The organism is Mesobacillus foraminis (assembly GCF_004340465.1).
Lineage (GTDB): Bacteria > Bacillota > Bacilli > Bacillales > Cytobacillaceae > Mesobacillus_B > Mesobacillus_B foraminis.
The window spans coordinates 338,417-395,841 of record NZ_SLVV01000007.1 but is presented as its reverse complement, the minus strand read 5'-3'; the positions used below and the strand labels follow the sequence as shown (position 1 = coordinate 395,841).

The window sequence follows — 57,425 nt, the reverse complement described above, 5'->3', positions numbered from 1 at the left end:
TAGTAGAAAGACAAGCAAAAACAGAGAAAGGTGAAATTGAGTACGCTCAATTTCACCTTTCTCACTATTTGAGCTAGTTATGGCCCAGCCTCTTTCAGTTTCTCTATAAAAAGTGCTCGGAATGCTTCCGTTTCGAATAGATGCCTTTTACTCTGTTTATGCCTTATATGCTCCACATCTTCCACATCCCCTTGCCATATATGACGAGTGACCACCTTTTGATAATCCCGGCTTTATGTCATTGCGCTAAAAACAGGCACTTGGCGCAAATATTCTTCAGTGGTTGATATTCGCGGTATCCCTCTTTGTTCGTGGTCGAATACCTGAGGACTTCTCCAGCCAGGCAAAGGTTACAGTCATAGTATTCGTCATACATAAATCATGCTTTCGGAAAATTTCTCCTAAGTCCTTAGCCGGACACTTCCGAATATACATTCTTCACCAAGTCATAAATGAAAGAGAAATCAAGGGCTGCTTCCGTCTTGCGGACTAAATATTCCTGAGGAACAAGTTGGTTTAAAGCAATGATTTCTAATTGATCTCGTTGGATAGGATTGTTTTTCGAAAACATCTATATCTCTCAAGTATAATATGTGTTCTTTTAAAATAGACTCGAAATAACTCCACGTTAAGTTTAGAACCCCTGTTGATTGGAGTGGAAGGCGCGCAGACTCCTGCGGGATCAGCTGGACAGCTTTAGGCCCCGCAGGAGCTTGCGACGAGGAGGCTCAGCGCCAGCCCCGCGGAAAGCGAAGCGCCTGGAACGGAAATCAACTGCCCCATTTGTACTCCAACTAAAAAAGAATGTAGACAAGCAGATTTAACTGCTTGTTACAGTTTGTTTCACATTGACTATTAAACCCCTGTTGATTGGAGTGGAAGGCGTGCAGACTCCTGCGGGATCAGCTGGTTAGCTTAGACCCCGCAGGAGCTTGCGACGAGAAGGCTCAATGCCAGCCCAATGGAAAGCGAAGCGCCTGGAACAGAATCAACAGCCCATGTGTACTCCAACTAAAAAAAGAATGTAGACAAACCCGATTTTCATCGAGTTTGCTACATTCTGGAAGGCCCGGTAAATACCGGGCCTTTTTTACTTTGCTCCTGAGTAATCAAAAAAACGGCAAGATGAACATTCCAATGATAACCGAGAGTGCACCTATGCCGATCGCCCAGCTCCCTAGTCCCTTAGCTCCCCTGCTTCTGGCAATAAAGCCTAGTACGATACCAGTGGCACCGAGGATAAATGGCAGGACGAACAGAGAAAGGATGGAGATGGCAATGGCAGATATCCCCATCATACTGCCGCTTGCTTTCTGTGCTCCCTGATCTTGGGCGTTTTGGCCCGATTGGTTGTTCTGATTGCGTTTAAGTGCTTTTGCCGGTACCGGCGCAGCAATTTCCGCAGCGGTTTCCTCACGGTTTTGGGTATTTGTCGCCGAAGAACCCATTTGATTCGTCATCGACGATTGGTCAAAGTCCGTCATGCTTGGCATCGGCACACTTGCACCTGGTGTTACGGATGAAGCATTATTATTTTGTCCGCCTTGCTCGCTGCTATTACTTTTCATCACATCTTGTTGAGGTTCATTAATATACTCGGGTTTATCCTGGTTGCTTTGATCTGCCATCATAATCCCTCGCTTTCGTAATGGAGCATTTATATTGTCTGCAATTTCTACCCTTTTAAAATGACAATGTTTGTCTGCAGTGTCTTAAATTGGTCCGAATCATTGAGGTGTTTAAACTGAAGGAAATAGGATAATTTCTTCTATAGGCTGAGATCTTTTGTTATGATAAAAAAAGTGAATTACGATAGAGACAGAGGAGCTATAGTATGAAAAAACGTTTCGGCATCGATATAGACGGCACAGTTACCTGCCCGACATCCATTCTTCCATTTTTAAACAAGGAATTTAACCTTAATGTTACGCTCGATGATGTGAAAGAGTACGACTTAATGCCGTTAGTAACGGTTTCAGAAGAAGAATTCTCCCAATGGTTTTCCGAAAATGAGCCTGTCATTTACTCACAGTCACCACTTGCAAAAGGAGCTAAAGAGGTATTAAAAGCATGGGAAAAAGAGCATGAGCTTTACTTTATTTCTGCCAGGGGCAGCCATTTGCTCGAAGTCACGTCAAACTGGTTTACGAGCAATGACCTTTTTTACCACCATATCGAATTGATCGGCACGCACGATAAAATTGAAGCAGCAAAGACATTCGGAGTCGATATATTCTTCGAGGACAAGCATGACAACGCGGTCATGATACATGAAGAATGCAGGATCCCTGTCCTATTATTCGATACTCCTTATAATCGCGACCCATTGCCGGAAGGAGTCATCCGCGTTCATGACTGGAACGAAGCAAACAAATGGGTGGAGTCATGGCTAAAGAAATAGCTGTGCAAAATTTGTGTTGACCCCGTTCCAGTGGTAATGCAGCTGTTTTTCGATATCTTGCTTGAAAATTTCCTGCATCTGCACATTCTTATAATTTTTCCAAACATAAAAGTAGCTGTTGCAGGCAGCTACTTTTCAGTATGTCCAGTGTAACTGGCTTCCCGGGGAATTGCTATGGATGGTAACATTTGGAAAGACTGAAAAATTTTTGTGTTTTTTAGCAGAAATGAAAAAAGGAGCCAAAAAGTCGCTTTACGTGACATTTGGACATCCCCTTTTCAATAGCGCAAATTTAATTTTCTTCCTTTATACCCATAACTTTACTCACTCCCGGAAAACCCCAGCTCAATTTAGACATTCCGGGCATTTTCCGTAAATTTCAAATTTATGCCCGGAAACATCATACCCTTTCAGATTTTCACTAAGGGCACTCATCGGGCAGGTCTCTATTTCCTTTGTCTTTCCGCACTCGAGACAAATAAAATGATGATGGTGCATGTCATGTGAACAAGTAAAGCGGAAGTGCTTCTCACCTGACAGCTCAGTCATCTCAAGAATGCCCAAATCTACAAATACCGAGAGATTTCGATAGATGGTATCAAAGCTTAAACCGGGATACTGGCCTTTCATTTTCTCTAGAACATCCCGGGCCGTTAAATACTTTTCACTGTCAGAAAACAATTGAAGCATCTCTTCTCTTTTGCCAGTATGCTTAAAGCCTCGATCTTTTAATAGGCCCATTGCTTCATCTACATTCATGTATTTTCACCCCGTTAAACAGCTCTCAGATTGGAGAGCTTTTTTATCAGGACTGTAACCAATAGAATTAATACGGCAATCATCACAATCGTGCCTCCTGGAGCCAAGTCCAGGTAATAGGATAGGAACAGTCCGCCAATAACAGACGCTTCACCAAAGATAACTGAAAACAAAATCGTTTGTTTAAATCCGCGAGAAAGCCTAATGCTGGCAGCAACAGGCAATGTCATCAATGAGGAGACCAAAAGGATCCCAACCACTCTCATTGATGCTGCGATGACAAGTGCAACCATCACAATAAAGATGAAATGGATCGTTTTGGCTGCAATGCCAGTAGCTTTTGCATATTCCTCGTCAAAGGATAATAAAAATAATTCCTTATACATCAGGAAAATAGTTAGCAACACAAAGATACTTATTGCGATGATCGTCCATAAATCCGCTCTGCTAACAGCACTGACACTTCCGAATAAATAACTGAACAAATCTGTATTAAAACCATCCGCAAGTGATATAAAAATGACACTGAGGCCAATTCCACCCGAAAGGATGATTGGTATCGCAAGCTCCTGATAGTGCTTGTAGACGGTTCTGAGCTTTTCGATAAAGATAGCCCCTCCAACTGAAAAAGCCATACCCATATAGAGCGGGTTCAGGCCGCTGAAAAAGGCGAAGTTTTTTCCCATGAACAAACTTGCTGCGATTCCTGCCAATGCAACATGGCTCAGCGCATCCGCTATAAGCGACAGCCTGCGGACAACAATGAACACACCGAGCAATGGAGCAATTAACCCGATAATAATTCCGGAAAAGAATGCATTTTGGAGGAATTCATACTGCAGGATACCTGAAATCACAGCTGTGCCCCCTCATGCTCATGATGATGATCATGATTTAGAAGATGAACGCCATGGCCGTAAATATCAGACATTCCATTGGTCTTCTCGGTTTCAAACTCATGGGAAGTGCCATGGAAGTGAAGAGCTTTATTTAAGCAAGCTACATTTGTTACTTTATCCGAAATGGCCCCGATATCGTGGGTGACCATTATTAACGTTATTCCATCGCGATTTAGTTTGGACAGCATTTCATAAAAGGAATGGACATTTTCTGCATCGACTCCCACTGTAGGTTCATCAAGGATCAGCAATTCCGGGTCACTGACCAACGCTCTGGCAATGAACACTCTTTGCTGCTGGCCTCCAGAGAGCTCTCCAATATTCCTATCGACGAATTTCTCCATTCCGACAGCTGCGATGGCTTTTTTTATCTTCAATGAATCCTCGTTCTTATGGAACCGAAGCATCCCGATTTTCTTCGTTAACCCGCTTGAAACTACCTCATATACAGTTGCAGGAAAGCCTGAATTAAATGAGTTTGCTTTTTGGGAAACAAATCCAATTTTATGTTGATCTTTAAACTGTTTTATATCTTCGCCAAATAGCCTTATCTCCCCGTTTTGCGGTCTCAGCAGACCCAAAATAAGTTTTAACAGGGTTGATTTCCCAGATCCATTCGGTCCTACGATTCCCAGGAAGGCGCCTTTATGAACAATCAAATTTATATCTTCAAGAACATTTTCCCTTTCATACCGGTAAGATAAATGGTTTATTTCAATAATTGGCCTTATATTTTTCACTTTTACCACCCACAAAAATAAGAATCGTTACGATTTACTTCAAGAAGTATACATCACCGAAGCATAAAAGTAAATAAAAAGAAACTTCGAGGTTCCTTTTAAATTAACTCCTGAATTTTTATGTCACGATTCACGAAGTGGCCTCATACTCTACAAAGAGGAGTGATGAGAATGAAAATTTTTGAAAACATCATTAATCATAAAGTAAGTACTATCACCGGTGAAGAGCTGATGAAGTATGCCTCCCAGTTTCAAATTTCAATCAGCAAGGGGCAGGCAAAAAAAATCGCAGAATACTTAAGAGGTAAAAAGGTCAATATTTTTGAGGACAAGGAGCGTATCGCTCTCATTAAAGAGATTGCCAAAATTGCCGGGCCCGAAACGGCCAAAGAAGTGAATAAGCTCTTTATCCAGTTTACCAAACAATAGCCTAAACGTACTTAGTTTTATTTGCCTTCGATGGTAAAAAGAGCTGCGCCCACCGGGCGGCAGCTCTTTTTCTCTTACATTCTTATGCCTGCAGGATGAAATCAAGCAGGTTTTCCTCGAATTTTTTATTCTTCAGCATTTCAATTTCATGTGCATACGGCGGTTTTTTACTATTTTTATCTTCACCCACGAAAGGTGTTTCAAGGATTTTCGGAATGTTTTCAAGCTGTGGGTGATGGACAATATAACTCAAAGCGTCAAACCCGATATGGCCAAATCCTATATTTTCATGCCGGTCTTTCCTCATGCCGACCGCATTCTTACTATCATTAATATGGAGGACCTTCAGGCGCTCAATTCCGATTACTTTATCAAACTCATTTAGCACCCCGTCAAAGTCTTCAACAATATTATATCCTGCGTCGTGGGTATGGCAGGTGTCAAAGCATACTGATAATTTATCGCTATAAATGACACCATCCATGATCATTGCCAGTTCTTCAAACGATTTCCCGCACTCAGACCCTTTTCCGGCCATTGTTTCCAAAGCAATTTGAAGGTTTTCCTTTCCAGTCAATACTTCATTCAGGCCCTCAACTATTTTCTTTATGCCAATTTCCGTTCCTGCACCGACATGCGCGCCTGGATGCAGGACAATCTGTTTGGCGCCGATTGCTTCGGTTCGCTCAATCTCGCTTCGCAGAAAACGAACGCCCAAATCAAATGTATCTGGATTTGAAGAATTTCCGATGTTGATAATATAAGGAGCATGTACGACAATTTCGTCTATTCCATTCTCCTCCATATGCCTTCTGCCTGCCTCTATGTTTAAATCCTCTATTTTTTTCCTTCTTGTATTTTGTGGAGCACCTGTATAGATCATAAACGTGTTGGCACCATATGAAACTGCTTCTTCACTCGCTGCCAGCAGCATTTTTTTTCCGCTCATGGACACATGCGAACCAATTTTCACCATTACATATCCCCCCATTTACTTTATTTATTTTTATTTTGAAGCCTCTTGGCCCGTTTTTTTATTTTAGCGACATCAGCCTGCATCTTTTTCTTATAGCCAGGTTTTACTTTTTGCGGTTTTCTTACCATTGATTTTGCCTTGGCTTCCACTTCGTCTTCCTGTCTTTGCCGTTTCTTGCGTTTATTGCGTTCACCGATCTCCACCATTTCTCCCTTTTGAAGATCGACATTAGTGAACTGTACACCCATTTTTTCAAGTCTGTTCAGAGCATCCTCGTCGGAGTTCTCATAAATAGTCAAAGCGATGCCTGAATACCCGGCACGAGCTGTTCTTCCAACCCTGTGGATGTAAAAATCCAGGTCTGTCGGAAGCTCGTAATTGATGACATGGCTCACTCCTTCAATATCAATTCCTCTTGCAGCCAGATCGGTTGCAACAAGGTACTGATATTCAAGATCCTTGATTTGCTTCATGACTCTTTTTCGTTCGCGAGGAGTTAAATCTCCATGAATTCTCCCAACCTTGACTCCCTGGGCTATGAGGCCATCCGCCACTTCATCCGCTTTTTTCTTAGTATTAGTAAAGACGATCGCCAAATATGGGTTGTAGGCATCTAAAGCGGAATGGACAAGGCTGACTTTATTTCTGTGACGGGCAGGCATGATATAATGATCAATCTTTTCAGCTGCCGCCTTTTTAGGGTCAACCTGAATATATTTAGGATTTTCCATATACTTCTTCAAGAAAGGTTTCAGTTTCTCGGGAATGGTTGCCGAGAAGACAAGCATTTGCAATTTCTCAGGCATTCTTGAAGCAAACTGGTCTACATCATGAATGAAACCCATATCCAGCATTAAATCCGCCTCATCCACAACCAGGAAAGACGCTTTATGAAGGAATAAAGCCTGTTCTTTCACCAAATCATTAATTCTGCCTGGTGTTCCAATGACAATATGCGGCTGAATCTTTAGTTTTTCGATCGCCCTTAACTTATCGGTTCCCCCAATGAAACAGCGCGCAGTAATTTGTTCATTTTCCGGAGCATGCGCAGCCACCTTTAAAACTTCCTGGTAAATCTGATTGGCAAGTTCCCTTGTCGGAGCAGAAATAACAGCTTGTACCTCATTTAAGGATGGATTAATTTTATTGATGATCGGCAAGAGATAAGCATGCGTTTTCCCGGTGCCTGTTTGTGATTGACCAATTGCACTTTCCCCTCTTCCAATGACAGGGATTAGCTTATCCTGTATTTCAGTAGGCTCAACAAAGCCAAGTTCCTTGACCGCATCGAGAATAAATGGCTTTAAATTATATTTTTCAAATTTGGTTGAATTCATCTGTAAGCTCCTTTTGCTTCTTTTTCTTGGAGTTATGCCTGCCTTCTGATTATAAAGGGTAGTCATCCTGTTATTATAATAAACAATCGTAAAAATCTCCAATTTTGCTAAAAAAACCTTTTATTTCGCTTCGTTGTCATGCTTTGATAGGAATTTTCTAAACCAAATTTATCCCATAGCATATTCTAGACAGAAGAGATAATTGAAAAGGAGGAAAAAGAATGTATCCAGGACCTCGCACACCATATAACGGTTATGGTCCTCGCTATGGCGGTCCGTTTCACCGTCAGATGGGACCGGGACCAGGACGCCAGCTTTTCGGACAAATGAGACCCCCCCAATATCGGATGGGCCCTATGATGGGAATGCGGCCAGCCCAGCCGGCGAGGAAGGGAGGAATTCTCGCCAAATTGCTTGGCAAGGGAACTCAACATGGAGCTGGAAATGGGGCTGGCATGAACGGCTTTGTCCTTGGCCAGCGCAGCGCTTCAAAAGGAGGATTGCTTCAGACCCTTACAAATCCCGGTGCACTTAATGGGTTTTTAAACAACACACAGCAAGTATTAAAAACGGCGCAGTCAGTTGGACCCATGATCCAGCAATATGGCCCCCTTGTAAGGAACCTGCCTGCGATGTGGAAATTGTACAGAGGGTTAAAGGATCTTCCCGATCAAGAGGAAGAAAACGAACCTGAAACTAAACCAGATAAACCATCAGCAAAAAAAGTGAAAACGCCTGAACGCAAAGAAGACATTCCCCCTACAAGTCCTGCGGAAGAGACCGCCAAACTAAAAGTGAAAGATTCACGGCCAAAGTTATTTATTTAAAATTTGACAAACCACCTGCTGGAAATAAAGTCTTTTGTATTCTGTTTTCTAGTTTACTATAATAGAAACATATAGAAACAGAGTATCTCCAGGAGGAAGATTAATGAATGTAATTAAAATTTCACCGCGAGGTTATTGTTATGGTGTTGTTGATGCCATGGTAATAGCCCGTAACGCGGCTCTAGATAAAAGTTTACCCAGGCCTATTTATATTTTAGGCATGATTGTCCATAACAAGCATGTTACCGATGCATTTGCCGAGGAAGGAATCATCACCCTCGATGGCAGCAACCGCAAAGAAATTCTTGAAAAAGTAAATGAAGGGACAGTAATATTTACCGCCCATGGAATTTCACCGGAAGTTAGGGAGATTGCCGCAAGAAAAGGCTTGGTGGCGATTGATGCAACTTGCCCTGACGTAACCAGGACGCATGATCTTATCAGAGAAAAAGTGCAGGAAGGATTCCATGTTATTTATATCGGCAAGAAAGGGCATCCGGAACCCGAAGGCGCCGTTGGTGTTGCACCTGACAAGGTTCATCTGGTTGAGACGCTGGAGGATGTAGAGAGCCTTGCCCTGCCAGCTGATAAGCTGATCGCTACGAACCAGACTACAATGAGTCAATGGGACGTTGCTGATATCATGAGTAAAGTTACAGAAAAATACCCGGAGGTGGAAGTCCATCGCGAAATCTGCATGGCCACCCAGGTACGCCAGGAAGCTGTTGCTGAACAGGCAAAAGCAGCTGATGTGCTGATTGTTGTTGGAGATCCCAAGAGCAATAATTCTAATCGACTGGCACAAGTATCCGAGGAAATTGCCTCCACTAGAGCCTACCGCATTGCTGATATTTCCGAACTGGATCTCGCGTGGCTAAAGGGTGCTGAAACAGTAGCAGTAACGGCAGGAGCCTCAACTCCAACCCCTATAACCAAGGAAGTCATCACCTTCCTTGAGCAATATGATCCAGGGGACCAACATACGTGGACCAGAGAAAAGAAAGTGCCGCTGGCTAAAATTTTGCCTAAAGTTAAAAAGAAAATATAGAATAAAACCCATTCCAGCTCTGGAATGGGTTTTTTTTTAAATAAAGGTAAAAGGATCTGTATGAACTTCCGATGGAAAGTACTTTACATCATAGCTTTTTTCACGGGACATATTTGCCATGATGCGGCTTACTCCAGCCTTCATGACCTTTTCGATATTATGCCCTGGATCAATAATGTTCAACCCCGCCATCATCGCATCATGTGCAGTATGATAATATAGATCGCCCGTCACATATACGTCCGCCCCATGGAATTTTGCCTGCATGAAATATTTATTGCCGTCTCCCCCAAGAACTGCTACTTTTTTTATTTTAGCGTTCAAATCTCCGGTGACCCGCACTGCTTTGACATCCAACACTTTTTTTATGTGTTCAGCAAAGTCCTTCAGGTTCATTTCATCAATCAGGCCGACACGTCCCAGCCCCAGCTCCTCCCCTTTATTTTCCAAAGGGTATAGATCATAGGCAACTTCTTCATAGGGATGTGCCTTAAGCATAGCTTGTATGACTCTCCTTTGTTTACTCTTGGGGAAGATGGTTTCAATTCGGGTTTCTCCGACTTCCTCGAATTTTCCTGGTTCTCCAATATGCGGCGCGGCTTCACCGCCAGGCAGGAAACAACCCTTTCCATTTCCTGAAAAAGAACAGTGGCTGTAGTTTCCAATTGATCCTGCTCCAGCATCCCCAATAGCCTTTCTCACTTTTTCTGCATCTTCATCTGGAACAAAGACCACTAATTTAAACAGTTTGTCTTCATATGTAGGTACCAGAACTTCCGTGTTTCTCAAGCCAAGGGCAGATGCCAAAAGATCATTTACCCCGCCCTTTGCAACATCCAGATTAGTATGGGCCGCATAAACAGCTATATCATGCTTAATCAGCTTGATCATCATTCTCCCTGCAGGAGTTTCCTCTGTAATTTTTTTCAGGGGTCTAAAAATCGGAGGATGATGGGCTATAATCAATCCGGCGTTCTTTTCAATGGCTTCGTCAACGACTTCTTCCAGGACATCAAGGGCAATCATGACATTTTCCACCGGCTTATTTAGCGAGCCAATCTGCAATCCAACTTTATCCCCCTCCATGGCATATGCCATTGGAGAGAATTGTTCAAAGAGCTGAATAATTTCATGTCCGTTTACTTTTTTCATGCTAATGCCTCCTCCGCCATTTTTATTTTGGTGAGGATCTCCTCTTTTTTACTGAGAGTCCCTTCATTTTGCTCCGCGGACTCCAACTGGGTGAGAATCCTTTCCCAGTTTATTTTTTCAAGCTCCCATTTCTCGCGGAATACTTGATTTCTTTCCTTCAAAAGGTAAGGGCCGAATAAGAGCTGCATGTCCTTGTTCCCGCTGTATGGGGCTTCAGGAACGCCATTCACCGCTACAAGTATTTCGTAAATTTTCCCATCCTCTTTCAGGATTTTTTCAGAAACCAATTCCCAGTCATTCTCCAGCAGCCATTTTCGGATCGATGAAGCACCAATGTTAGGCTGAAGGATTAGCTTCTTTACTTGTACCAATTTATCTTTTCCCTTTTCAAGGATGGAAGTAATCAAAGCCCCGCCCATTCCGGCAATTGTAATACAGTTTACTTCGCCGTTCTGGATCACTTCCAGCCCATCCCCTTTCCGGACGTCTATACTGTCTGACAGCCCTTCAAGCCGGACCTGCTTTAACGCTGATTGGTAGGGTCCTTCTGCTACTTCACCGGCAACCGCAAAAGTAACCCCTCCTTTCCTCACGACATGGCAAGGCAGATATGCATGGTCGGAGCCGATATCAGCCAGCCTAGAGCCTGCAGGTATAAATTCTGCAACAGCCGCAAGACGTTTTGAAAGTTTCTCGGTATTCATTCACTCACCCGTTTCCTTCTATTTCCTGGTTTTTAACCAACATTATGTTCGACAATGGATTCCATCTTTTTATTATAAAAAAAGTCCTTTGCCGTTGCAAAGGACCAGATAAAAGAGTTTATTTCATTTCAGACAGCCATTGAGCCACCTTTTCTTCGTTCCCTGATACTAAGCCCCCTGGCATACCTCCTGGCAAACCGTTCACGAGGATTTCCTGGATTTGGTCTTTGGAATATTTACTTCCAACTGTTTTCAGCGCCGGACCAGACACACCCTGCATTTGGTCACCATGGCAGCCAATACAGCTCTGCTGGTAAAGTTCCTCTGGACTGGCATCGGCCACTTCCTCCGTATTTTCGCCTCCGCCTTCTTGTTCCTTCGCCATTTCCTTGGAATCACCAACACCCTTAAATGACAGTAAAAACATTAAGCCGATTCCGAAAACCATGATTAGTACGAATGGAATAATTGGATTCCTGTTCAACATCTATCCCTCCTTATGTAAACTATCATTGCAATTACTAATGCAAACAACTTTATTTTACTTGAAAAACGTTTCAAGTAAAAGCAAAAAAGCAAACTTTGTCACACTTCTTCACATTTTAGACAAAAATGACCCTGCACGAACCTACCACAGCAAACCTTCCTTATTTAAAAAAATCCAACTTATTTTCTGATTTAAGGAAATGAATCAACGCCTGACCATTTACACATATAAGGGACTTTTTACAGCACCTTTTTCACGTACTTGTTATTATGTAACTATAATGGCAGTAAGACTTTTCAAAAACTGCATTTGCAAAGTGCGAGACAATTCAGTAAAATAGATAAAAATAGTGTAAGCGCAACCAAATGGATTTCATTAAAACAAAAAAGGAATAATTCACTTAGAAAGCAAATTATCCCCTTCGTTGTCATTTATTCCAAAAAGTCTTTCAGACGTTTGCTTCGGCTAGGGTGTCTTAGCTTACGCAACGCTTTGGCTTCGATTTGGCGGATACGCTCTCGGGTCACTCCGAATACTTTTCCTACTTCTTCAAGTGTCCTGGTCCTGCCATCGTCCAGTCCAAAACGAAGTCTTAAGACATTCTCTTCGCGGTCTGTCAGAGTATCCAGAACATCTTCCAGCTGTTCTTTCAATAATTCATAGGCTGCGTGTTCAGATGGTGATGTAGCGTCCTGATCCTCAATGAAATCGCCAAGATGGGAGTCGTCTTCTTCACCAATCGGTGTTTCGAGTGAAACTGGTTCCTGGGCAATCTTTAGGATTTCCCTAACCTTCTCTGGAGTCAAGTCCATATCTTCGGCAATTTCTTCAGGAGATGGTTCACGGCCTAAATCCTGCAGTAATTGTCGTTGTACCCGAATCAGCTTGTTGATCGTTTCTACCATATGGACCGGGATTCTAATGGTTCTGGCCTGGTCAGCAATCGCTCTGGTAATGGCCTGGCGAATCCACCAGGTCGCATAGGTACTAAATTTAAAACCTTTGCGGTAGTCGAATTTCTCGACTGCTTTGATCAAACCCATATTCCCTTCCTGAATAAGATCAAGGAACAGCATCCCTCTGCCCACATAGCGTTTGGCAATGCTGACAACCAGACGAAGATTTGCTTCGGCAAGACGCCTTTTGGCTTCTTCGTCGCCTTCTTCTATTCTGGTTGCAAGATTGATCTCTTCTTCGGCAGAAAGAAGATCAACACGCCCGATTTCTTTCAAATACATCCTGACAGGGTCATTAATCTTTACACCAGGAGGGACACTGAGATCATTAAGGTCGAACTCTTCATCGTCTCCTTTTGCAAGCTCCTGAATATTGGGATCATCATCATCATCGCTGTCTCCCACTAGTTCAACACCCTGGTCACCCAGGAATTCATAAAATTCATCCATTTGATGAGAGTCCAGTTCATAACTTGCTAATCTCTCCGCGATATCATCATACGCAAGGACGCCGGTTTTTTTACCCAGCTCCGTTAACTGGTCTTTTGCTTGTTCTAAGGTCACTTCTGGTTCAACCTCTTTAGAACGGGCCGACTTTTCAGCCATTTGTCCCCCTCCTTCCAAAATCACAAAACACATTTCCTGCAAGATCTATAAAGACTTCCGCAGCTGGATAATTTCCATTGCGATAGCGGCTGCACGTAAATAATCGCTTTGCCTTTCTGCTTCCTTTTGTTCTGCCTGTTTATCCTTTATTTTTAACAACTTTTGATAATTCAACACCTGCTTGATATAATCAGTTAATTCCTGGTCGGCAAGTTCGTCGTTAAGGGACATCATTTCGATGTCTGCTACGACCCTTTTTAGCTTATTATCCTCAAGATAATTTAAGAACCGACTTGGATCAGGCTCATAACCTTTTTCATAAAAACCTAATAAATAAGTAATAATTGCTTGGTGTTCATCAATGTTGAAGGTCTTGCCCTGCAGCAGTTCCTGGACCTTATAGGCAATTTCGCTATTTCTGATCATATGTGCAATCAGGCGTCTTTCAGCCTCATGGTAAGCTGGTTTCAGACCTGCCTGCCTCGTGAAAACAAACTGCTTTTTTTCGGGTTCGGGCTGCGGCTGCCTGGCAGGCTGCCCTTTCCCATTATCCTGGCTTTGATTTGCCTGCTGTTTCAGAGCATCCAGTGAAAGGGAAAACTCGTCAGCAAGCTGTCTGAGATAAAGATCCTTTTCAACAGCCTTATCCAGTCTGCTGATTTCTTTCAATACTTCTTCGATATATTGGAGGCGATCTCCTTCATTCTGGAGATTTTTCCCCCTTCGAAAGTACTGGATCTTAAACGACATAAACGTCGAACTTGAACCGATGACCTCATTGCGGAATTTTTCTTCTCCGTATTTCCTGATATAATCATCTGGATCCATTCCGCTGGGCATCATGGCGACTTTTACAGTACAGCCTGCATCATTCAGCAAGACAGCTGCGCGATAGGCGGCTTCAATACCTGCTTTGTCGGAGTCATAACATATCGTTATGTTTTGGACATTTTTTTTTAAGATAGAAACATGCTCGCCTGTTAACGATGTACCCATTGTTGCAACACCGTTTTCTACACCCGACCTGTCCGCTGCAATCACATCGGCAAATCCCTCGAAGAGAATGGCATGCTGATGCTTGCGGATAGAGGACCTTGCTTTGCTGAAGTTATATAAAATTTTACTTTTATTGAAGATTGGCGTTTCCGGACTATTTAAATATTTGGGCTCATCGTCCCCTAGGGCTCTTCCTGAAAACGCAATCGTATTCCCCTGGTGGTCTAAAATCGGGAACATGACTCTATCCCTAAAGCGGTCAAAAAAGGTGCCGTCCCTGTCCCGTTTGATGATCAGTCCTGCTTTTTCCATATGCTCCGCAGAATATCCTTTCTTCTGCAGAAAGCCGGTCACAAATTCCCAGGATGGCAATGCATAGCCAATTTGAAATTTATCAATTGATTCTTTTGAAAATCCTCTTTTCAGAAGGTATTCAAGAGCTGGCTGGCCTTCGTCCGTGTTCACAAGCAAATGATGATAAAACTTTCGGAGCAGTTCATGCGCATCAACCATCTGCCGGTAATTTTCGGGATAGGCCTTCCTTTTTAAAGGAGATGCAGCCTCAACCTCCAATTCAATATTGGTTCGTTCTGCGAGCTTTAATGCGGCCTCCTGGAAAGATAATCCGTCTACCTCCATCAGGAATGAAAACACATTTCCCCCTGCTCCGCAGCCGAAGCAATGATAGATTTGCTTGTCAGGCGAAACAGAAAATGAAGGGGTATTCTCTCCGTGAAAAGGACAGAGACCAAAATAGTTGCGGCCATGCTTTTTTAGCTGAACATAGTCACCAATGACATCGACGATTTCCACCGCTTGTCGGATTTCATTGATTTTTTCTTCGGCAATCCTTTCTGCCATAAGCATTACCCCAATTATGATGCATTTCTGTGTTCCTAATGAAATTTCGACAAAAGCATTGTAAATTCCTTTACAAACTTTTCACGATCTTTTTCATTATAAGATTTTGGACCTTTTCCATATATACCTCGCCTTCTTGCTTTTGCCGACAAATGTCGAAGTTCAAGGGCTGTTTGAATTCCCTGTTCTTCAAATAAAGTTCCCCTGGGCGACAGGACATAAACTCTTTTTGCAAGCAGGGTCGAAGCCAGCCCGATATCCTGGGTAATACAGATATCACCCATTCTTGCATGATTCATGATATACAGGTCGGCTGCCTCTTTATCAGAATCAACATATACCCACCTTTCAGTTGAAGTATCATTGGTCATATGGGCATAAGATGCGACAAAAACGAGGTGAAAAGGAAATGCCGATAAAATTTCGACAATCTCTTGCTTGACTGGACAGGAGTCCGCATCGACAAAAACTGTCAAATGGTCTGATTTATAAGTAGTAATTCTACATCACTCCACATATTCCTTCTTTGGAAAAGGAATTTTTCAAAATCAGGATTTGTCGAATTATTTTATACCCATTATCTTGACATGTAACAATAAATAGTTTATTCGTAATTCATCAAGTCTAAACCTAATCATGGGCATTTTTATCACAATTTTTTATTATAGTATAAGAAAGGCAATTTTGCCATTATTTTATCTTTAAAAATTTTCATCAGATTTCCGGCCCATCAAGAACCCAGTACCAAAAAGAAAAGCACATGCAGGATGTGCTAAAGATTGGCCGTCTTCTTGTGCATAAGGCTCAGAATAGCATTTGCGGTTTCCTCGACCGCTTTGTTCGTTACATCAATAACGGGGCAGCCGATTTTCTGTACGATGGTATCAAAGTATTCAATTTCCTCATTGATTCTCCCTATATTGGCATAGATCGCCTTGTCATTAAGTCCAAGGGAGATGAGGCGTTCCCTCCGGATCTGAATTAATTTTTCAGGGGATATCCGGAGTCCGAAGCACTTGCCATTAGGTACCAGCAGCAATTCCTCCGGAGGATCAACCTCAGGGACGATAGGTACATTTGCAACCTTATGCCTCTTGTGTGCCAGATATTGGGACAAAGGAGTCTTGGAGGTTCTAGAAACCCCGATCAGTACAATATCAGCCTTTAAGATTCCCCGCGGATCCCGTCCGTCATCATATTGGACTGCAAATTCAATTGCCTCGATTTTTTTAAAATAATCCTCATCCAATTTACGGACACGGCCAGGCTCATATAGAGGGGTTTCTCCACAATGCTCCTGTATTAAGCCAATCAGCGGTCCAAGCAAATCATAGGTAGGAACACCTTCTCTTACTGCGGCTTCTTTCATGTAATTATTGATTTCAGGTTTGACAAGCGTGTAAGCAATCATTCCGCCTTCAAGCTTCACGAGGGAGACGACATCATCAACATTGGATGTATCCTCCACAAACGGAAAGCGTTTAATAGTCAGATCGGTATGATTAAATTGGCTAATGGCTGCTTTCGTTACCAGTTCAGCAGTTTCGCCAACCGAATCTGAGACAACATAGATTATCGGCATCTTCTCCATCGTGAATCCAACTCCTAATCTCTTAATCCTATTCCTGATAGGCCAATCCGACAAAAGCCTTGGTAATGCTAGTCTTAGTCAATCTGCCTACAATTTCCTGCCCTTTTTCCGTTTCTTTTACGATAGGCAATGCATCAATCTGTTTTTCAATTAGTTTCTTTGCAGCATCAATTAACAGCTCATCCCGGCTGCATACGGTTATATTCGGCATTCTCGTCATAATAATATTGACAGGAAGGGCTGTCAGCTCTTGTTTCCCTATGCTGGCCCTTAAAAGGTCCTTTCTTGACAGCACTCCTACCAGCAATGAATCTTTGTCTACCACAAATAAGGTTCCGACATCCTCAAGGAACATCGTAACGATCGCATCGTAGACTGAGACATTTTCTGAAATGACAACGGGTATCGATTGATAATCCCTCACATATATTTTTTTCAAGCTCTCGCTCAGGAGCTGGCTGCCGGTCTTTCCAGTAAAAAAGTAGCCAACTCTGGGCCTGGCATCCAGGTACCCCGCCATTGTCAAAATCGCAAGGTCGGGCCTTAATGTTGCCCTTGTTAGATTCAGTTTTTCAGCAATTTGTTCCCCCGTAATAGGGCCATTTTCTTTTACAATGCTGAGAATCCGCTCTTGCCGCTTATTAAGGTCGATTTGAATCACCACCTAACTAACTTAAGAACTAAGCCCAACCTCATTAATAAAATATTATATACTATTTAGCCTTCAGAGGTATTTTTAATTGACTTGATGGTGAAAGAAGAAAAAGTGCCGATCACTCGATACGCAAAACGGCACTTTTTCTCCGGTTATTTCACATTGATATCATTTACTTTTGCCAGCTTTATTACGAGATCTGCAAGACCTGCCATCTGATTTAGCCGGTTTTCACGCACTGCCTGGTCATCTGCCATTACCATGGTATGGTCAAAATAGTCGTTTATTTCCGGGCTTAACGAAACGAGCAGCTCATAAAATTCCTCAGCAGGCAAACCAGCCTCTTCCTTCTTCGCACAATCAAGATACCTGCTGTAAAGCGCCTTTTCCTGTTCATTTTCAAATAATTCGGGCCTGATATCACCTCTTGCCTCATTCTTGCTGGCGATATTCAGAATCCGGCTAAGAGCTTCCATGCTTTCCTTAAACCCTTGCTCATCTTTCTTCTTTTGCAGCACATCCGCTTTTTCAAGAAGTCCAGGTACGTTTCTCAATCCACTTCCAATCACCGCATCGATGATGTCATATCGGATTCCGCGCTCTTGCAGAAGGTGCTTGATCCTCAAGCCGAAGAATTGTAAAAGCTGCTGGTAAACATCTTCACTCGTGTTCTTGATTATTCCTGCTTCCTGGGTAAGATTCAATGAAAGGCCAATCAATGTTTCGAGGGGAAGATCCCATTGCTTGTTAATTAGGGTTTGTACAATTCCGGTTGCCTGCCTCCTAAGGGCATATGGATCCTGTGACCCGCTGGGAATCACACCAATGGCAAAGAAAGACACAATTGTATCCATCTTTTCTGCTATAGCCAAAACCGCTCCGGCATCGCTTTCAGCTGTTCCATCTTCTGCGTTTCTAGGCATGTAATGCTCATTAATGGCTTTAGCTACTGAAGGCGATTCCCCTTTTTGCAGTGCATACTTTTCCCCCATAATGCCCTGCAGTTCCGGAAATTCGTATACCATCTGGGTTACAAGGTCAAATTTGCTTATTTCGGCTGCACGGTCAGCAGCCTGCTTTGCATCGGCGGTGAGGGCCAGCCTATCACTAACAAGGTTTGCCAATTTCCTGACACGGGCAGCTTTATCAGAAACCGTGCCAATCTCTTCATGGTATACGACTGTTTTGAGCTTATTTAACGCCGTTTCAATTCGGAGCTTTTGATCCTCCTTATAGAAAAATGCGGCATCCGCCAGCCTTGCGCGCAAGACCTTTTCATTTCCCCTCGCTACCTTTTCAATATGGAGCTGGTCTCCGTTCCGGACTGTCACAAAGTATGGAAGCAAATCACCCTCTTTTGATTTAACAGGAAAATAGCGCTGGTGCTCCTTCATGGATGTGATAAGAACTTCTTCAGGAATGTTCAAAAATTCATCCTCAAATTTCCCAAATAATGCGGTAGGGTATTCTACTAAATTATTGACTTCATCGAGCAGTTCTTCATCAACCGGGATTACCCAGCTGTTTTCCTTTTCAATTTCCCCTAATTGGGAGACAATTGCTCTTTTACGTTTTTCAGAATCTGCGACCACATACTGGCCAAGCATTTCTTCTTCATAATTGGAAGGTGCGCTTATCTCCAGCTCTCCTCCTAAAAAACGGTGGCCCTTTGTCTGTTTTCCAGTTGAAACCCCAGTAATTGAAAAAGGGATAATGTCCTTGCCAAACATCGCGACAATCCACTTGATTGGACGGATATAACGCAGCTCCTCATCCGCCCAGCGCATATTTTTCGGAAAGCTAAGGCCCATTATAATATTTTTCAGTTCTGGCAGCAGTTCTGCAGTGTTTTTGCCTTCAATGAACTTTTTCACATGGGCATATTCAACGCCATTGATCTCCTTGAAGTAAATGTCGTCCACTTTCATGCCCTGTCCCCGTGAAAAACCGGCGGCTGCTTTTGACCATTCCCCGGTATCTGTCAGCGCGATTTTCTTTGCAGGCCCCTTGGCCTCTTCATGAATATCTTCCTGCCGCTCCGCCAGATTGGAAATAAATAAAGCAAGACGGCGCGGAGTAGAGAATACCTGGATGTTTTGAAACATAATTTTGTTGCTGGAAAGCCAGGCCTCAACTTTATCTGAAAGCTGCCTGATGGAATCGTTTATAAACCGGGCCGGCATTTCTTCAAGCCCAATTTCGAGAAGCAAATCACGTTTACTCATTGTCATGATTCTCCTTTCGTGAAAGGATTGGGAATCCTAGTTTTTCTCTTTCTTCATAGAACGTTTTGGCGACTTTTCTAGCCAGATTGCGGCAGCGTCCAATGTATCCCGTCCTTTCTGTGACGGATATCGCACCTCTTGCATCAAGTATGTTAAAGACATGTGAACACTTTAAGACATAGTCATATGCCGGGTGGACCAGGCCCTCATCCATTTGCCTGTGGGCTTCCTTTTCATAGATTGAAAATAGATTGAAGAGCATGTCGGGATCCGAGGTTTCAAAAGTATATTTTGAATGCTCGAATTCTGGCTGTCCGAAAATGTCCCTGACCGTAAAGCCATTTGTCCATTCTAGCTCAAACACATTTTCTTTATCTTGAATGTAGGACGCAAGGCGCTCAATTCCGTATGTAATTTCCACTGAAACAGGTTTGCACTCCAGTCCGCCAACCTGCTGGAAATAGGTAAATTGAGTGATCTCCATTCCATCAAGCCAGACCTCCCAGCCTAAACCGGCACAGCCAAGGGATGGGTTCTCCCAGTTATCTTCTACAAACCTGATATCATGTTCAAGCGGGTTGATTCCCAGCGCCTTCAAAGAATCCAGGTACAATTCCTGAATATTGTCTGGTGAAGGCTTCATAATCACCTGGAACTGATGGTGCTGATAGAGCCTGTTTGGGTTTTCTCCATACCGACCGTCTGCAGGACGCCGTGAAGGCTCGACATAGGCAACATTCCAGGGTTCTGGCCCTATTGCCCTAAGGAAGGTATAAGGGCTCATCGTTCCCGCTCCCTTTTCAACATCGTAAGCCTGCATCAAAATGCAGCCCTGCTCGGACCAATGTTTTTGCAATGTTAAAATCATATTTTGGATATTCATCATTTTGCACCTCCAAATTTTTTCGGCTGCAGGACCAGGAAACGAGGACATATAAAAAACTCCCGTCCCTATGCCTGAAAGCATAGGGACGAGAGTTACCCGCGGTTCCACCCTAATTGCTGCAATAAATACAGCCACTTTAAAAGTAAAAAGTCGCTCCGAAACGCCATTCGCTAAATTCTGTACCCCGGCTCCCACCACCCCGGGTTCGCTTATACAGAAATTTTAGGTACTCCTTTTCATCCCAGCAACATATGTAGTTTAATTTGAATAATAACCAAAATAAAAACGCTTGTCAATATCTACAGCTTGTCTTTAAACTTGTCAAGCTGATCCAGAAATTTTTTTGTTTTCAGGTAAAGACCTGAATACTCTTCGTAATAGGCGGTTATCACTTTTTTAAGCTCTGCCTTTGTTTCATCCTTTACAGAGATATTCCCAAGTCTCTTTAGATCAAGCAGATAAAAAAGACGCAGCAGGCGTACGGTGGCAGAGGATATTTTAAAGTGGTACGGGTCTTTTTCCAGACAGCGGTGACATAGCAGCCCGCCCTCCCGGATAGAAAAAGAAAAACTCCCCTCGGTGTTCCCGCAATTGGCACACTGATCAAGGACTGGATATATTCCCAGCACGTTCAGCATTTTGATTTCAAAAATATTCATCAGGATATCGAGATCATACCCCTCATTCATATATTGCAAAGTTTGAAAAAGGAGTTCGAACAAGTATGGATTAGGCTTTTTTTCTTCGGTACCCTTATCCAGCAATTCAATAATATAGCTGGCATAAGCCGTCAAGAAAATATCTTCGCGGATGCTTCTCATGGATGAAATCATTTCACCCTGCTGCAAGGTTCCTAACCCTCGTCCTCTCTGGATTAAAAAATGTCCGTAAGTAAAAGGCTGGGTGATGGCGGTAAGCCGGCTATTCGGCTTTTTTGCTCCCCTCGCCATCACACCAACCTTTCCCCACTCACGGGTATACAAGGTAACTATTTTATTTGTTTCTGCATAATCTGTAGTTCTTATAACGATGCCTTCACATTTTTCCAGCATCATCCTTCACCATCCATTGCTGGAGACAAACCTATGAGATGGGAAAATCAATTTCTGCTAGCTCTTCCTCCTGATTACCGGGTATTTCTCGTTTTTCCTGCTCCAATTCCTTGAAGAGGAGATAAGTGTCAATGTTACCTGTCTGCGAAAAAACTTTCCAGGTAAAATCCAACATCGAAAACCCCACCTTTCATTTATTCAACTAGCACTTCTTATCCCGAATCCTTATGAATATCATAGCCTGTCAAGCCGTTTTTCATGTTAGCTAAATATTGTAAACTTGCCGAGTGCATAAGCTGCCCGGCAATTCATCTATTTTTCCAACTCAGTACTCGTCGTCCCTGAAACCATAGTCCCTGAGATGTGTTGCCCTGTTTCTCCAGTCCTTTTGCACTTTTACCCACAGTTCAAGAAACACTTTTGTCCCCAGAAGATTTTCGATGTCCAGTCTGGCGCGTTTTCCGATTTCCTTGAGCATGCTTCCCTGTTTCCCAATTATAATACCTTTCTGGGAATCCCGTTCAACTATGATCGTCGCCATGACATGTACCGTATTATTTTCCTTCTTGCGTTCCATCTTTTCAATCAGGACAGCAAGGGAATGAGGAATTTCCTCCCGTGTCAGATGTAAAGCCTTCTCTCTTATAAGTTCTGATACAATAAACCTTTCCGGATGATCAGTAACCTGGTCGGCAGGATAATATTGAGGCCCTTCCGGAAGGTAATCCTTGATTGTCTCAAGAAGACGCTCTACATTATTTCCTTCAAGGGCTGAAATCGGTACAATTTCTTTGAATTCGTATTTTTCCTTATATCCCTCTATAATCGTTAAGAGCTTATCTGGATGGATTAAATCAATTTTATTGATAATTAAGAAGACAGGTGTCCGGACAGATTGAAGCTTTTCAATAATGAATTCTTCCCCTGGTCCGAACCCTTCCTCCGCATTGACCATGAACAGTACAAGATCAACTTCCTTAAGAGTATTCTGGGCTACCTTCATCATAAAGTCCCCAAGCTTGTGCTTTGGCTTATGAATGCCCGGAGTATCAATGAAAATAAGCTGGGAGTCCTGCTCTGTGAGCACACCCTGGACTTTATTTCGAGTGGTCTGCGGCTTGTCGCTCATAATGGCAATCTTCTGTCCGATTACCCGATTGAGGAAAGTGGATTTCCCGACATTCGGTCTCCCGATAATTGAAATGAATCCTGATTTATATTCCTGATTATTAGTGTTATTCATGTAAATCCTCCGGAGAAAATGCACCTGGCAGCAATTCTTCAACTGTTATTTCTTTAATATCCCCATTTAGATTTGTTAAAACCACCTTCATATCATTTGGGCACAGCTCTGAAATAACCTGGCGGCATGCCCCGCATGGAGAGACTGGGCGGTCAGTGTCCGCAATTACAGCAAGACCCTTAAACTTGCGGTCTCCTTGGGCATATGCGCTGAATATGGCAGTTCTCTCGGCACAGTTGCACATGCTGTAAGCTGCATTTTCAATATTGCAGCCTTGATATACTTTTCCGTCTTCTGTAAGGAGCGCAGCCCCGACCTGGAATTTGGAATATGGAACATAGGCCTTTTCCATTGCTTTTCTGGCTTCCTGGATTAACATTTTAATATCCATAAAGTATTCTTCCTTTCCATTATTTTACCTTATTTTGGCTGAAATTTCATTATTTTAATGAAAAAAGTATAAAAATTTTAAATTTTCTAAAATCTAGTCACTCTGTTCCCAACCTGCTTTGTTATTGTACTGAATTATGAAGACAGTTTCAATGCGAGCATAAAATAACGAAGAAAGCTGCCTCAGCAGACAGCTTTCAACTAAAAAGTACAAAGAGCTTTGGGATAAAAATCAACAAACCAATCACCATTGCAGCCACAGAAATTACTAAAACTGCACCTGCAGCCATATCCTTAGCCATTTTGGCAAGGGGATGAAAATCCCTTGTATAAAGGTCAACTGCTTTTTCAACGGCTGAGTTCATCAGTTCCGCCGAAAGAACACCGCCAATTGCCAGGGCAATGAGCATCCATTCTGTCTGGTCAATAGACAGAACTAAACCTAAAATAATCACAAGGACGGACATGGTTAAATGGATTTTCATATTTCGCTCTTGTCTGACCGAACCTGCAATTCCTTCAAAGGCACACCGGAAAGATTGTAAAAGCCCAGCCCTGCTGCGGGAACTTTTATCGCGCGAGTCCATACTCATCTAAAATTTCCCTTTGTCTTGAAAACATTTCTTTCTCTTCTTCTTCTGACATATGGTCATAGCCAAGCAAATGGAGGAATCCATGAACAGCCAGAAATCCAAGTTCCCGCATGAACGAGTGACTGTATTCTTCCGCCTGTTCCCTGGCCTTTTGGGTCGAGATGATAATATCACCCAGGATCCGGGGAATCCCGGCCCCAACTACTTTTATTTCACCTTCGCCTAATTCCTCTAGAGCAAACGAGATAACATCGGTTGGCCTGTCCTTTTCCCTGTATTCCCGGTTAATCTCATGGATTCGAGCATTTGAGACAAACGTTACAGAAACTTCACTTCCAGGCTCAACCTGCTCTTTAATGGCAGCAAACTGCAATAGCTTTTCTATTTCCGCTACTTGAGCCTCTGTCAATTCTTCTACCTCGTCAAAAATATCTATTTCCAGACTCATGCTTGTTTCACCTTCTGTTTAGTGATTTCCGGATATTCAATCCGGGAGTGGAATATACCTTTTAATGTTTCACACAATGTAAAAGCGACTGTTTCTAGTTCCTTCAAGGTTATATCACAATCGCTCAGCTGCCCGTCCTGCAGCCTGTCAGCAATTATATTCCTGACCAGTCCTTCAATCTGCTCCGGTGTCGGGCGGGACATCGACCTTACAGCAGCTTCGACACTGTCTGCAATGCCAATGACTGCTATTTCCTTCGTCTTTGCTTTAGGTCCCGGATAACGGAAATCCGCTTCCTTCACATCTGCACCATTTTGTTTTGCTTTATGGTAGAAGTATTTTAATAATGTCGTTCCATGATGCTGTTCGGCAATGTCAACAATTTCTTTTGGCATTTTATGCTTTCTGAGCATGTCTGCCCCATCCGTTGCATGGGCTATGATGATGTTCTTGCTTGTCAGCGGCGGTAATTTATCATGAGGATTTTCAATGTTCATTTGGTTTTCAATAAAGAATTGCGGACGTTTAGTCTTTCCGATGTCATGATAATAACAGCCCACTCTCGCAAGCAGCCCATTCCCTCCAATGGCTTCACATGCCGATTCCGCCAAATTTGCCACCATAACGCTATGATGATAAGTACCAGGAGCTTCAGTTAAGATCTTGCGAAGCAATGGATGATTAGGATTGGACAGTTCGATCAGCTTAATTGTCGACAATACCCCAAACCCTGCTTCAAAGAATGGCAACAGGCCAATGGTCAGCACCGCAGAACTGATGCCCGACAAAAAAGCCACTACTACATAGAATCCGTAATCCAGTCCGGAATATTGGCTGTTGCGCAATAAAACCAGCGAAATAATGATAAGAAGGTTCACAACCGAAACAAACAGCCCTGCTTGCAGAATCTTTGAGCGCTGGTTTTGTTTTTGCAAAAAAATAATTCCCGCAAGACCGCTGGCAACGATATAAATAGCTACCATAACATTCAATGTTCCGGCAATACCCTGATTGAAAATAATACTTCCGCAAATTCCAAGAATCACGGTCTGGAACAAAGCAAGGCGTTCATCTACCAGAATCTTGATTAACATCGCTCCCATCGCTGCCGGAAACACGTATCCCGCCTCGGAATACCCGTATTCCGTAAAAAGACTGATGAGTTTCATGATGAACAGGGCCATTACGAAAATCAGGCTGAAAATGAGCAGCTGCTTTTGCCTTTTTTCGGTTCTGTCCATTTCGTCAAAAATGAAAAACAGCGCAGCAAGGATAATGGCAATAATCATCATCAGACCCGCAAATGGCTTAAAAGAGCTGTCACTTTCGAGCAGGCCCGCCAGCTTCAGCTGCTCATAAACATCCCTGCTGATTAGTTTCCCCTCTTCGACAATAATTTGTCCTTCGAGTATTTTAACTGGTTCCACACTGTCAATTGCCTGCTGACGAAGCTCTTCCGTGGCATTCGGATCATAAAATTCATTCTGGATCACCGCGAAACGTCCAAGAGTTATTATAGCGTTCTTTAAACCGCTGTTGAGGCTTGTATATTTTAATTCTTCCTCAACCCGTTTTTTGGCATTTTCAACCTCATCCGCAGGGATGCGTTTACTCATAACATTATTTACTGCGGTAACTGTCAGGTCCTTCGCTATTGACAGTTCATTTGAGGAAGACTGTAGCATTGCCGTAAACGGCTGATCCGAAAGTTCCTTGGTAACCTCTTCGGTGAGTTTGTCCTTTAGTCTCTTTAGCTTCTCATCCAATGTTCCAGCAGCTGTGGTTTGTCCGCTGTCAGCTGTCTCTTCATTTGCTTTCTCATTCATTTCCGCTTTGATTTCGTTGTTAACCTCTGATACGGTATCAAAAATTGAAGTAATTAAATCAACCTGGTTTTGGGCATATTCCTTTTTTACAATATATACGTCCTGAACCTGGTCTACTGCCTCTTGCTTTTCTCTCTCGGTATTGACCTTGTCTTCGATCGTAATGGGGGACCGGATTGTCTGCTCTGCAACCGAAAATAGCGTCAGATCCAGTTTTTCAGGCTTCACATTACTATACATGGCAAAAAACATAATGATGCCCAGAGTTAGAAATAATAGAATACGGAAGAGCTTAATATTCAACAAATTCAATACCTTCGTAAAATGGGCCTGAAGCTTCTCCATTTCAAACCTCCTATCCCTGCCGGAATCCGGCCGGAAATAAGCAAATGGTAAAAATAAACTTAATTTGTTCCATCATAACAGTTTTTTTTAAAACTTTCATCTGCTATCCTGAAAACGCTTGAGATAAGGAGGAAAACATAGGAATACTTCATAAAAAAATAGCCCGCCAAGATGACGGACTACCTTTCTTCACTCTGTTTTTCATAAGCGTGGATGATCCTGGCTACAAGAGGATGTCTGACAACATCGGACTGCTCGAGATGAATGAAGGAAATGCCAGATACTCCATCCAGAATTTCTTCCGCCACGATCAGCCCGGACCTTACTCCTCTAGGCAAGTCAACCTGAGAGCTGTCCCCTGTTATGACCATCTTCGACCCGAAGCCAAGTCTGGTAAGGAACATTTTCATTTGAGCCTGGGTGGTATTCTGGGCTTCATCCAAAATAACAAATGCGTCATCAAGGGTTCTTCCTCTCATATAGGCCAGAGGCGCAATCTCGATGGTCCCTCTTTCAATCAGGCGCTGGGTATGCTCAGCACCGAGAATGTCATTGAGGGCATCGTAAAGGGGCCGCAAATATGGATCTACTTTTTCCTTTAGATCCCCCGGAAGAAATCCCAGGCTTTCCCCCGCTTCGACTGCCGGCCGGGTAAGGATAATCTTTGTGACATTTCCATTTTTCAGGGCATTGACAGCCATCACAACGGCAAGATAGGTCTTTCCAGTCCCCGCAGGACCCACACCAAATACTAGATCATGATTTTTGATTGCATCTATATAATACCGCTGTCCGAGCGTTTTAACCCTAACCGACTTCCCTTTAGAATTCTTCGCTATCTCCTCCTCATATAGATCCCGGAAGTATTCAAGAGTACCCTTTTCAGCCAGCTGGACGGCATAAACGACATCCCTCTGACTAATGGTGATTCCTTTACGGACTATTGACAGGAGGTTTTCAAGCACCGCACGGGCCATATCGATTTTTTCCGGTGCGCCCGACAGGCTTACCGTCTCTCCCCTGGTGACAATTGAAACACCGAACTCCTTTTCAACCACTTTCAGGTTGGTGTCGGAGTTGCCGAATAAAGCAATAGCTTCATCGGGGTTTGCTAGTTGAATTTCCATCGTTCTTAAGTCGTCTGTCATCTTCGTCTCCTTGGATTATAGGTTGGGCTTTTGCAATATCTTCAATTATTTGAAAATGAATGGATAGTCTTACTTTACCATTCTTTATTGATTGATGTAAAATCTCTTCCCCTTTAATAATAGCATCTTCAGGAATTCTGTTTTTTATATCCTTTCTTGCAAGATCTTTTGCACTTTTTATGGCCTCGTCTTTATTGTAGGTCCTGCTCACTTCCTCCTTTTCCCTAATTGTCTCATTGACAATCGTTACGGGGAGCTCCCACTTCAGCAGCTTTAAGGAATGATCAGAGGACTCAGTTTCGTATTCCTTAAATTGATGCTTGCCAAAACCCCAGAATGGAATCATTTTGCCTGCAATCTTAAAATAAAATTTCCGTTTTTCATTTCCGTTAAACACCTGGAAAGTTGTTTGAAGCGGAAGCTCAACACGGGATTTATACCAGGTCTCTCCAAGAATTTCCCCCCTTGCAGGCACGGGCTGCTTTTCCTCCTCTTTCCCGATCAGTCCAGACACTAAAAGCTGTCCCGGCTGCACATAATCATTTAGCTGGACAACTTGCTCCCCCTCTTCAACAAACATTTTTACGATCAATGCTTTTTTGGTGGAAACGAGATTCTGCGGGCCATACACTTTTGGCTTGTCTGGCTCTTCTTTCTCAACAACCTGAAAATGATAGGTTGTCCCCTTCAGCTCTACTCCTACCCATGTTAGGGCCTTTACGTTATCAGTTAAGTCACGCTGAATCGCATCTACATTATCCATCATAAATTGGAGCTTCCCGATTTTAACTCCCATTTTGGTTAACTCTTTCCTGATCTGGTGCTCGGTTGCAGGGCTTGCTCCTTTTATTTCAATTCCCCAAACCATATTGGACAAAAACATGAGGATGATAAAAAAAGCAGCAGCACCAAACAGAAAACCGCTGTTTGTCCATAATTTCCTTAAAAAGAAGGGGCCGCCCGCCCGCTCAATGAAGCGTATGCTGCACTTACTCGACCTGGCAGGCACCCTTATTTTTTTTACGTCTACTAGCTTTATTTGAAAAGTGACTGCTTCCGTACCATGCCTCTTCACATTCCACACACGGATGCCACTTCGGGTTAACTGATTTAAAAACCTTTCAATCCCTTTGCCCATTACTTTAACCCGGACAACACCACTTATTACATCCAGCCATTGATTTTTCATACCCTTCCTCCTGAATCATTCATTGATATATATCACCTGGTCGATTTTCCCTTCCAATAATATCTCCTCGGGCAAAATCGTCTTAATGACGAAAGCCTTCCCCTTTACCAGGAGCTGGCCTTGCTTAAGGAGCAAGCGGAGTTCCTTGTCTGAGAAAGCCAACAAACCCCGGTGGTTCTCAATGTATATATGAATATGTCCTATCATGGTGATTCGAGGGAGATCCATCATGACATCGGGAGGAAGATCCATTTTCTGGGTCATCCAGTTCCTTATAAGCTGGCTCCATTTTTTTGCCATAAAAAAAAGAACCCCCTTTCATCTCATATGTATGAGTTGAAAAGGGGTTCTAGCACTCCTTTTTAACAAGTTCACTGCTGTCTGGCAGTCATCTACCTGCGCACCATTGGACGATGAGGCCTCTTCGCCCTGGGTGGTCCCAGAACCTCGGACCATACAATCCCCTCAATGAGACGGTTCGCTTCGGGTTTAAGAGTAATACCAGCTTTTTCATCCCTATTCTTTCTGTTTTCTGCTTCTGAAAGAGCTTCCTTGGGAGCGGAAGAATGCATCCGAGGAGAAACACTCGCCGAATGGGCCTTTTTATTTTGATAGTCTTCCTGTAAATCTGCCTGCTTCAAAGATGGCCTGGTGCCTGACTCGGGCGGCAGTTTTTTAGCCATTGCAGGCTTTGCCTTTGCCTCAGAGGCATTGCTTTCAGCTCGAGGTTTAGGTGTTTGCCCGTTCCAGACAGGCTTTTGGCCAGGTTCCCTCCTATCAGGACGCGCTGGGCGTCCCGGCCTGTTCTGATCCTTACTCTCATCTTTAAATTTGCTGAAGAGAGTAGAAATCAGACCTATGATAATAGCAATAAAAACGGGATTATCCAACAGGATTTCCATTGGAAAGACCCCCTTTCGCATCCAGAGTAACGTTAGGCATCTTGATTATCGTCTTTTTTGCCGCCGGACAGCTTCCCGAAGGAATCCCTCATATCGGTATCGGCAGAGATATTCTGGATGTTCATGTAATCCATCACACCAATATTCCCTTCTCTCAAGGCTTCAGCCATTGCCAATGGCACGGTGGCTTCAGACTCAACTACCTTCGCTCTCATTTCCTGAACACGCGCTTTCATTTCCTGTTCCTGTGCTACTGCCATCGCTCTTCTTTCTTCCGCTTTTGCCTGTGCTATTTTTTTATCTGCTTCAGCCTGTTCAGTCTGGAGCTCAGCACCAATGTTTTTGCCGATGTCGACATCCGCAATGTCAATCGAGAGAATTTCAAATGCTGTACCTGCGTCCAGTCCCTTGGAAAGTACTGTCTGGGAAATCATGTCCGGGTTCTCGAGTACCTTTTTATGGTTTTCGGAAGATCCAATAGTTGAGACAATCCCTTCACCTACACGTGCGACGACAGTATCCTCACCAGCACCCCCGACAAGTCTCTCGATGTTGGCTCTCACTGTAATCCTTGCTTTCGCTTTTACCTCAATGCCGTCCATCGCCACACCAGCGATAAAAGGAGTTTCAATCACTTTTGGGTTAACACTCATCTGTACAGCTTCAAGCACATCACGGCCCGCCAGGTCAATTGCAGCGGCCCTTTCAAATGAAAGTTCAATATTTGCCCGGTGGGCTGCAATCAGGGCATTTACTACCCGGTCGACATTTCCCCCGGCAAGATAATGGCTTTCAAGCTGATTCGTTGTCACATTCAAGCCCGCTTTATGTGCCTTAATAAGCGGATTGATTACCCTGCTGGGAATAACCCTTCGGAGCCTCATCCCGATCAATGTAAAAATACTCACCCTTACACCAGCAGCCAGCGCCGATATCCACAGCATGACTGGCACAAATGTAAACAGGACGCCGAGCAAAATAAGGCCCAGCACTACTGCGATTAATAGAAAAATAGTACCTGATGTCATTAATCATTTCCTCCATTCTCTTGATCCGGTTCCTCCCGGACTACAATTCGAGATCCTTCTGTTTTAACAATTTTAATTTTTACCCCTTTTTGAATAAAACTGCCTTCGCTAACGACATCAATCCGCTCGCCATTAACCTCTACGGTCCCTGCCGGGCGCAACGCCGTCAGTGTAACACCTTTCAGCCCAATCAGGTCGGTCCTGTTCTTGTTTGATACATAACCCAGATCAGTGCTAGTAGAATCCTTTAAAATAATTTTCCTAAACAGCTTCATTCTTTTCCCCAACACCTTTACCATCAATATGGAAACGATTATTGACGCACTTATGGCGATAAGCAGGGATATCCCCATATGGACTGCATCACCCGAAGCCAGGAATAGACTCGAAACGATTGCAATAAATCCAATTCCTCCCGCAATTCCGCCCGGCAAGAAAAATTCCAGGAGCACCAGGACAACTCCGGCAATAAACAGGATGATTGCTTCATATCCTGCCAAACCGGCCACTAAATGCCCGTAAAAAAATAACATCAATGATGAAAGGCCCATAAATCCGGGAATTCCAAAACCTGGTGAATAAAGTTCAAGGACAAGACCCAGGCTGCCTATTGTAAGCAGGATAGGGACAACAACCGGATTTGTAATAAACCTTGCCGCCTTCTCGGCAAAGCTTTCATCCACTGTTCTAATGTTTGCCTGTTCAAATCCCAGTTTTTCGGTCAGTTCATGCATATTTTTGACCGTACCCTCTGAATAGCCAACTTCCAGAGCCTGTTCAGCGGTCAATGTCAACAGTTCTCCTTTTCCCGCGCCGTATTCAGGAAGGTCGATCTCCTCGTCGGCCATCGCAAGAGCATAAATAGGATCCCTGCCGGATTCAGCAGCAGCGCTTCTCATAGCTGCAAACCAATAGGATTCAGCTTTTTTACCAGCCGTATTCCCGTTCTGGTCAATGATGGCAGCAGATCCCATCACACTTCCAGGCACCATATAGATTTCATCTGTATTTAAGGAGATATAGGCGCCTGCAGACAATGCCTGTTTATTGATGAAGGCAATTGTCTGTATATCAGTTGAAGTCAGGAGTTTGCCTATTTCGCCCGCAGCATCCACTGCGCCGCCCGGAGTGTTTATCTCAAAAATGATGGCTGCCGCACCGTTCTCTTCTGCTTCCGAGACAGCTCTTTTTAAAAATGAGAAAAGTCCTTTTTCTACTGTCTCTTCCACCGGGACAACATAGACTGTTTCACCTTCAGCAGATCCGTTTACCGGGAAAGCAGCTGAAAAGAACAATATGGCCAAAAAGGGCAAAAAAAACATCCGGCAAAGTTTCAAATCCAATCCTCCTTTCCATCCAAAAATAACTGCTGCCTTTATCTACGTTCTTATCGGCAAATGGTTTCATTTTGTTTTATTCATAGGCAGCCTGCACTGATATGTATATCCTTATCATAGCACAGGCATGCTCAAAAAACGAACACAGTAAAAAGGCCGGCAGCTCTTCGCTGTCGGCCTTGTTCATTTTTTTATGAAAGGTGTTGTTGTACAAGTTTGTTGACGAGTGATCCGTCCGCTTTGCCTTTTACCTTAGGCATAATGGCAGCCATCACTCTTCCCATATCCGCTTTGGACGATGCCCCGGTTTCAGTGATGGATTCTTTGACTATTTCTGTCAATTCATCTTCACTCAGCTGCTTGGGCATGTACACTTCAACATGGGATAGTTCATTTCGCAACTTTTCCACAAGGTCCTCACGACCTGCTTTTTCAAATTCCTGGAGGGAATCTTTGCGTTGTTTTAATTCGCGAGAAAGTACGGTCAACTCTTCCTCTTCGGACAAGTCTTGTTTCCCGAGCTTGATAGCTTCGTTCTGTAAAGACGATTTAAGCATCCGAATTGATGTGAGTTTGTCTTTTTCCTTGTTCTTCATCGCTTGGACAATATCTTTATTTAAACGCTCGAGAAGACTCAATTGATTCCACCCTCTCTTAGAACTTGCGTTTTCTGGCAGCTTCAGACTTTTTCTTACGCTTTACACTAGGCTTTTCGTAGAATTCGCGCTTTCTAGCTTCTTGAATTGTACCTGATTTAGATACAGTACGTTTGAAGCGTCGAAGAGCATCTTCAAGCGATTCGTTTTTGCGAACAACAGTTTTAGACATTCTCTTTCCCTCCCTCCGAACACAACACACTTACATGAAAACACATGGAAACCATGTACCTTGCAATTATAATATAACACCCCGGTCAGGTCAACTGTAATTCTTTAATGAATTATATTATTTATTAACCTGGATTAATTCAAATAGAATCTGCATGTCCACCTTTAATTTTCATAGACATAGAGGAAGGGGGGGTTCTATGGTTTACGTTGCTTTATTTATCTTATGTATTGCTATGTTCCTCGGGGGAATGACGCTGATGAGGAAGGGACTGTTCAGCCTGTCTGCCGGGTCAATGAGACACTGGCTTGCCGGGATGACCGATGCACCATGGAAAGGGCTTCTTGCAGGAACCATAATTACAGCTCTCCTGCACAGCAGCTCTGCAGTCATGGTTATTACCATTGGCCTAATATCAGCCGGGATGCTGACTTTCAGGCAGTCTATCGGAATTATTCTCGGTTCAAATATCGGAACCACTTTTACCTTGGAGATGATTACCTTTAATATCGACTTGTTCATTATCCCCATGGCTATCATTGGGGCGGGATTAATGGTAGTGAAAAGGCCAAGCTACCAAAAAACTGGATGGGTCTTATTTGGAATGGCCGCCGTATTTGCAGCCATGCGCGGCTTTTCTTATTTGGCCTTTCCCTTAACCAGCCTTCCACAGGTTGAACAGGCACTAATCATTTTAAATGACAGCCCTTACTTAAGCCTGGGGGCTGGAGCAATCCTGACCGCAATCATTCAGTCCAGTACGGCTATGACCGGAATCATCATGAGCTTTTTATCAGAGGGAACAATTGAATTCCCTGCCGGGCTTGCTATGATGATTGGCGCGAATATTGGGACATGCGCAACGGCACTTCTGGCATCAACAGGTGCAGGAAAGGAAGCAAGATTAACAGCTTATGCCCATCTCTGGCTTAATGTGTCTGGGACCCTCCTGTTTCTTCCTTTTATCGATGACTATGCGACGATTGCTCCTGCAACCGCGCATCGCTTAGATGTTCAGCTGGCCCATGCAAGCGTAGTGTTTAACGTTCTCTCTTCATTCCTGGTTCTCCCATTTGCAGATCAGTTCGGCAAGGCGATTATTTTCCTGCATGGGAGGCCTAAGCCTCGGAAATAAAAAACGCAGAGTTAAAGCTCTGCGTTTAATAATCTGATTCTCCCACAATACCATTGACAATTGCTGCACCTGAACTGGCGCCAATCCTGGTAGCACCGGCATCAATCATTTTTTTAGCGTCCTCGGGACTTCTCACTCCTCCTGAAGCCTTTACCCCTATGTCCGGTCCAACCGTATTTCTCATTAAGGTGACATCCTCCACTGTAGCTCCCCCATCTGAAAACCCAGTCGAAGTTTTAACAAAGTCTGCACCTGCTTTAACTGCAAGCTTGCACGCACGAATCTTCTCATCATCCGTCAACAGGCTTGTTTCAATGATAACCTTTGTTAAGGCTTTCCCTTTGGCAGCTTCTGTTACAGCGCGTATATCCCTTTCAACCCGTTCATCGTCACCGCTCTTCAATGCACCAATGTTGATGACCATGTCCACTTCCTCAGCACCATGCTCGATCGCAGTTTTCGTTTCGTACGCTTTTGTTTCATAGGTATTGGCTCCCAGAGGAAAACCAATCACTGTACAGGTTTTTACACCGCTGCCCTTTAATATGCTGCTGCAATATTTTACCCAGCAAGGATTCACACATACCGATGCAAACCTGTATTCCTTCGCTTCCTCACATAATTGCCTGATTTGCTCCTCCGTTGCATTTGCCTTCAGCAGGGTATGATCAATCATTCCAGCTATGTTATTTTGAGTTGTCATTCAGGGCTCCCCTTTCACTGATTACTTAAAATACTTTACTAGCATTCCTTTACCATTTACCCAGCATACGCAAAAAGGAACTGCCATAAGGCAATTCCTTTTCGATTAAATGACTGCTTTTTCAACAGTGAGGGACTCTTGATCCAGAACCCGGATAAATTGACCCTGGTTATATGGGTATCCTGCTTTAGAAATTTTCACTCTAACAATTTGACCAATCATATCTTCCGTTGCAGGAAGAATCACTTTAAGGTAATTGTCAGTATAACCTACGAACAGACCGTCTTCCTCCTTGAACTGTTCTTCCGGAATTACTTCCAGGACCTCGCCTTCGAATTGGGAGGCATACTCCTTGGCCAATTGATCGGATAAGGCAATCAACCGATGGACCCGTTCGTTCTTTACGTCTTCATCGATCTGGTCTTCCATACGGGCAGCTGGAGTTCCGGTTCGTTTGGAGTAAGGGAATACGTGAAGTTCTGAAAACTTATGCTCTTTTATAAAGTTATAAGTCTCCATGAACTCTTCCTCCGTTTCACCAGGAAAGCCAACAATCACGTCCGAAGTTACAGCAAGCCCTGGAAGAACCTCTTTCAGGCGATTCAAGCGCTCACCGAAAAATTCCATGGTGTATTTGCGGCGCATTCGTTTTAAAACGGTATCTGAACCGGACTGAAGCGGGATATGAAGGTGACGGACAATAATGTTCGAACGGTCAATGACATCAATCACTTCATCAGTGATCTGACTTGCTTCAATTGAAGAAATCCGCAGGCGTTTTAATCCTGTCACATTCGCTTCAAGGTCGGAAAGCAAGGATGCAAGATTATAATCCTTCATGTCCTCACCATATCCGCCAGTATGAATTCCTGTCAGGACAATCTCTTTGTATCCTGCATCCACGAGCTGCTGTGCCTGCCGGATTACTTCCTGCGGATCGCGGGACCTCATCAGACCGCGTGCCCATGGAATGATACAAAAGGTGCAAAAATTATTGCAGCCTTCCTGGATTTTAAGGGAAGCCCTCGTCCTGTCCGTAAATGCCGGGACATCCAGCTCCTCATAGACACGATTCTTCATGATATTACGGACGCCATTGATTGGCTGGCGTTCTACTTTAAACTGTTCAATATAGTCGAGCATTTTTACTCTGTCCTGAGTGCCAACAACCACGTCCACACCAGGAATGGCCATAATTTCAGCTGGCGAAGTCTGTGCATAGCACCCAGTTACACAAATAACGGCATCCGGGTTTTTACGGACAGCCCGGCGAATGACCTGGCGGCTTTTTTTATCACCGGTATTTGTGACTGTGCAGGTATTTATGACATATACATCCGCTGTTGATTCAAATTCAACACGATCATAATTTTGTTCTTTAAATAATTGCCAAATTGCCTCGGTTTCATAATGGTTTACTTTACAGCCGAGCGTATGGAAAGCCACTGTAGGCATAGTATTCACCTCATTAATTCAAAATGATAGGACGCGGCTGACAGTGTGTAAAGCGGAGCCGTTTCAGTCCTTAGTATTCGAGGGCCGAGTGCACATGAAACAAACCCTGCCTCTTTTAGGGAGTCTACTTCCCCCTCTGTCAAGCCTCCTTCTGGTCCAAAAACACACAGAATGGATTCATTCTGCTTTGCCTGGCCGAAAATATCGGCAAGCGCGGAAGCTTCACCTTTTCTGGCTTCTTCCTCATAAGCAATTAATTTATATTGGAAGTCCGGTGCAATCTTGAGCAATGCCTTAAAGGTCAGCGGTGCATGAACCTCCGGAATGGAACTGCGGTGGGATTGTTCTGCAGCTTCTTTAGCAATTTTTTGCCAGCGTTCAAGCTTTTTGACGCTCTTTTTTTCATCCCATTTGACAACAGAACGGGCTGCAATAAAAGGGACAAACCCAAATGCACCAAGCTCCGTGCCTTTCTGGATGATCCACTCCAATTTGTCCCCTTTAGGCAGTCCGCTCGCAATTGTCATTCGTACCGGAAGTTCAGAAGACTCTTCAATCCATTTTACAACGTTCGCGACAGCTTTTTCAGAGGTAATTTCTGCAATCTCGCATAAGGCACTGGCCCCATTGGGATTTACACAGATAATTTGGTCGCCCGTCTTCATTCTCATGACTCTGACGATATGATGGAAATCATCCTCCAGTATCTCATACTTCCCATCCTCGGCGGGCCTGGTGACAAAATAACGCTGCATGAATGCACCTTCCTTTTTTCTCTAAAGAAATCATCTTTGCTTTTACTGATACAATCAAAATCTTCCATGCAGAAAAAAGGGGTCAAAGAAATACCCCTTTTCTGCAAAAAGCTTATTTCTTGGCAATAATGGCAACCCAGTCTTCCATCGTGATGATTTCTTGAATTTTAAACCCTGAATGAACTATAGCATTCCTTACCTCATCCTTCTTCTGCTGGATGATTCCCGAAGCAATAAAAAATCCGTCTTTTTTTACAATTTTGCTTGCATCATCAACAAAACGAAGGATTACCTCGGCAAGAATATTTGCAACAACAATATCGGCACGCCCGTCAATTCCATCGAGCAGGTTGTTTTGGCGAACTGTGACCGCATCCTGCACCTTGTTAAGCTTTACGTTTAGTCGTGCCACATTTACAGCTACTTCATCAAGGTCAAGAGCTGTAATGTCCCCTGCACCAAGTTTTGCTGCGGCGATGCTGAGAACCCCGGAACCAGTCCCTACATCGACGATTGTATCGCCTTTCTTAACAGTTCGTTCTAGTGCCTGGATGCAGAGTACCGTTGTTGGGTGAGTCCCCGTACCGAAAGCCATGCCCGGATCAAGCTCAATAATCAGTTCATCACTATGAACAGGAGTATACTCTTCCCACGTGGGAACAATTGTGAACTTTTCCGATATCTTGACTGGATTGTAGTACTTTTTCCATGCTGTCGCCCATTCTTCTTCATTAACTTCACTGATTGTAACCCTGTTTTTCCCAATATCGATATTATAGATTATTAAATTATTAATAGCCGATTTAATCTCTTCAACGGTTTCGCCAAGGAAGCTGTTGACTGGAAGATAGGCTTTAATAATGACGCCTTCCTCAGGGTAATCGTCAGGATTAAGCTGATAAATTTCTCCGAACTGGTCCTCTCTCTCTTTAACTAGCTCAAACGGATCTTCAATGACGACCCCGCTTGCCCCTGCTTCATGTAAAATATGAGAGATTGGCTCAATGGCTTCATTAGTTGTTAAAATGCCGATTTCAGACCACTTCATAAACTCGCTCCTTCACTATTCACCCTTAAAAGCTCTTTTTACTTTTGAGAAAAAACCTTCTTCATGATCCCCCAGCGGAACCTGCCCGCTAATATCTGCAAACTCACGCAGGAGCTGTTTTTGTTTCTCTGACAGCTTTGTTGGAGTCAGTACTTTAACGATAATGTGCTGATCCCCTGTTCCATATCCTCTTACATTCGGAACGCCCTTGCCCTTCAGCCTGAATCTGGTACCCGTCTGGGTTCCTGCTGGTATCTTTAATTTTACTTTCCCGTGGACAGTAGGGACTTCAATCTCATCCCCAAGGGCTGATTGAACAAATGTGATTGGCATTTCGCAATAGATATCATCTCCATCACGCTCAAAGAACTCATGGGAGCGAATATGGAATACGATGTACAAATCTCCTGGAGGGCCTCCATTGATTCCAGGCTCCCCTTTTCCGGCAACCCTTAACTGCTGGCCATCATCCACCCCTGCAGGAATTTTAACATTGATTTTATTTCGCTTATTTACTTTGCCTGTGCCAGAGCATGTGCGGCATTTTTCTTTAATTTCTTTTCCTGTCCCATTACAGTATGAACAAACACGGCGGTTGACAATTCTCCCAAACGGAGTATTCTGTTCAACATTCAATTGGCCGCTGCCATGACAATGTTTACATGTGTCCACCTTGGTGCCAGGTTTAGCACCTGAACCATTACAGGTTTCACACGTTTCCTCGCGTGGAATCTCAATATCGGTTTCCTTCCCGAAAACAGCTTCTTCAAAGGAAAGGGTCATGGAATATTGAAGATCGGCCCCCTGCCTTGGAGCATTCGGATCGCGTCTTCTGCCTCCGCCCCCTCCAAAGAAGGTATTAAAGATGTCTTCGAAGCCGCCAAAGCCGCCTCCAAAGTCACCGCCGCCTCCGAATCCTTGGTTAGGGTCAGTATGGCCAAATTGATCATAGTGGGCCCGCTTCTGATCATCACTAAGAACCTCGTAGGCTTCTTTTACTTCTTTAAACTTTTCATCGGCATCAGCCTCTTTATTGATATCCGGATGATATTTCTTTGATAATTTTCGATAGGCTTTTTTTATTTCGTCCTTGGATGCCCCTTTGTTGACACCAAGAACGTCATAGTAATCCCGTTTACTCATGATTACCACTCCCGACTCTTTTCACATAAAGGTTATTTTAACACTCACCGTTCAAGGAGTGCAATGTTTTTAAAGCGGAATACCCGGTTGAACGTTCTGATTACAGCAAGGAATCAAACCGTTGCAGCCGTTCAATACATCTGCTTCCCTGAATTCAGATACAACCCGGTTTAGAGACATAACAATCCTTGACATAGTGCAACGGTGCAATTTTTATTTGCTCCCTGGTTTCAAAGACATGGATATTCTTTGAAAATCCGGTTATTTTTCAAAGAAAAAGCCAAAGCCAAGAAAGACCTGACTTTGACTTTTACTTTGATGCTTATTTATTGTCATCTACCTCTTCGAACTCTGCATCGACTACATCATCGTTTTTAGCAGTTCCACCCTGGCCATCAGCACCTTGTTGTGCCTGCGCCTGCTTTGCTGCTTCTTCATACAGCTTCATTGAAAGGTTTTGGACAATTTCCTGCAGCGCGTCTTTTTTAGCGCGAATTTCATCCAGGTCGTTTTTCTCGATAGCGGCCTTCAGCTCTTCTTTTGCTTCATTCGCTTTTGCGACTTCAGCTTCATCTACTTTTCCTTCAAGGTCCTTAAGGGTCTTTTCGGTAGTAAATACAAGCTGGTCAGCTTCATTTCGAAGTTCGACTTCTTCTTTGCGCTTTTTATCTGCTTCGGCGTTTTCCTCGGCTTCTCTAACCATCTTTTCAATCTCTTCATCCGATAAGCCTGTTGAGGACTTAATAGTAATGGCTTGCTCCTTATTTGTTCCCAGATCCTTTGCACGCACATTGACAATTCCGTTTTTATCGATGTCGAAGCTTACTTCGATTTGAGGAATTCCGCGTGGAGCAGGTGGAATATCCGCCAATTGGAAACGGCCAAGTGTCTTGTTATCCGCAGCCATTTGTCTCTCACCCTGAAGTACATGGATATCAACAGCTGTCTGGTTGTCTGCAGCAGTTGAGAACACCTGTGACTTCGATGTTGGAATTGTCGTATTGCGGTCAATCAGCTTTGTGAATACGCCGCCCATGGTTTCAATTCCAAGAGATAAAGGAGTGACATCAAGAAGGACAACATCTTTAACATCGCCTGAAATAACACCACCCTGGATTGCAGCCCCCATTGCTACTACTTCATCAGGGTTTACACCCTTATGAGGCTCTTTTCCAATTTCTTTTTTGATTGCTTCCTGAACAGCAGGAATACGAGTAGAACCACCAACAAGAATGACTTTGTCGATCTCGGAAGGATTCAAACCTGCATCCCTTAAAGCCTGGCGAGTTGGTCCCATGGTACGTTCCACAAGATTTGAAGAAAGTTCATCAAATTTGGCGCGGGTCATGGAAACTTCCAGGTGAAGCGGGCCAGCTTCCCCGGCAGTAATGAACGGCAGGGAAATCTGGGTTGAAGATACGCCAGAAAGATCCTTTTTAGCTTTTTCAGCAGCATCTTTTAGACGCTGAGCAGCCATTTTGTCCTTGGAAAGGTCAATGCCGTTTTCCTTTTTGAATTGCTCTACTAAGTAATCAATAATGACCTGGTCAAAATCATCTCCGCCAAGGCGGTTGTCCCCTGCAGTAGATTTAACTTCAAAGACACCGTCCCCAAGTTCAAGGATGGAAACGTCAAAGGTTCCGCCGCCAAGGTCATATACTAGGATGGTCTGATCTTCATCCATTTTGTCAAGTCCGTATGCAAGTGCTGCAGCTGTCGGTTCATTGATGATCCGCTCAACCTCAAGACCAGCAACTTTACCTGCATCCTTTGTTGCCTGACGCTCTGCATCATTGAAATAAGCCGGAACTGTAATGACGGCTTTTGTTACAGACTCGCCAAGGTAGTCTTCAGCATATGACTTCAAATATTGAAGAATGATTGCCGATACTTCCTGAGGTGTATATTTTTTGCCTTCAATCTCAACAGTATGGGAAGTACCCATATGACGTTTGATGGACATGATTGTGTTTGGATTCGTAATGCTCTGCCTTTTTGCTACTTCCCCAACCTGGCGCTCTCCGTTTTTGAAAGCAACAACGGATGGAGTTGTACGGTTCCCTTCAGGATTAGGGATAACCTTTGGTTCGCCGCCTTCAAGCACAGCGACGCATGAGTTTGTAGTACCTAAATCAATACCTATGATTTTACTCATCTATATTTACCTCCCCATTACTATGTAAGATTTATTGATTTACTTTCACCATTGAAGGACGGATGACCCTGTCCTTAAGAATATAGCCTTTTTGGAACTCTTCGACGACAATGTTCGAACCGAAGTTTTCATTGTTGTCCTGCATGACGGCCTGGTGGAGATTCGGATCGAACTCCTTCCCGACAGCCTCGATTGGCTCGGCACCTTCTTTTTTCAATGCATCAAGAAGGCTTCGGTATACCATTTCCATTCCCTGCAATAGGGATTGGGCGTGTTCATTATCTGCTCCCATCTTAAGTGCCCTGTCAAAGTTATCAATGGCAGGCAACAAATCAGAGATCAGGCTTTGTGCCCTATATTTTGCGCTTGATTCAAGGTCAAGCCTTGAACGGCGGCGGAAATTGTCAAAATCAGCTTGCAGGCGCAAATAGCGGTTTTCAGCTTCCTCCAGCTTGGCTTCAAGCTGGGCAATCCTTGCCTCTGCCTGATTCTCTTCCTCAACGCCGGCTTCGGCTGCCTCGTTCTCCTGCGCCTCTTCAAACACTTCCTCCGGCTGGGTTCCCTCAGCCGAATCCATTTCTTGCTCAAGATTGTTTTTCTCTTCCATTTAACTCACCTCCCTTAAAAGCGCTGTTTCTATTTTAAGCTGGTCTTTAAATTGCCTGTTTCAGCCAATGACATAGCAAGGGGATGGAACAGGCTGTTCCACCCTTAACAATATTTCCATGCCTATTTATTTTGATACAGTTCTGTCAGAACCTTGGACAAATCAGTGCTAATAAATTGGAGCAATGATATTACCCTGGAATATTCCATTCTAGTAGGACCAAGAATGGCAATGGTTCCGAGCTTTTCTTCCCCCATTGAGTAGCTGGCCGTAATCAAGCTGCAATTTTCCATGGCTATATTGTTGTTTTCCCGCCCAATCCTTACACTTATCCCCTTAGGGTTCTTTCTGATCAGCCGGGAAATCCCGTCCTCATGCTCAATCATCGTCATCAGGTTTCTGATCTTGTCGATGTCATTGAACTCAGGCTGATTCAGCATATTTGTTTTTCCGCCAAAAAACACTTTCTCGCTTGCAGGCATCGTCAATGTTTCAGAGATTGTGCCCAGTAGCAGATCATAATTCTTTATATGCTGCCTAAGGAGTGCCGCAACCTCTTTATAAATATTGGCATGCAAGTCAACCAGCGGGACTCCTGCCAAACGTTCATTAAGGATATTGACCATTTTTTCCACATCGCCAGGATCAACACTTGCGGGAAAATGAAACATTCTATTCTCAACATGGCCTGTATCAGTCACAATGATTGCAATGGCAGTGTCCTGGTTAAGCGGGACAATTTGAAGTTTCCTCAGCTTGTTATCTTTAACGGCAGGACCAAGAACAATGGAAGTGTAGCTGGTCATCTCCGAAAGTATCTTAGCTGACTTCTGCACGATTTTCTCAAGCTCATAAATTCTCTCTGCAAAAATTGATTTCACCGTGAGTATGTCAGATGAATCCAATTGTTGGGGGAGCAATAAATGATCAACATAATATCGATATCCCTTTTCAGATGGGATCCTGCCGGAAGAAGTATGTGTCTTCTCGATAAAACCCAATTCCTCCAAGTCTGCCATTTCATTCCTGATCGTTGCGGAACTGAACGAAATTTCTTCTTTCTTCGACAAGCTTCTGGAACCGACCGGTTGCGCGGTACGGATAAAGTCATCAACAATTACCTGTAATATTAATACTTGCCGGTCTGTTAACAACACTCATCACCTCTGTTAGCACTCTGCAATAACGAGTGCTAAATCTAATAATAAATTATCAATAATAGGCGATAATGTCAATGATTTGATACTCCCAGAAATGACTGAAAAACTTCGTTGCCTAAAAGCCTTCCATTTTTGGTGAGCATGATACGGCCATTATGAATCTCAATCAGTTTTCTGGCGGTTAAATCACTGAGTTCTTTACGGAATAATTCCGAAGGATTATAGCCAAATTTGTCAGTGAAATGTCGAATGCCGACTCCATCGGTCTTTCGAAGGCCCAAGAACATTTCTTCTTCCATTTTTTCCGGCAATGTAACCTCATGATCATCCAAAACGGGCAGTTCCCCATTCTTTATCGGTTCCATATACTTCTTTAACGGTCCAAAATTCGAGCGCCGCCGGCCCCCGACATAACTGTGAGCTCCAGCTCCAAAGCCAAAATACTCTTCATTTTTCCAATAGGTCAAGTTATGCCTGCTTTCATAACCTTGCAGGGCAAAATTGCTGATTTCATACTGATTTAAGCCATGAAGCTCCATTTGCTCCATTAACACCTCGTACATTTCCGCTTCTGCCTCTTCCCCTGGAAGCCGAAGCTTTCCTCTATTCATTAAATTATAAAATACAGTTTTTGGCTCAATAATCAAAGAGTAGCCTGAATAATGGACTAGTCCAAAGCCGAGTGCGGTCTTTAAGGTAGCCTTAAAATCTTCCACTGTTTGTCCAGGGAGACTATAGATCAAATCAATGCTGATATTCTTAAAGCCTATTGCCTGGGCTGACTCAATGGATTGATAGACATCAGCAGCCCGATGCGATCTCCCAATTGCCTTCAGCAAATCATCATTAAAGGATTGAACACCAAAGCTCAGGCGATTCACACCTGCATCTTTTAATATCTTCAGTTTCTCAATCGATAAATCACCCGGGTTTGCTTCAAATGTATACTCTGTCGTTTGATCATACGGGAGATTCCTCTGAATAGCCGTTACGAGAAATTCCAGCTGCTTTTCGTTAAGAGCAGTGGGTGTCCCCCCTCCAACGAAAATGGATTGTAGCTTATTACTTTTATATTCCTGCAATGTAATCTTCATCTCGGTTTCGAGACTTGCCAGATACTCCTCTACCGGCTGCCTGTTCATCAATACCTTATTAAAATCGCAGTAATGGCAAATATGATGGCAAAAAGGAATATGGATATAGGCAGCATGTATCAATTTTAACACTTCCTGTTCTTGCCTCATCAGATACTTCAGTATCCAAAAAGGCCTGTCATTTATTACATCTTTGATATCTTATATCTTTCCTGTCAAAATTCAGGGACCCTATTTAAACGTTTAGTCACTCTGCTGGCTCTAGTGAAAAAAGAGGCTAGACAGCTTGCACCTTCTGCACGCCGGTCTAACCTCCCTTTGTTCTGTTTTATTTTTTAGGAGTGTTGTCATCCATCTTAAGAACTGCCATAAATGCCTCTTGAGGCACTTCAACTGACCCGACCTGCTTCATGCGCTTTTTACCTTCTTTTTGTTTTTCCAATAGCTTCCGCTTACGTGAAATATCTCCGCCGTAACATTTGGCAAGGACATTTTTACGCATTGCTTTAATAGTAGAACGGGCAACAATCTTTTGGCCGATGGCAGCCTGGATAGGCACCTCGAATTGCTGTCTAGGAATCAATTCTTTAAGCTTTTCAACAATTATTTTACCCCGGTCGTAGGCAAAATCCTTATGCACGATAAAGCTCAGGGCATCAACCTTTTCGGTATTAAGCAGAATATCCATCTTAACAAGCTTGGATGGCTTATATCCAATCAATTCATAATCAAAGGAAGCATATCCCTTTGTACTTGATTTCAGCTGGTCAAAGAAATCATAAACGATTTCCGAAAGCGGAATTTCGTAAACGATGCTGACCCGGGTTTCATCCAAATACTGCATATCAATGAACACTCCGCGTTTTTGCTGGCAGATCTCCATAATTGGCCCTACATAGTCGTTTGGCGCCATCATGGTTGCCTTAACATAAGGCTCCTCGATTCGGTCAATTTTTTGCGGATCAGGCATATCTGCAGGGTTATCGACCCTGATTTCACTGCCGTCAGTCATGATGACATGATAAATAACACTCGGAGCAGTTGTAATTAAATCAATCTTGAATTCACGTTCAATACGCTCCTGGATGATTTCCATATGGAGCAGGCCAAGGAATCCACATCGGAAACCAAATCCAAGAGCCTGGGAAGTTTCTGGCTCGAATTGAAGGGCTGAATCATTTAATTCCAATTTCTCAAGCGCTTCCCTGAGATCATTGAATTTCGCAGAGTCGATCGGATACAGTCCACAGTAAACCATCGGATTCAGCTTCCGGTAACCTGGCAGCGGCTCTGTTGCCCCCTTCTTGGCATTGGTGATTGTATCCCCCACCCGGGTGTCCCCGACATTTTTAATGGCAGCAGTCAGGAAACCAACGTCCCCGACAGACAATTCTTCAGTCAGAACAGCTTTAGGAGTAAAAACGCCTACCTCTGTAACTTCGAATTCTTTGCCGGTTGCCATCATTTTAATTTTGTCGCCAGCCTTAACGGTTCCTTCGACAACTCTGATGTAAGCTACAACTCCCCTGTATGCATCATAGAGAGAGTCAAAAATCAAAGCCTTTAAAGGACCATCCGGATCCCCCTGTGGAGCAGGCACCTTTTCAACGATCTGTTCCAGAATTTCTTCAATTCCGATTCCAGCTTTCGCTGAAGCCAGCACTGCCTCCGAAGCATCCAGTCCGATAACCTCTTCAATTTCTCCTCTTACCCTCTCTGGATCAGCACTAGGCAGGTCAATCTTATTGATTACCGGAAGGATTTCCAGGTCATTATCCAGGGCAAGGTAAACGTTTGCCAGAGTCTGGGCTTCAATTCCCTGGGCTGCATCTACAACGAGAATGGCACCTTCACAGGCAGCCAGACTTCGGGATACCTCGTAGGTAAAGTCGACGTGTCCAGGCGTATCGATTAAATGGAAAGTGTATATCTCTCCATCCTTCGCCTTATACATCAGCTGGACTGAATTCAGCTTAATTGTAATTCCTCGTTCACGTTCCAGATCCATGGAATCCAGTAGCTGATCCTTCATTTCCCTCGAGGTTAAAGCGTTAGTTTTCTCAAGAATTCGGTCAGCAAGGGTCGACTTGCCGTGGTCTATATGGGCAATAATGGAAAAATTGCGGATTTTCGATTGTCTTTCTAGTCGTTCTTCTCTGTTCATTGCTGCTTCACTCCTACTTTACTCGCACATGCACACTATTTTTAGATTATATCAGCAGGGTCATGAAGATTCAATCAAAAGTGGATGTGCATCTTCCTGCAAGGCCTGAAGTCACTTTTTACAATGAGCTAAAAACAAGAGTAGCGGACAGCAGCCCGCTACTCTTGTTTATCCTTATTCGTTATGAGCTCCAGTGATTTTTCTGCCATTTCTGTCAGTCCATTCGCCAGCTTTTTGCCAATGTTTGAGAAGAAGTTGAAAGCTTTCATCTCTTCCAGAGTCTTGCGTTTCTGTTCGAGGTCGTGGCTTGATAGATCATTCCCAAGTATTGCGGTCTCTACATTGCCATCACTATTTTCCTGGATAGTAAATGCTGACTTAAAATCCGGGTCTTCATATCCCCTCATTTTATCCATGCCGTTATTTGCCAGCTGCATTCCGGCGAGTACTGAGATAAAAACCAGGCTTGCCAGCAGCACTCCTTTTAACATAAATAGCTTCATATTCATCACCCTGAACACCTATTTAATTTCCAATTGGCTGTGCATTCACATCTTCAGCCTGCCAATAAATTTCGCTAAAAACATCTGCAAGGGCATCCGCTGACCTATTCAGTTCCTCGAAAGTATTATCTACTCCGCCAAATTCAATTAATATGGCATTCTGTGATAAATCCTGGTTGAATTTCCCATTCGTGTAAGCACCTTTTTTCTCAATTACTCCCCGGCTTAACCCTTTGTATTTTTTTTCAAGAAGCTTGTGAATCTCAATTGCCAGTTTCTTGTTCTTTTCAGAGTTCGGATTATTTCCTCCTATAACAAAAGCTAGCTTGGCAAAGGATTTCCCACCGATTTGAATGGTTGTTTTGTCCTTTCGCAAAGCATCCCTGTGAATATCAATAAAATATTTTAAATTACGGTCTCCGGTCATTGCCGTCTGTACAACATTCCTCGATACAAGGTATGACTGATTGAACCCTTTACTCATGGCATCCGTTTTATCCACGGTGGTCCCGACTCCTTTGTTTTCCAGGCTCTGTTTCAGGCGGTCTCCAATGTTTGTTACATTTACTTTTGAATGATAAGCCATATCCGGATCCGTTACTCCATCTAGATATGGAAGGTAGGATTCCCTGGTGTGGGAGAAATAAAGATACACAACGTTCCGGTCGCCCGTAGTGTTAGGCGGAGACGCTGCACCGCCGCTGTCTTTTTCCTCTAAATCCTCCGTGTTTTTGAGAGCCGCTTCCTGTTCCGTTTTCAGCACTTCGATGGGAGGTGCCGACTCAATCGGCATGTTGGTGTAATTCGTTCCCTCACCCGCAACAAGAATCTTGCCATCGAAAAGAGAAAAGCCTGGAAGCTCCCTGCCAAGAAAGCTTCTGGGATCGTCGAGGCTCATATTGGTAGAGAGCTTAAAAACAAGATTGGACAGTTTTACGGGTTCTTCACTTTCCGGAAGGGATTGAAGGAGCTGATGATTTTCCATTCCCATCATCCTGTATAACAGTACTCCATTAATATTGGTTGCGGCATCGTTAAGGGAAGAAGATGTTATCCGGAATTCGGGCTTCAGTGACGTCATCAATCCACTTAATGTAAATACTGCAATCAGAAAAAACATAAAGGCAAGCGCCACTTTTAACAGGCTTGTCCCTTGGACGGCTATGATCATTCCCGGTCCTTTTATATGCTTCACAGGTTCCACCTCTTTTAGCAAGTCTAGTAAAATGTATGACGGTGCTAAAAGTGATAGAACCTCCATTGCAAAAAAGCTGATTTACCGTAAGCTTTGGAGATTAATGTGTATAGGTGCCGCTATTATCCTGATTAACCTGCCTGTGCAAAGCACTGTTTAGGCCGCTTGCAATCAGGTTCGCCATATCTTCAATAAATACGTCGACTTCTTTTGGCGTTACCATCAAATTATGGCCAAGCGGTGCAAGGACTTCATAAATAAGCTTTCTTTTTTCCTCTTCTTCAAGAGTGCCAATCATCCCCAGGAACGTTTGCCGATGCTGCTCTTCTGGCATATCCTCATCGGTAAGCTTTCTTTTCTCGCCAAAAGTCATGCCGGCCGGAACCAGGGATCGGGACGGCTTCCCGCCTTCCCGCATTTCCTTGCCAAAATGTTTTAAAATAAAATCAATGGTATCACTCGTAATCGATACAGCATCGACAACAGTGGGCACGCCGATGGCAATTACCGGAATCCCAAGGGTTTCTTTACTTAATTCTTTTCGCTTGTTGCCGACACCGGAGCCAGGATGAATGCCTGTATCCGAAATTTGAATCGTACTGTTCACTCTCTCAATTGACCTTGATGCAAGAGCATCAATGGCAATTACAAAATCCGGTTTTGTTTTTTCTACTACTCCAAAGATAATGTCGCTGGTCTCAATTCCTGTAATTCCCATGACACCCGGTGCAAGGGCACTTACTGGGCGGTACCCATCAGAAACACTTTGTGGCTGAAGCTCAAATAAATGCCTCGTAACAAGCAGGTTCTCGCAAACGATCGGCCCAAGGGCGTCAGGTGTTACATTCCAGTTACCCAGCCCTACAATCAGACAAGAGGCATCTTCATTCAAGCCTTTTTGCTTAAGGAACCTTGCAAATTCACTGGCAAAAACCCCTTCCACCTTTTTTTGAAGATCGCTGTCCTGCTGGCGGATACCAAGAACCTCAATCGTTAAATATTGCCCCTGCTTCTTGCCGATCGCTTTTTCTCCTTCTGCCGTAATTTCGACAAGCGATATTTTGATATCATTTTCTTCCTTTTCTTTAATGATAACCCCTTCAAGCTGGGAGACATCCGACTGGTCATGAACTGTTTTCGCATTTCCGGCAATAGCCATTTCACGTGCTTCGACAGCAAGGTCCGTCCGCACGGAATACATACTTAAATCAATTGAATCTTTCATAGCTGCATTCCTCCTTCAATTACTTCCTATCTTTTCCTATAAAGAAAAAAACATTCAAAGTTCTGTTCTACTAAATTGGGACAGAGTATTGCATTCTTGGCCTGTGTTTGATAGAATATCATTTGTTCGTAAAAATTATGTAACTGTATTGGATAGTCGAGTTCCATAAAGTCTCGATGCTTTTTAGGAGGTGAAGGGAATGCCAAACATTAAGTCTGCAATCAAGCGTGTAAAAACAAGTGAAGCTAATAGAGCACAAAACATAACTGTTAAATCCGCTATGCGTACAGCTGTTAAAAAAGCTGAAGCAACGATCGTGAACAACGACAGCGAAGCAAACGTAGCATTTGCTACTGCTTCTAGCAAGCTTGACAAAGCTGCTGCTAAAGGTCTTATCCATAAAAATGCAGCTGCCCGTAAAAAATCCCGCATGATGAAAAAACTAAACGCCAACGGTTAATCCTTTAGATCAGCCAGTAGCGATTACTTTTTCACATCAGCAAAAAAAACGGTCCTGATAAAAGGCCGTTTTTTTTTATGCTTTTTTATTGTTCAATTGAAAAAGAATCATTTCAATCAATAATTCTTTTTTCATTCCCCCTGTTTTCATCTGAAAGTCCGCATCCGCGATGAGCTGAATCGTATTTGTCAGTTCTTCATCCGAAAAATATTTTGCCTGCCCGGCAGCCAGCTTCACTCGGAACGGATGAATTTTTAAGTATCCAGCTATTTGCTGCTGTCCATAGCCCCTCCGAGCCAGTTCCTTTACTTGGTATAACAGCCGAAACTGTCCTGCTATTAACGACAGTATCTTAATAGGCTCCTCGTTCTGCTTTAGCAAGTCATAATATATCCGCAGGGCTTCCTCAATTTTCCTGTGAACTACCTTGTCAATCAGGGTGAAAATATTTTGCTCAAGTGAGCGCGCCACCAGCTTGTCCACCATTTCGGCATTGATTTTTCTGGCATCCCCCGCGTAAAGGATCAATTTATCAATTTCACTCGTTAGCATAAAAAGGTTTGTCCCCGATAATGTTACAATAAGTTCTACTGCATCCTCGTCGATTTCAGCCCCATTTCCTATAGCCCTGTCCTTGATCCAATTCTTCAGTTCCGGTTCTGATAGCCGTTTTGCTTCTCCAATCACCGCTTTCCTCTTTAATTCTTTTGTGATTTTCTTCCTCTCATCCAGTTTTTCATAGGGGGCAGTAAATACAACTGTTGAATAAGGAGCAGGCTCTGCCAGATAAGATTCCAATTTTGACAGATTATGTTCAACTTTCCCCTTCGATTTTTCAGAGGTTAAAAATACTGGGTTCTGGAGGATGATTAAACGCTTTTCTCCCATGAAAGGAAATGTTTCCGCGTCCTCAAGAGCCACTTCTATGGGGGTTTCTTCTAAATCGTAAGTAGAATAATTAAAATCCATTTCTTCTTCATTCAGGATTTTATTGATCAATAGCTGCCTGGTTTCATTTATCAAAAAAGACTCTTTCCCATACAGCAAATAGATAGATTCTATTTTATTTCTGTTAATTTGTTTCCAAATATCAAGCACCATTGCTTTTCGCTCCGTTCGATCCATTTTAGCCACCATTCTATCGTAAAGAAGCCTGGCCAATTTGACAAGGCAAAACAAAAGGACTTCTAATTATTTGAATTTTCAAGGGAACCGCTAGGGCAGACCTGACGATTCCCTATTTATAATGAACGCTGTTATAAAAGGCCCGGGATACTTTCATAACAACGGTGCATCATGATGTTTGCAGGCGAAAGCGTTTAACTATCTGGCTTTTTTAATAAATATCGGATATACTAATTTTAGAAATAGGGGGGATTGTTGTGAACCAGTTTGAAAAGAATATCCAAAACAAACGCAATGACGTTATTGATTCCGGAATGGGATTCGTCGTTTCCTTTGGTTTCTTTGCAACGATGTTCATCATTGCAACTGTCATTCAAGTTATTGGAAGGTAAGACAGCTACATAGTTGGTTGATGGGAGACTGCAGACACGATGCAGTCTCTTTGCTTTGTCGGATCAAGCATGATGGTATGATTGAGGATTTAAAGGATTAAGTCCTTAGTATATTATGGAAGCCATGTATGAAACGTTCCTGATTTATCTTTAAACGTAAAAATTACTGCCCCGTGCTGATCGGTTCTATATACCGGGATTTTCCTGTTTTCAAGGCGGGAAAGGACCTCAGCATGGGGATGATTGTACCTGTTTTCAAGACCGGCTGATATAATCGCCGTTTTCGGGGCAATCCTGTCCAGGAAGAGCTCCGAACTGGAAGTTTTGCTCCCATGATGCCCTAATTTCAGGACGTCAGCTTTTATGCCGGGAATCCTCTCTAACAGCTGTTTTTCCCCGTTTTCCCCCATATCCCCAGTGAACAGCCAGGTCTTCCCTCCAAAGGCTGCCCACAGCACGATCGACCCTTCATTTTTATCCTCCTGGGTAGATGCAGGGCTGACTACTATAAAATCTGCATTCCCTGCAGCCCAGGACTTACCTGCTTTTATAGATTTAAATTCTATCTTCTTTCTTTTTGCGAGGGTATACAGCTCCTTTTCCAGACTGGATCTTTCTGCTGAGACCGGAAGCAGAATCTCCCCGATTTCCAGTTCTTTTAGCAGTGATGCAGCCCCTCCAATATGGTCTGCATCACCATGAGTCAAAACGAGCTTATCAATCTTCCTGATCCCCTCACTCTTCAGGTAAGGAAGCAAAATATCCTTCCCAGTCTCAAATGTCCTTCTCTTCACCTGCCATTTCTCTTTTGAAAACCCGATTGTACCGCCTGTATCAATCAAGTAAGTTCCTTGATTATTTGGAAGCTGAATCAGGATGCTGTCCCCCTGACCAACATCAATAAAGACAACTTTGCCATAAGGAGAAACATAGGGAAAAGCAATTTGGAAAATGAAAGGGGCAAGAACCAGCAGGATATGGGCTTTTGACTTCCCCTTTTCCCATTTTAGGAAAAAGACGAGAATAGATGCCATATAAAATAGCAATAACCACAGCGCAGGCTTCCCCGTAATTATAGTGGCCGCAGGAAAATCGGAGAACCGGGAGGATAGTTGATTGGTCAGGTCGATAATGGCCTCCAGCAGCATCAGAAAAGGCCTGGCTGCTAATGGAATGGTTAATTGCACTAAATAGACAATCAAGACAAATGGCAGGATTACAAACGAAAATAAGGGAACGAATACTAGATTAGCTAAAATGGAAATGACAGAAATCTCATAAAAATTGGTTAAAATAACAGGCATGCTAGAAAGCTGTGAAATAAATGAAATGACCGTCAATTTGGATAGCGCCAGGCTGCATCGAGCGATCATTCCAGATGAAAGGATGAGAGAAAGGCTGACTAAAAAAGAGAGTTGAAAACCCGGATCATAGATGATGGAGGGTGAGAAGAATGTTAGAAGCAAAAAAGCAGAGGATAGTACATCGATTGAAGATAAATGAAGCCTGTACCGTCTGGCAAGAAGAAACAGTAACAGCATAATAACGGATCTATTAACAGGCGGGGCAAGTCCTGTGAGCACAGCATAAAGAGGCAAAGCAGCCATGAGGATATATTCCGCTTTTTGTCTGGTCACCCCAACTTTAATCAACAGATAGAAACACATTCCACTAAGAAGCGCTACATGCAGGCCTGAAATAGCCAGTAAATGCACAGTTCCCGTTGCCTCATAGTTTTCGATGGTTTCCGGATTCATTAGTCTCCGGTCCCCAAATAATAAAGCTGCCGTGATTGCCCCGCTTTCTTTGGTTAAAATCCCTTCCAGCCTGTTTACCTGCTTATGGCGCACCTTTTTAAGTGCCGTCAGCAGCCCGTCCTCTTTCTCAGCACAAGTTTGCAGATCCAGAACATCTCCATTCAGAATCCAGAAAATATGTTGGTTCTGCAGATACTGTTGATAGTCAAATGCATTAGGGTTTCTGGCCTGATTAGGCTTTCTCAGAGTACCGGACACCCTGCACCAGGTTCCCGGGTAAAGGGATTCTTTTACCTGCTGTTTCTCCTGAGGAGAACGAAGTTTATAATTCAGCATGATTCGCTCTCCATCAGGTTTTATCACCGCACCGGCAGTCAGTTTATCCCCGTCAACCTGCACGCCATCAGGCAGTGAAAGCAGGAAATCTTTTTCCTCACCTGTAAGGGCTGTTTTTCTAGTGCTGTTTTCCAGAAAGGCTGCCCCGCTAAAAATAATAAATACCACCAAAAGCGGAACAAGCTGCTTAATGAAAAATTTTTCAGAATAGCAAAGGTAGCTGCAAAAGAAGATAAAGACCAAAGCGTGTAAGTAAAACTCTTGGAACCCTGCAAAAATTCCGATTAACGCAACTGCTGCAGCATAGATAAGCTTACCTTTCATATCATGCGTCTTTTAGAACAACTTCGCGGCTGTCCACTTGCTGCAGTTTTATGCCTGCCTTTTCAAACAGTTCAATAGCATATGGATGGTTTTTATAATCCTGCGCATAAAAAACGGTCTTTATCCCCGCCTGGATAATAGCTTTGCAGCACTGCAGGCAAGGAAAATGTGTAACGTAGATATCGGCGTCTGAAGCCGGCACGCCGAATTTGGCGCACTGAAGCAATGCATTCATTTCTGCATGAATTGTCCGGACGCAATGATTATCAATAACATAACAGCCTTCATCAATGCAGTGATCCCCTCCGGCAATCGATCCATTATAACCGCCTGCAATGATCCTTTTATCCCTGACAATGGTAGCTCCGACAGCCAGCCGCGTGCATGTGCTCCTTAAAGCTAAAAGATGGCTTTGGGCCATAAAAAATTCATTCCAAGAAATGCGTTCCATATTGACTCCCCCTTTCATATATCCCTATTTCTTTTACAGTTTAATCGTTTCCCTGTTTGTCCGCAATCATTGCCTTTTTATTTAACGGTTATTAATTCCCTCAACTTTTCAAATGTCTTATCTCCAATGCCCGATATTAATTTTAAATCATCAACTGTTTTAAATGCTCCGCTGGTTTCCCTGAACTCGATAATGGCAGCTGATTTCGAGGGACCAATGCCAGGCAGGGTTTCCAGCTCGCTTGCTGATGCAGAATTCAAATTAACCTTCTGACTGCTACCCGTACTCTCTCCCCCGCCGGATACGGGGATTTGTCCTGCAGGCGGGCCTTGACCTCCTTTCTCTGGGATATAAATAGCCATTTCGTCACCAATCTTCATAGCAAAATTTATAGAAGCAGTGTCGGCTTTGTTTGTCAGCCCTCCTGCCTTTTCGATGAGATCAATTACTCGCTCTCCCTGATGTACATCATAAACACCAGGCTTTTTAACGGCCCCCTTAATATCTGCCATCATTGGAACGGAGACTTCATTTTCCTGCCCAGGTTTCTCTTTGGCCTGAGCTTTTCCCTCATCCTTTGTTTCAACAGACCATTCCTCTGGAAGATCCCTTACTTCCTCCTCCTCGGAATTAAATAAATAAGGATACAGAAGGACAGCTGCCAGTAGCGCCGCTGCCAGCAAATAAACTTTATGCTCTTTTAACCAGTCTGTCATAATAAAACCTCACCTTTTCTTTAAGTCATATTTTCATCGGGAGCTACATAAGTTTTAGGAGAAAGTCATGGAGCCTGCAAGAAGGAGGGAAGAGACTTGAAAATTGGGATTATTGGCACCGGAAATATGGGGAGAATTTTGGCTGAGGCCCTGATTGATGGGAATGCCGTTTCCCCTTCTTCATTAATCATTACAAACAGGACTTTTTCGAAAGCGGTGGAATTAAAGAAGGTCTTTCCGGGGATAACGATAGGATCTTGCGCAGCAGAAGTCGCGGACAAAGCCGACGTTATTTTTGTTTGCGTAAAACCGCATAATGTATACGAGGTTTTGGAAGATATCAAAGGAATGCTTAACAGAGAAAAATGTGTCATTTCCATTACCAGTCCAATTAGTGTTTTACAGCTGGAGTCTGTTCTATCCTGTTCCGTAGCCAGGGCGATTCCCAGCATCACCAATAGGGCCCTTGCCGGCGTTTCCCTCATCACCTACGGAGAAAATTGCAGCGGGGAATGGAAAAAAGAAATTAGCCGCATATTCAGTTCCATATCCAGTCCGGTCGAGATTAATCCGAATATCACAAGAGTTGCATCCGATATCGTCAGCTGCGGGCCTGCTTTCTTCAGCTATTTAACCCAAAGGTTTATCCTTGCTGCCGTCAAACAAACAGAGATTGATTATGAAACGGCAACAAAACTTTCGAGCGAAATGCTTATTGGGATGGGAGAGCTGCTGAGAAAGGAATTTTACACCCTTCCCACACTGCAAGAAAAGGTTTGTGTAAAGGGAGGGATAACAGGAGAGGGCATCAAAGTGCTGGAGAGTGAAATAGGGGAAATGTTTGAGCATTTATTTGCAGCAACACACTGGAAGTTTGAAGAGGACCTTGCCAGATCGAGGGAACAGTTCGGTCATGATTAATTTCTCCATAAAGGCAGATTAATCCTGCTGAAATAAATAAAAAACCAAGCGGCCATATAAAAACTTTTGCCGCTTGGTTTTTTTGTTATTCTTTTTTCCGGGCTGCGACCAAAATCCGTTCTGATTCAGAACCAGGCTCTGAAGGAAGGAAATCCGCACTGATCTCGAGGAGTTCGAATCCGAGCTTTTCAAGAAGGTTTGTGTAGAACGAAATTTCAAACGTCCGCTGATAGTGAAGCTCATCTACCCGATCATACATGCCTGTCTTTTCATCCAGTACAAAAAAGGTCAGTTCATGCTCTGCACTGTGGGGCTGGTCGCCGGGAAAGCTGTTCCAGATGTAGGAGATGTCCTCATCATTTAATGTAAAAGGGCCGTCTGTAAAAATATGATCCATTTTATGCAAAGAATGAACATCAAAGAAAAACAACCCGCCATCTGCCAAATGCCGATGAACGCCTGCAAATGTTTTCTCAATATCCAAGGGCTCCCTCAGATAATTCAGTGAATCACAAAATATCCCGATGATGTCATATGCCTCATAATGGCCATCCAGTTCTGTCATATCCTGCTGAAAAAAAGGGATTTTAAGGCCTTGGGCATCCGCTTTGGCTTGTGCAACAGCCAGCATATCCTCTGACAAATCTACGCCTGCAACCTCGAAGCCGGCCAGGGAGAACTGGATGGAAAGCTGTCCAGTCCCGCAGGCTAAATCCATTAACTTGACCCCGGTCATTCCATGTTTTGCTGATATGCGCTGTACCCAGTTTACCCACTCATTATAGGGAACATCCTCCATCAGCGTATCGTAAAGATAGGCAAACTTACCGTAGGTCATTGCAATTCACTCTGGATATTTTCAAGAGGTGCATCCCCCCACAGACGTTCGAGATTATAATAGCTTCTTTCGTCACGATGGAATACATGGGCAACGACATCGCCCAGATCGATTAATACCCACCTTGCCTCATCAAAACCTTCCATCCGTTTAACCTCAAAGCCGTTTTCATATGCCTTTTCTTTGATCTCACGGGCAATTGCCTGGACCTGTTTATCAGAATTCCCATGGCATATAATAAAATAATCCGAGATTAACGAGATTCCTCGCATATTCAGGACCATAAGATCCTCTGCCCTTTTATCATCTGCGGCTTTTACCGCTGTCTGTAACAATTGGCGGTCAGTCATTCAATCAATCCTCCTAAATAGTAATGGGTGTGCTGCTTACAGCTTATTTGCAAGATCATTATAAGTGTAAAAGGTGTCAGGGTACACCGGCTGATTTTTTTTCATTAAAAAAACGATGGTATTCTTCACTGACTGGACCAGGGCCTGATCCAGATTCATCTTAGCCATTTCCCTCACCTCATCAACCCCGGGAAAATGCCTTCCAGGTTCGATATAATCGGCGAGGTAAATGATTTTATCCAGTAAAGTCATCCCGACTCTTCCTGACGTATGGTAGCGTATAGCGTCAAGGATTTCGGGATCTTTTATTCCAGCTTCCTTTTCAACAAGATAGGCTCCTACAGGAGCATGCCAAAGTTCACTATTGAATTCTAACAGTGCTTTTTCCATATGTTGCTCTTCAATGATGCTTTTCATTTCATCTTTTGGACGAAACTTGGCATAATCATGAAAAATCGCTGCCAGCTCGGCCTTTTTCCTATCGGCCCCATACCTATCTGCCAGTTTTATCGCCGTCTCCATTACCCCCACGGTATGCACATAGCGATG

Annotated in this window: 60 protein-coding genes and 1 other annotated feature (1 of these 61 cut by a window edge); of the genes, 8 read left to right on the top strand and 52 right to left on the bottom strand. The window is 43.5% G+C overall.

Annotated features, from left to right (window positions below):
- Positions 1-409: 409 nt before the first annotated feature.
- Complete coding sequence (locus EV146_RS27070; RefSeq protein ID WP_158287105.1) at positions 410-571, bottom strand: hypothetical protein; 162 nt, start codon at positions 569-571, stop codon at positions 410-412.
- 538 nt (positions 572-1,109) lie between these two features.
- Positions 1,110-1,631, bottom strand: a complete 522-nt coding sequence (locus tag EV146_RS27600; RefSeq protein ID WP_181215885.1) for a DUF308 domain-containing protein — start codon at positions 1,629-1,631, stop codon at positions 1,110-1,112.
- Between the two features lie 203 nt (positions 1,632-1,834).
- On the opposite strand from EV146_RS27600, the gene EV146_RS15120 reads away from it, so the two are divergent.
- The gene (locus EV146_RS15120; RefSeq protein WP_132007657.1) at positions 1,835-2,401 is read left to right on the top strand and encodes a hypothetical protein; all 567 of its coding nucleotides are present in this window, start codon (positions 1,835-1,837) and stop codon (positions 2,399-2,401) included.
- Between the two features lie 345 nt (positions 2,402-2,746).
- On the opposite strand, the gene EV146_RS15115 is transcribed toward EV146_RS15120, so the two are convergent.
- The 3 genes from EV146_RS15115 to EV146_RS15105 are packed head-to-tail and all read right to left on the bottom strand — an operon-like array spanning position 2,747 to position 4,799.
- A complete protein-coding gene (locus EV146_RS15115) occupies positions 2,747-3,160 on the bottom strand; it encodes a Fur family transcriptional regulator (protein WP_121611759.1) in 414 nt (137 codons plus the stop codon).
- 14 nt (positions 3,161-3,174) lie between these two features.
- On the bottom strand, positions 3,175-4,017 hold the full coding sequence (locus EV146_RS15110; RefSeq protein ID WP_132007654.1) for a metal ABC transporter permease: 843 nt from the start codon (positions 4,015-4,017) through the stop codon (positions 3,175-3,177).
- Positions 4,014-4,799 carry a metal ABC transporter ATP-binding protein gene (locus EV146_RS15105; protein ID WP_132007651.1) on the bottom strand — a complete coding sequence of 262 codons (786 nt, stop codon included), beginning with the start codon at positions 4,797-4,799 and terminating at the stop codon, positions 4,014-4,016. The genes EV146_RS15110 and EV146_RS15105 overlap by 4 nt, the downstream gene beginning before the upstream one ends.
- A gap of 171 nt (positions 4,800-4,970) precedes the next feature.
- Between EV146_RS15105 and EV146_RS15100 the strand changes: the two genes are divergently transcribed.
- Positions 4,971-5,228, top strand: a complete 258-nt coding sequence (locus tag EV146_RS15100) for a DUF2624 domain-containing protein (RefSeq protein WP_121611753.1) — start codon at positions 4,971-4,973, stop codon at positions 5,226-5,228.
- 82 nt (positions 5,229-5,310) lie between these two features.
- Here the strand turns inward: EV146_RS15100 and EV146_RS15095 are convergent, their stop codons facing one another.
- Both EV146_RS15095 and EV146_RS15090 read right to left on the bottom strand, forming a co-directional pair.
- Positions 5,311-6,204, bottom strand: a complete 894-nt coding sequence (locus EV146_RS15095; protein WP_132007648.1) for a deoxyribonuclease IV — start codon at positions 6,202-6,204, stop codon at positions 5,311-5,313.
- A gap of 20 nt (positions 6,205-6,224) precedes the next feature.
- The gene (locus EV146_RS15090) at positions 6,225-7,541 is read right to left on the bottom strand and encodes a DEAD/DEAH box helicase (RefSeq protein ID WP_121611749.1); all 1,317 of its coding nucleotides are present in this window, start codon (positions 7,539-7,541) and stop codon (positions 6,225-6,227) included.
- Positions 7,542-7,762: 221 nt separating this feature from the next.
- Here EV146_RS15090 and vrrA point away from each other — a divergent pair, with 221 nt between their 5' ends.
- Complete coding sequence (gene vrrA, locus EV146_RS15085) at positions 7,763-8,368, top strand: VrrA/YqfQ family protein (protein ID WP_132007645.1); 606 nt, start codon at positions 7,763-7,765, stop codon at positions 8,366-8,368.
- 103 nt (positions 8,369-8,471) lie between these two features.
- On the top strand, positions 8,472-9,416 hold the full coding sequence (locus EV146_RS15080; RefSeq protein ID WP_132007642.1) for a 4-hydroxy-3-methylbut-2-enyl diphosphate reductase: 945 nt from the start codon (positions 8,472-8,474) through the stop codon (positions 9,414-9,416).
- 36 nt (positions 9,417-9,452) lie between these two features.
- Here the strand turns inward: EV146_RS15080 and EV146_RS15075 are convergent, their stop codons facing one another.
- The 25 genes from EV146_RS15075 to rpsU all read right to left on the bottom strand — a co-directional run bounded on the left by EV146_RS15075 (position 9,453) and on the right by rpsU (position 32,864).
- Complete coding sequence (locus EV146_RS15075; RefSeq protein ID WP_132007639.1) at positions 9,453-10,568, bottom strand: Nif3-like dinuclear metal center hexameric protein; 1,116 nt, start codon at positions 10,566-10,568, stop codon at positions 9,453-9,455.
- Positions 10,565-11,272 carry a tRNA (adenine(22)-N(1))-methyltransferase gene (locus tag EV146_RS15070; RefSeq protein WP_121611741.1) on the bottom strand — a complete coding sequence of 236 codons (708 nt, stop codon included), beginning with the start codon at positions 11,270-11,272 and terminating at the stop codon, positions 10,565-10,567. Before EV146_RS15070 ends, EV146_RS15075 begins: the two co-directional genes overlap by 4 nt.
- 118 nt (positions 11,273-11,390) lie before the next feature.
- The gene (gene cccA, locus EV146_RS15065) at positions 11,391-11,759 is read right to left on the bottom strand and encodes a cytochrome c550 (protein ID WP_373566067.1); all 369 of its coding nucleotides are present in this window, start codon (positions 11,757-11,759) and stop codon (positions 11,391-11,393) included.
- 431 nt (positions 11,760-12,190) lie between these two features.
- Positions 12,191-13,321, bottom strand: coding sequence for an RNA polymerase sigma factor RpoD (gene rpoD, locus EV146_RS15060; RefSeq protein ID WP_121611739.1), 1,131 nt, complete (start codon positions 13,319-13,321; stop codon positions 12,191-12,193).
- A 45-nt stretch (positions 13,322-13,366) separates the two neighbouring features.
- Positions 13,367-15,178 carry a DNA primase gene (gene dnaG / locus EV146_RS15055; protein WP_132007636.1) on the bottom strand — a complete coding sequence of 604 codons (1,812 nt, stop codon included), beginning with the start codon at positions 15,176-15,178 and terminating at the stop codon, positions 13,367-13,369.
- A gap of 35 nt (positions 15,179-15,213) precedes the next feature.
- On the bottom strand, positions 15,214-15,654 hold the full coding sequence (locus EV146_RS15050; RefSeq protein WP_181215884.1) for a YaiI/YqxD family protein: 441 nt from the start codon (positions 15,652-15,654) through the stop codon (positions 15,214-15,216).
- Between the two features lie 296 nt (positions 15,655-15,950).
- Complete coding sequence (locus tag EV146_RS15045) at positions 15,951-16,769, bottom strand: pyruvate, water dikinase regulatory protein (protein WP_132007633.1); 819 nt, start codon at positions 16,767-16,769, stop codon at positions 15,951-15,953.
- Between the two features lie 28 nt (positions 16,770-16,797).
- Positions 16,798-17,433 (bottom strand): transcriptional regulator CcpN, encoded by a 636-nt coding sequence (ccpN, locus tag EV146_RS15040; protein WP_121611731.1) that lies wholly within the window; start codon positions 17,431-17,433, stop codon positions 16,798-16,800.
- Positions 17,434-17,576: 143 nt separating this feature from the next.
- Positions 17,577-19,649, bottom strand: coding sequence for a glycine--tRNA ligase subunit beta (gene glyS / locus EV146_RS15035; RefSeq protein ID WP_132007630.1), 2,073 nt, complete (start codon positions 19,647-19,649; stop codon positions 17,577-17,579).
- On the bottom strand, positions 19,642-20,532 hold the full coding sequence (gene glyQ / locus EV146_RS15030) for a glycine--tRNA ligase subunit alpha (RefSeq protein WP_121613944.1): 891 nt from the start codon (positions 20,530-20,532) through the stop codon (positions 19,642-19,644). Before glyQ ends, glyS begins: the two co-directional genes overlap by 8 nt.
- 81 nt (positions 20,533-20,613) lie before the next feature.
- Positions 20,614-20,787 (bottom strand) — a binding site (T-box leader).
- Positions 20,788-20,834: 47 nt separating this feature from the next.
- The gene (recO, locus tag EV146_RS15025) at positions 20,835-21,587 is read right to left on the bottom strand and encodes a DNA repair protein RecO (RefSeq protein WP_121613943.1); all 753 of its coding nucleotides are present in this window, start codon (positions 21,585-21,587) and stop codon (positions 20,835-20,837) included.
- Positions 21,588-21,618: 31 nt separating this feature from the next.
- The gene (locus tag EV146_RS15020) at positions 21,619-21,762 is read right to left on the bottom strand and encodes a YqzL family protein (protein ID WP_121611726.1); all 144 of its coding nucleotides are present in this window, start codon (positions 21,760-21,762) and stop codon (positions 21,619-21,621) included.
- A 150-nt stretch (positions 21,763-21,912) separates the two neighbouring features.
- Positions 21,913-22,830 (bottom strand): GTPase Era, encoded by a 918-nt coding sequence (gene era, locus EV146_RS15015; protein WP_132007627.1) that lies wholly within the window; start codon positions 22,828-22,830, stop codon positions 21,913-21,915.
- Positions 22,823-23,221 carry a cytidine deaminase gene (locus EV146_RS15010; protein ID WP_121611722.1) on the bottom strand — a complete coding sequence of 133 codons (399 nt, stop codon included), beginning with the start codon at positions 23,219-23,221 and terminating at the stop codon, positions 22,823-22,825. Before EV146_RS15010 ends, era begins: the two co-directional genes overlap by 8 nt.
- 196 nt (positions 23,222-23,417) lie before the next feature.
- Positions 23,418-23,807 carry a diacylglycerol kinase family protein gene (locus EV146_RS15005; RefSeq protein WP_338419216.1) on the bottom strand — a complete coding sequence of 130 codons (390 nt, stop codon included), beginning with the start codon at positions 23,805-23,807 and terminating at the stop codon, positions 23,418-23,420.
- Complete coding sequence (gene ybeY, locus EV146_RS15000; protein ID WP_132007624.1) at positions 23,791-24,261, bottom strand: rRNA maturation RNase YbeY; 471 nt, start codon at positions 24,259-24,261, stop codon at positions 23,791-23,793. The genes EV146_RS15005 and ybeY overlap by 17 nt, the downstream gene beginning before the upstream one ends.
- The gene (locus EV146_RS14995) at positions 24,258-26,432 is read right to left on the bottom strand and encodes an HD family phosphohydrolase (RefSeq protein WP_121611716.1); all 2,175 of its coding nucleotides are present in this window, start codon (positions 26,430-26,432) and stop codon (positions 24,258-24,260) included. The genes ybeY and EV146_RS14995 overlap by 4 nt, the downstream gene beginning before the upstream one ends.
- A gap of 179 nt (positions 26,433-26,611) precedes the next feature.
- Complete coding sequence (locus tag EV146_RS14990) at positions 26,612-27,580, bottom strand: PhoH family protein (protein ID WP_121611714.1); 969 nt, start codon at positions 27,578-27,580, stop codon at positions 26,612-26,614.
- A complete protein-coding gene (gene yqfD, locus EV146_RS14985) occupies positions 27,531-28,769 on the bottom strand; it encodes a sporulation protein YqfD (RefSeq protein WP_132007621.1) in 1,239 nt (412 codons plus the stop codon). Before yqfD ends, EV146_RS14990 begins: the two co-directional genes overlap by 50 nt.
- Positions 28,770-28,784: 15 nt before the next feature.
- Positions 28,785-29,069 (bottom strand): sporulation protein YqfC, encoded by a 285-nt coding sequence (yqfC, locus tag EV146_RS14980; RefSeq protein WP_121611710.1) that lies wholly within the window; start codon positions 29,067-29,069, stop codon positions 28,785-28,787.
- Between the two features lie 92 nt (positions 29,070-29,161).
- Positions 29,162-29,671 carry a hypothetical protein gene (locus tag EV146_RS14975; protein ID WP_132007618.1) on the bottom strand — a complete coding sequence of 170 codons (510 nt, stop codon included), beginning with the start codon at positions 29,669-29,671 and terminating at the stop codon, positions 29,162-29,164.
- A 32-nt stretch (positions 29,672-29,703) separates the two neighbouring features.
- Positions 29,704-30,699, bottom strand: a complete 996-nt coding sequence (gene floA, locus EV146_RS14970) for a flotillin-like protein FloA (protein ID WP_121611705.1) — start codon at positions 30,697-30,699, stop codon at positions 29,704-29,706.
- Entirely contained in the window at positions 30,699-32,021 is a 1,323-nt protein-coding gene (locus EV146_RS14965; RefSeq protein WP_132007730.1) for an NfeD family protein, read from the bottom strand. The genes floA and EV146_RS14965 overlap by 1 nt, the downstream gene beginning before the upstream one ends.
- 206 nt (positions 32,022-32,227) lie before the next feature.
- The gene (locus EV146_RS14960) at positions 32,228-32,674 is read right to left on the bottom strand and encodes a GatB/YqeY domain-containing protein (RefSeq protein ID WP_121611704.1); all 447 of its coding nucleotides are present in this window, start codon (positions 32,672-32,674) and stop codon (positions 32,228-32,230) included.
- Positions 32,675-32,690: 16 nt separating this feature from the next.
- Positions 32,691-32,864 carry a 30S ribosomal protein S21 gene (gene rpsU / locus EV146_RS14955; RefSeq protein WP_015595024.1) on the bottom strand — a complete coding sequence of 58 codons (174 nt, stop codon included), beginning with the start codon at positions 32,862-32,864 and terminating at the stop codon, positions 32,691-32,693.
- Positions 32,865-33,063: 199 nt separating this feature from the next.
- Here rpsU and EV146_RS14950 point away from each other — a divergent pair, with 199 nt between their 5' ends.
- Positions 33,064-33,999, top strand: a complete 936-nt coding sequence (locus EV146_RS14950) for a Na/Pi symporter (RefSeq protein ID WP_121611701.1) — start codon at positions 33,064-33,066, stop codon at positions 33,997-33,999.
- A 25-nt stretch (positions 34,000-34,024) separates the two neighbouring features.
- On the opposite strand, the gene deoC is transcribed toward EV146_RS14950, so the two are convergent.
- From deoC to gpr, 13 genes are all read right to left on the bottom strand, one after another.
- A complete protein-coding gene (gene deoC, locus EV146_RS14945; protein WP_132007615.1) occupies positions 34,025-34,702 on the bottom strand; it encodes a deoxyribose-phosphate aldolase in 678 nt (225 codons plus the stop codon).
- Positions 34,703-34,807: 105 nt separating this feature from the next.
- Positions 34,808-36,157, bottom strand: coding sequence for a tRNA (N(6)-L-threonylcarbamoyladenosine(37)-C(2))-methylthiotransferase MtaB (gene mtaB, locus EV146_RS14940; RefSeq protein ID WP_121611697.1), 1,350 nt, complete (start codon positions 36,155-36,157; stop codon positions 34,808-34,810).
- A gap of 5 nt (positions 36,158-36,162) precedes the next feature.
- On the bottom strand, positions 36,163-36,912 hold the full coding sequence (locus EV146_RS14935; RefSeq protein ID WP_132007612.1) for a 16S rRNA (uracil(1498)-N(3))-methyltransferase: 750 nt from the start codon (positions 36,910-36,912) through the stop codon (positions 36,163-36,165).
- A 112-nt stretch (positions 36,913-37,024) separates the two neighbouring features.
- Positions 37,025-37,960 (bottom strand): 50S ribosomal protein L11 methyltransferase, encoded by a 936-nt coding sequence (gene prmA / locus EV146_RS14930; protein ID WP_132007609.1) that lies wholly within the window; start codon positions 37,958-37,960, stop codon positions 37,025-37,027.
- A 15-nt stretch (positions 37,961-37,975) separates the two neighbouring features.
- Positions 37,976-39,103, bottom strand: coding sequence for a molecular chaperone DnaJ (gene dnaJ, locus EV146_RS14925; RefSeq protein ID WP_132007606.1), 1,128 nt, complete (start codon positions 39,101-39,103; stop codon positions 37,976-37,978).
- A 322-nt stretch (positions 39,104-39,425) separates the two neighbouring features.
- A complete protein-coding gene (gene dnaK / locus EV146_RS14920; RefSeq protein ID WP_132007603.1) occupies positions 39,426-41,258 on the bottom strand; it encodes a molecular chaperone DnaK in 1,833 nt (610 codons plus the stop codon).
- Positions 41,259-41,289: 31 nt separating this feature from the next.
- Positions 41,290-41,865: a nucleotide exchange factor GrpE gene (gene grpE / locus EV146_RS14915; protein ID WP_132007600.1), complete on the bottom strand. Its 576-nt coding sequence runs from the start codon at positions 41,863-41,865 to the stop codon at positions 41,290-41,292.
- A gap of 122 nt (positions 41,866-41,987) precedes the next feature.
- Positions 41,988-43,019 (bottom strand): heat-inducible transcriptional repressor HrcA, encoded by a 1,032-nt coding sequence (hrcA, locus tag EV146_RS14910; protein ID WP_132007597.1) that lies wholly within the window; start codon positions 43,017-43,019, stop codon positions 41,988-41,990.
- A 77-nt stretch (positions 43,020-43,096) separates the two neighbouring features.
- On the bottom strand, positions 43,097-44,242 hold the full coding sequence (hemW, locus tag EV146_RS14905) for a radical SAM family heme chaperone HemW (protein ID WP_132007727.1): 1,146 nt from the start codon (positions 44,240-44,242) through the stop codon (positions 43,097-43,099).
- Positions 44,243-44,447: 205 nt separating this feature from the next.
- A complete protein-coding gene (gene lepA / locus EV146_RS14900) occupies positions 44,448-46,283 on the bottom strand; it encodes a translation elongation factor 4 (RefSeq protein WP_121611681.1) in 1,836 nt (611 codons plus the stop codon).
- Positions 46,284-46,441: 158 nt separating this feature from the next.
- A complete protein-coding gene (locus tag EV146_RS14895; RefSeq protein WP_309136099.1) occupies positions 46,442-46,792 on the bottom strand; it encodes a YqxA family protein in 351 nt (116 codons plus the stop codon).
- A gap of 16 nt (positions 46,793-46,808) precedes the next feature.
- Positions 46,809-47,981: a stage II sporulation protein P gene (gene spoIIP, locus EV146_RS14890; protein ID WP_277873217.1), complete on the bottom strand. Its 1,173-nt coding sequence runs from the start codon at positions 47,979-47,981 to the stop codon at positions 46,809-46,811.
- A gap of 100 nt (positions 47,982-48,081) precedes the next feature.
- On the bottom strand, positions 48,082-49,206 hold the full coding sequence (gene gpr, locus EV146_RS14885) for a GPR endopeptidase (RefSeq protein WP_121611677.1): 1,125 nt from the start codon (positions 49,204-49,206) through the stop codon (positions 48,082-48,084).
- Between the two features lie 199 nt (positions 49,207-49,405).
- On the opposite strand from gpr, the gene rpsT reads away from it, so the two are divergent.
- A complete protein-coding gene (rpsT, locus tag EV146_RS14880; protein ID WP_121611675.1) occupies positions 49,406-49,666 on the top strand; it encodes a 30S ribosomal protein S20 in 261 nt (86 codons plus the stop codon).
- A gap of 75 nt (positions 49,667-49,741) precedes the next feature.
- Here rpsT and holA read toward each other — a convergent pair whose 3' ends face one another.
- Entirely contained in the window at positions 49,742-50,767 is a 1,026-nt protein-coding gene (gene holA, locus EV146_RS14875) for a DNA polymerase III subunit delta (protein WP_121611673.1), read from the bottom strand.
- A gap of 281 nt (positions 50,768-51,048) precedes the next feature.
- Here holA and EV146_RS14870 point away from each other — a divergent pair, with 281 nt between their 5' ends.
- On the top strand, positions 51,049-51,183 hold the full coding sequence (locus EV146_RS14870; RefSeq protein ID WP_121611670.1) for a YqzM family protein: 135 nt from the start codon (positions 51,049-51,051) through the stop codon (positions 51,181-51,183).
- A gap of 113 nt (positions 51,184-51,296) precedes the next feature.
- Here EV146_RS14870 and EV146_RS14865 read toward each other — a convergent pair whose 3' ends face one another.
- The 3 genes from EV146_RS14865 to EV146_RS14855 form a co-directional block, all read right to left on the bottom strand.
- Entirely contained in the window at positions 51,297-53,600 is a 2,304-nt protein-coding gene (locus EV146_RS14865) for a DNA internalization-related competence protein ComEC/Rec2 (protein WP_132007591.1), read from the bottom strand.
- A 1-nt stretch (position 53,601) separates the two neighbouring features.
- On the bottom strand, positions 53,602-54,051 hold the full coding sequence (locus EV146_RS14860) for a ComE operon protein 2 (protein ID WP_121611666.1): 450 nt from the start codon (positions 54,049-54,051) through the stop codon (positions 53,602-53,604).
- A 77-nt stretch (positions 54,052-54,128) separates the two neighbouring features.
- Positions 54,129-54,767 (bottom strand): helix-hairpin-helix domain-containing protein, encoded by a 639-nt coding sequence (locus EV146_RS14855; protein WP_132007588.1) that lies wholly within the window; start codon positions 54,765-54,767, stop codon positions 54,129-54,131.
- A gap of 96 nt (positions 54,768-54,863) precedes the next feature.
- Here EV146_RS14855 and comER point away from each other — a divergent pair, with 96 nt between their 5' ends.
- On the top strand, positions 54,864-55,688 hold the full coding sequence (gene comER, locus EV146_RS14850) for a late competence protein ComER (RefSeq protein ID WP_132007585.1): 825 nt from the start codon (positions 54,864-54,866) through the stop codon (positions 55,686-55,688).
- An 85-nt stretch (positions 55,689-55,773) separates the two neighbouring features.
- Here the strand turns inward: comER and EV146_RS14845 are convergent, their stop codons facing one another.
- The 3 genes in view from EV146_RS14845 to yqeK are tightly spaced (at most 36 nt apart) and all read right to left on the bottom strand, a layout consistent with a single transcriptional unit that may run on beyond the window.
- Complete coding sequence (locus EV146_RS14845) at positions 55,774-56,526, bottom strand: class I SAM-dependent DNA methyltransferase (RefSeq protein WP_132007582.1); 753 nt, start codon at positions 56,524-56,526, stop codon at positions 55,774-55,776.
- Positions 56,523-56,876, bottom strand: a complete 354-nt coding sequence (gene rsfS / locus EV146_RS14840) for a ribosome silencing factor (protein WP_121611657.1) — start codon at positions 56,874-56,876, stop codon at positions 56,523-56,525. Before rsfS ends, EV146_RS14845 begins: the two co-directional genes overlap by 4 nt.
- 36 nt (positions 56,877-56,912) lie before the next feature.
- On the bottom strand, positions 56,913-57,425 hold the 3' portion of the coding sequence (gene yqeK, locus EV146_RS14835; RefSeq protein WP_132007579.1) for a bis(5'-nucleosyl)-tetraphosphatase (symmetrical) YqeK. Its footprint extends 48 nt past the window's final position; only the last 513 of its 561 coding nucleotides appear in the window; its start codon lies beyond the right edge, outside the window; it ends in the stop codon at positions 56,913-56,915.

Excerpts from the sequence above, each read along its gene's own strand:
- EV146_RS27070 (WP_158287105.1), bottom strand. The coding sequence starts at position 571 with ATGTTTTCGAAAAACAATCCTATCCAACGAGATCAATTAGAAATCATT.
- EV146_RS27600 (WP_181215885.1), bottom strand. The coding sequence starts at position 1,631 with ATGATGGCAGATCAAAGCAACCAGGATAAACCCGAGTATATTAATGAA.
- EV146_RS15120 (WP_132007657.1), top strand. The coding sequence starts at position 1,835 with ATGAAAAAACGTTTCGGCATCGATATAGACGGCACAGTTACCTGCCCG.
- EV146_RS15115 (WP_121611759.1), bottom strand. The coding sequence starts at position 3,160 with ATGAATGTAGATGAAGCAATGGGCCTATTAAAAGATCGAGGCTTTAAG.
- EV146_RS15100 (WP_121611753.1), top strand. The coding sequence starts at position 4,971 with ATGAAAATTTTTGAAAACATCATTAATCATAAAGTAAGTACTATCACC.
- EV146_RS15095 (WP_132007648.1), bottom strand. The coding sequence starts at position 6,204 with ATGGTGAAAATTGGTTCGCATGTGTCCATGAGCGGAAAAAAAATGCTG.
- EV146_RS15090 (WP_121611749.1), bottom strand. The coding sequence starts at position 7,541 with ATGAATTCAACCAAATTTGAAAAATATAATTTAAAGCCATTTATTCTC.
- vrrA (WP_132007645.1), top strand. The coding sequence starts at position 7,763 with ATGTATCCAGGACCTCGCACACCATATAACGGTTATGGTCCTCGCTAT.
- EV146_RS15080 (WP_132007642.1), top strand. The coding sequence starts at position 8,472 with ATGAATGTAATTAAAATTTCACCGCGAGGTTATTGTTATGGTGTTGTT.
- EV146_RS15075 (WP_132007639.1), bottom strand. The coding sequence starts at position 10,568 with ATGAAAAAAGTAAACGGACATGAAATTATTCAGCTCTTTGAACAATTC.
- EV146_RS15070 (WP_121611741.1), bottom strand. The coding sequence starts at position 11,272 with ATGAATACCGAGAAACTTTCAAAACGTCTTGCGGCTGTTGCAGAATTT.
- cccA (WP_373566067.1), bottom strand. The coding sequence starts at position 11,759 with ATGTTGAACAGGAATCCAATTATTCCATTCGTACTAATCATGGTTTTC.
- rpoD (WP_121611739.1), bottom strand. The coding sequence starts at position 13,321 with ATGGCTGAAAAGTCGGCCCGTTCTAAAGAGGTTGAACCAGAAGTGACC.
- dnaG (WP_132007636.1), bottom strand. The coding sequence starts at position 15,178 with ATGGCAGAAAGGATTGCCGAAGAAAAAATCAATGAAATCCGACAAGCG.
- EV146_RS15045 (WP_132007633.1), bottom strand. The coding sequence starts at position 16,769 with ATGGAGAAGATGCCGATAATCTATGTTGTCTCAGATTCGGTTGGCGAA.
- glyS (WP_132007630.1), bottom strand. The coding sequence starts at position 19,649 with ATGAGTAAACGTGATTTGCTTCTCGAAATTGGGCTTGAAGAAATGCCG.
- glyQ (WP_121613944.1), bottom strand. The coding sequence starts at position 20,532 with ATGAATATCCAAAATATGATTTTAACATTGCAAAAACATTGGTCCGAG.
- recO (WP_121613943.1), bottom strand. The coding sequence starts at position 21,587 with ATGCTGGAAAAATGTGAAGGCATCGTTATAAGAACTACAGATTATGCA.
- EV146_RS15020 (WP_121611726.1), bottom strand. The coding sequence starts at position 21,762 with ATGTTGGATTTTACCTGGAAAGTTTTTTCGCAGACAGGTAACATTGAC.
- era (WP_132007627.1), bottom strand. The coding sequence starts at position 22,830 with ATGAATAACACTAATAATCAGGAATATAAATCAGGATTCATTTCAATT.
- EV146_RS15010 (WP_121611722.1), bottom strand. The coding sequence starts at position 23,221 with ATGGATATTAAAATGTTAATCCAGGAAGCCAGAAAAGCAATGGAAAAG.
- EV146_RS15005 (WP_338419216.1), bottom strand. The coding sequence starts at position 23,807 with ATGGACTCGCGCGATAAAAGTTCCCGCAGCAGGGCTGGGCTTTTACAA.
- ybeY (WP_132007624.1), bottom strand. The coding sequence starts at position 24,261 with ATGAGTCTGGAAATAGATATTTTTGACGAGGTAGAAGAATTGACAGAG.
- EV146_RS14995 (WP_121611716.1), bottom strand. The coding sequence starts at position 26,432 with ATGGAGAAGCTTCAGGCCCATTTTACGAAGGTATTGAATTTGTTGAAT.
- EV146_RS14990 (WP_121611714.1), bottom strand. The coding sequence starts at position 27,580 with ATGACAGACGACTTAAGAACGATGGAAATTCAACTAGCAAACCCCGAT.
- yqfD (WP_132007621.1), bottom strand. The coding sequence starts at position 28,769 with ATGAAAAATCAATGGCTGGATGTAATAAGTGGTGTTGTCCGGGTTAAA.
- yqfC (WP_121611710.1), bottom strand. The coding sequence starts at position 29,069 with ATGGCAAAAAAATGGAGCCAGCTTATAAGGAACTGGATGACCCAGAAA.
- EV146_RS14975 (WP_132007618.1), bottom strand. The coding sequence starts at position 29,671 with ATGGAAATCCTGTTGGATAATCCCGTTTTTATTGCTATTATCATAGGT.
- floA (WP_121611705.1), bottom strand. The coding sequence starts at position 30,699 with ATGACATCAGGTACTATTTTTCTATTAATCGCAGTAGTGCTGGGCCTT.
- EV146_RS14965 (WP_132007730.1), bottom strand. The coding sequence starts at position 32,021 with ATGTTTTTTTTGCCCTTTTTGGCCATATTGTTCTTTTCAGCTGCTTTC.
- rpsU (WP_015595024.1), bottom strand. The coding sequence starts at position 32,864 with ATGTCTAAAACTGTTGTTCGCAAAAACGAATCGCTTGAAGATGCTCTT.
- EV146_RS14950 (WP_121611701.1), top strand. The coding sequence starts at position 33,064 with ATGGTTTACGTTGCTTTATTTATCTTATGTATTGCTATGTTCCTCGGG.
- deoC (WP_132007615.1), bottom strand. The coding sequence starts at position 34,702 with ATGACAACTCAAAATAACATAGCTGGAATGATTGATCATACCCTGCTG.
- mtaB (WP_121611697.1), bottom strand. The coding sequence starts at position 36,157 with ATGCCTACAGTGGCTTTCCATACGCTCGGCTGTAAAGTAAACCATTAT.
- EV146_RS14935 (WP_132007612.1), bottom strand. The coding sequence starts at position 36,912 with ATGCAGCGTTATTTTGTCACCAGGCCCGCCGAGGATGGGAAGTATGAG.
- prmA (WP_132007609.1), bottom strand. The coding sequence starts at position 37,960 with ATGAAGTGGTCTGAAATCGGCATTTTAACAACTAATGAAGCCATTGAG.
- dnaJ (WP_132007606.1), bottom strand. The coding sequence starts at position 39,103 with ATGAGTAAACGGGATTACTATGACGTTCTTGGTGTCAACAAAGGGGCA.
- dnaK (WP_132007603.1), bottom strand. The coding sequence starts at position 41,258 with ATGAGTAAAATCATAGGTATTGATTTAGGTACTACAAACTCATGCGTC.
- grpE (WP_132007600.1), bottom strand. The coding sequence starts at position 41,865 with ATGGAAGAGAAAAACAATCTTGAGCAAGAAATGGATTCGGCTGAGGGA.
- lepA (WP_121611681.1), bottom strand. The coding sequence starts at position 46,283 with ATGAACAGAGAAGAACGACTAGAAAGACAATCGAAAATCCGCAATTTT.
- EV146_RS14895 (WP_309136099.1), bottom strand. The coding sequence starts at position 46,792 with ATGAATATGAAGCTATTTATGTTAAAAGGAGTGCTGCTGGCAAGCCTG.
- gpr (WP_121611677.1), bottom strand. The coding sequence starts at position 49,206 with ATGAAAGATTCAATTGATTTAAGTATGTATTCCGTGCGGACGGACCTT.
- rpsT (WP_121611675.1), top strand. The coding sequence starts at position 49,406 with ATGCCAAACATTAAGTCTGCAATCAAGCGTGTAAAAACAAGTGAAGCT.
- holA (WP_121611673.1), bottom strand. The coding sequence starts at position 50,767 with ATGGTGCTTGATATTTGGAAACAAATTAACAGAAATAAAATAGAATCT.
- EV146_RS14865 (WP_132007591.1), bottom strand. The coding sequence starts at position 53,600 with ATGAAAGGTAAGCTTATCTATGCTGCAGCAGTTGCGTTAATCGGAATT.
- EV146_RS14860 (WP_121611666.1), bottom strand. The coding sequence starts at position 54,051 with ATGGAACGCATTTCTTGGAATGAATTTTTTATGGCCCAAAGCCATCTT.
- EV146_RS14855 (WP_132007588.1), bottom strand. The coding sequence starts at position 54,767 with ATGACAGACTGGTTAAAAGAGCATAAAGTTTATTTGCTGGCAGCGGCG.
- EV146_RS14845 (WP_132007582.1), bottom strand. The coding sequence starts at position 56,526 with ATGACCTACGGTAAGTTTGCCTATCTTTACGATACGCTGATGGAGGAT.
- rsfS (WP_121611657.1), bottom strand. The coding sequence starts at position 56,876 with ATGACTGACCGCCAATTGTTACAGACAGCGGTAAAAGCCGCAGATGAT.